The organism is Leeia sp., from assembly GCF_041909055.1.
Classification (GTDB): domain Bacteria; phylum Pseudomonadota; class Gammaproteobacteria; order Burkholderiales; family Leeiaceae; genus Leeia; species Leeia aquatica.
Genome location: NZ_JAYREC010000008.1, coordinates 1 through 55,034 on the forward strand (window position 1 = coordinate 1; position 55,034 = coordinate 55,034).

Here is a 55,034-nt window from a genome sequence, read left to right on the forward strand (position 1 = left end):
ACAAAACCCCGAACGCATCGCCCAGCTCCAGCAAACCCTGGACAACAACGCCAAATGGCAACCGGGTGGCAACGGCCAACTGCTCCTCACCGCCGTCAGCGGCGCCTTCAGCAGCAACGTCACCGGCAGCGGTGGCGACCTGCTACGCGGAGCCACCATCAACTACCTGCAAGGGCTGGGCGCACGCGAAGTCAAACAGATCGCCGACCAGCTCGACTCCGAAGTCGCCCGCACCGCCCTGCACGGCCTGCTCGCCTGCGCAGGAGCCGCCGCACAAAACCAGAGCTGCGGCAGCGCCGCACTAGGTGCCAGCAGCTCGGTCGTCATCAACAACCTGCTCGACAGCCTCAGCGGCAAAGACAGCAGCACGCTGACGGCAGAGCAGAAGAAGGCACGGGAAGACGTGGTGAGCAACCTGATCGGAGGCATCACGCAGGCGGCAGGAGGCGACGCTGCGATTGCCACGCTGGCCAGTCGGCTGGAGATGGAGAATAACTATCTCAGCCCAAGCCAGCAGGAGAAGTTCGCGGAAGAGGTAAAGAGGAATTGTCGCCCAGCTTCCAATCCAAATTGTGCGCCTGTTCTTCAGAAATGGAAGGCTCTGTCTTATAAACAAGGTGGACTAGAAACCAAGGAGTCCCAAGAACTTTGGGAGCAGTATGTCCTTGGAATGTATGAGAAGGAATTAGTACCTGCATGCCATAATGATGCAGCTTGCCTGAAATACCTTGATGGTCGGAGAATATTTGACACCCTTGCCTATGCCAATGACGCAGAGGGATTTGGGGCAAGCATTAAGTCTGGCAAGATTGCCATCAATTATGCAAAAGCAACATGGAGCATTAAAAACCCGAGTACAAGATCACTCGCAATGGAGGCATTTTCTGACGTCATGACGTTGGCCGATGTTGGCGCATTGGTCAAACTTCCGAAGTTAACAAGGTCGACTGAAGCCGCTGGTCATGCCAACCCTGGTGGTAAAGTAGAGAATCCGGCCCCCGAACACATGCCAGAAGTTAGCTTTTGTACTGGTGGTGCTTGCTTTGTTGCCGGTACCGTCATCCACACCGATCAAGGGCCCAAAGCGGTAGAAACCTTCCAGACCGGTGAAATGGTCTGGTCACGCAGCGAGGTGACAGCAGAGTACGGCTGGCGCCCGGTCATCAACACCAAGGCCACGCCTGATCAGCCGATTTATGAAGTCGTGGTCCGGCATATCGACACCGACCAGCACGAAACCCTGCACACCACCTCAGAGCACCCGTTCTGGGTGCTTGGGACCGGCTGGCGTAAAGCCGCCCTGCTGGAAGCTGGCATGCCGCTGATCAACCACGCCGGTGAAGTAATGGAAGTGGTCAGCCAGCACCTGACTGATCGCGTGGAGATGGTATACAACATCGAAGTGGAAGACTTCCATACCTACCACGTGGGCGAGCTGGGTGTGTGGGTGCATAATGCGGATTGTTGTGTAGTTGACATAATTAGCACAGTGAAAAATGACCCTATGCTACTTAAGGTAGCTAGAAATTTATCTGCTCAGGAAAGCAGAGGCATTAACTTCTTAATGGAGGCTATAAGAAAAGGAAACTTTAATCCGGGTGCAGGAACAAAGCAGTTTGGCAAATTGCTGGAATTTAGGCATCCCGATGGTGGGCGTATTTATGCTTTCAGAAATGAGATTGGCCAACTGGAAATTGTTGGTTACTCAGGAAAGAACAAAGCCGAACAACAAAAAGTCATTGATAGAGTTCAGGAAATAATAAGAAAGAGATTTGAATGATATTTGATTTTAGTGAATTTTCTTTGGAGTTCTCTGAGCCACACTACATGGAAATGGAGTTGAATGGCTGCAGTGATATCGATTTAAATATAATTTGTAAGGAAGGTAGATTTTATGCTTGGTTCTTCTCTATTGATAGCATAATGGAGATGCTTAACAGTGCTGACTATGGCAGGAATTATTTCCGTTGTGCTGGATTAATTGTTGTTCATCGTGTCGAATTAAATATTATTATTCGTACGATAAAAAACATTTATCAAGATAGCAAGGGGAATTTGAGCAAATTCTTTCCAGAGATAATCAATGGAAATAATTAATATGTCAGCAAATAGTTGACCATGACAACTGCAAAATATTTAACGATATAATATGAAAATAACATTCGCTGATTTTGATATCATCATGAACGATCATGATTTTGTTGCAATGAAAGAACGGGAGGGGAGGATACTTGATTTTTTCGTGGTACATAATGGCATAAAATTCAGAGTAACGGCCTGTTTGGCGGACGAGATAAAAAATCGCCTGATTAGTCCGCATCATGGAAGAAATTTCTTTTTGGTTCCCGGCATAGTTATCTTGAAGTCTATGAATCTAAGTGATATTTCTGCTGCCCTTTTTGAGATATTCAATGAAAGCGGCTTTATAAATACTTTTCCAGTGGAAGAATAGAACCTCAGCAAGCAGCTCACCCTCAAAGCCGGACAAGACACCAACCTGATTGGTGCCCAGGCCAAAGGCCAGCGCATCGTCAGCCAGACCGGCGGCAACCTCACCATCACCAGCCTGCAAGACAGCAGCGACTACCACAGCCAGAACAGCAGCAGCAGCTTTGGTGTCAGCCTGTGCATTCCGCCCATCTGCGCCGGGGCTTCCAGTGTCAGCGCCAGTACCAGTCGCAGCAAGCTCAACAGCACCTGGCAGAGTGTCACCCAGCAAAGTGGCCTGTTGGCCGGAGATGGCGGCTTCGACGTGCAGGTCGGCCAGCACACCTAGCTCAATGGCGCGGTGATTGCCAGTACCGATGCTGCCGTACGCCAGCAACGTAACCAGCTCAGTACTGCCACACTGAGTGTCACCAACCTGCACAACCACGCCGAATACAGTGGCAGCCAGAGCAGCTTTGGCATCAGCTACAGCGGCGAAGCCCACGACAAGCAAGGCAACCCGGTCGACCGCGAAGGCAAGCCGCTGCAAGACCCCAATGCTCCGGGTTACCAGAGTGGCTGGAACGGCTTCAACGCCGCCCCGCCCATGGTCATGAACGCCAAGGGCCAGGCAGAGAGCACCACCTACGGTGGCATCAGCAGCGCCCGTGTCACCATCCGTGACAACAGCGCCCAGCAAGCCCGCACCGGCCAGGACGGCCTCACCACACTGGCCACCCTCAATACCAACGTCAGCAGCGAACGAGACGGCAGCAACCGCCTCGGCACCATCCTCAACGAACAACAGATCAACGCCAACTACAACATCGTCAGCGCCTTTGGTCAGGAAGTCAGCACCTTCCTCAGCAACCGCGCCAAAGAAAGCGCCGAGGCCCAGAAAGCCCTGGACGAAGAACGCCGTAAAGACCCGCAACAACAAAACCCCGAACGCATCGCCCAGCTCCAGCAAACCCTGGACAACAACGCCAAATGGCAACCGGGTGGCAACGGCCAACTGCTCCTCACCGCCGTCAGCGGCGCCTTCAGCAGCAACGTCACCGGCTCAGCACCGCCACACTGAGTGTCACCAACCTGCACAACCACGCCGAATACAGCGGGCTTTAGCCTTGCTCAAGTCTGTCTTGGCTTACAGCACATCCTCCGTTAGACAGGCCCTAGGTCCGTGCCGGGATGGTCAGCCCACGCTGTACCGCGGGGCGGTTGCGGAAGGTGTCCAGTGTGCGCAGGAGGTGGGGGAATTGGTCGATGTGGACCAGCTCGCCTGCGCCGTAGAAGCCAATGAGGTTGTTCACCCAGGGGAAGATGGCGATGTCGGCGATGGTGTAGTCTTCGCCCATGATCCAGCTGCGGTTTTGCAGGCGTTCGTCCAGCACCTTGAGCAAGCGGCGGGATTCTGCCACATAGCGGTCGCGCGGGCGCTTGTCTTCGTAGTCTTTGCCAGCAAATTTGTGAAAGAAGCCGAGCTGGCCAAACATCGGGCCGATGCCGCCCATCTGGAACATCAGCCATTGGGTGGTGTGGTAGCGGGCGGCGGCGTCCTGCGGCAGGAGCTGGCCGGTTTTGTCGGCCAGATAAAGCAGGATGGCGCCGGACTCGAACAGGGCCAGCGGTTGGCCGCCGGGACCGTTCGGGTCGAGGATGGCGGGGATTTTGTTGTTCGGGTTGAGTGACAGGAATTCCGGCGAGAGCTGGTCGTTGCTGTCGAAGCTGACCAGGTGCGGCTCGTAGGGCAGCCCGGTCTCCTCCAGCATGATGGAGACTTTGACACCATTGGGGGTGGGCAAGGAGTACAGTTGCAACCGATCCGGGTGCTGTGCGGGCCATTTCTGGGTGACGGGGAAATCATTCAGTGTGCTCATCGGGGTTCCTGAAGGCGAAAGCAAAGGGACTATCTGCGTGATGGGGGTCAGACCACAGCATACGCGGATAGTGTGCTCATGCAAGGGCCGATCCGGACGGTTGCCGAAGAGCTACAGAGGGTGGCCGCAGGCATAGCACAGTACCGCCTGATGCTGCCGGGCGGACAGGTTCAGCAGCTGCAGCACAGAGTCGTCCATAAAGGCACCAATCGGTACGCCGCCCAGCTTTTGTGACGCGGCTTCCATGTCCAGCGCCAGCATGTGGGCGCCGGCTTCCAGCAGCATGAAGCGCCCGCCGCGCTCTCCGTATTTGGCAGTCAGGCTGTCGCTACGGGCGATCAGGAAGAACATCACCGCTGGGGGCTGTGCCCAGTCCACCCCGATAATGCAGGCAAGCTGCGCCCAGTCCGGTGCTGCACCGAGTGGCACCAGCCCGTGCTGCTCGGGGTCGTACCAGGCCAGCTGCCCCGTATGCGAGGCTGCCAGTGTGACGTTCAACAGCGCCACATAAAGCTGTAGCGGGTATTTGCCACCGCCGGAGGGCAAGGCATGGCGGCCATCCGGCCCGACCCGAAACGGCCGCAGCAGGCTGGACAGTTGCTGCGCACTCAGGGGTTTGTCCTTGAAATGGCGCTGGCTGCGCCGACGTGACCAGACCGATTCCAGACGGGAGGCGGCCTTGGGTAGCAGCAGGCTACCCTGCACATGGATGGGGCGGTATGGGCGGTAGGCTTGGGCCGCGTCAATGGCGATACGTTCACGCAGCACCAGCGCCCGGCTTGGGGTCAGGCTGCTGTTATCCCAGAACAGGCGGAACAGGGGTGCGGAATCGGGAGTATCGGTCATGGCAGGGGTAGCTACCGTTCAGCCCAAGGGGTGGGGCAAGGGGTTGGGAAAGGCGGTGTGGCTCACCTCACCGGGATAGCGCCAGGCCACATCACGGCAGCGACCGCCCAGAAACGGGGCGCGCTCGTCTGCATGCAGCCCGGACAGCTGCGGCGCCAGTACCCGCATCACCCGAATACCTGTCGCCGCCACATCCGGGGGGGTCAGCTCGCGGTAGTACAGATCAATTCCCGCCACCGCCAGCTGAACTCGTAACTGCTGCAGCACCGATACCGTGGACAATGGAGGCGGCGTATCCCTCTCGGAGGGGACACTCACCGGTCTCCGGTGCCGCACCAGCGCCGTACGCGGCCACAGCTCAGGACGCAAGGTGTAGAAGGCCGCGTGCTGGTCAAAGCGGCGCAGGGCGTGCGGCTCCGGCAGCGGTGCCTTACCGTGCTGGCGCTGCATGTGGGCGGCAAAGGTCAGCCCCTGCGCCCACTCCAGCCAGGCCTTGTCCAGCGCTCCCTGCCGCGTATGGCGGCAGGCAATGCCAAAGGCGTAACGCAGGCGGCCCTGTATCGGCCAGCCGCCCGCGACGGCAATCACCGGGTGCGGGTTCCAGGCTTGGGTCAGGTCATACGCAGCGACATCGGCACCCAGCTGTTCTGCCTGTGCCTGCAGCGACTCCGGCAGGGGAATTTGTCTGCCCCCCAGGCCATTGAGCCAGGTGCAGGTGAGGGCATCACGCTCCAGCACTTCCTGCGTAGCCCGCAGCAACCCCAGCCATGGCCCTTCTGCGGCATCAGAACAGGCGGCCAGGCCACTGGAGGTGGAAGGCAGGCGCGCCTGCCCTTGTCGCGGCCCGAGACCCACCCACTCCTGTGGTACCCATACCGTCTGGTTATCGGCAAGGTCATACACGCTGCAAAACAGGTCATCCGTGCTGCGCGGCAGCGGCCAGGGGAAGCCGGGCTGCTGCCGCTGCGCTTCGCTATAGGGTGCAAAGGCGCTTTCATCCAGCACGCGGTCACTCACGCCCAGTGACGCACGGGTTCGCACCGGCAAACGTACCAGCGCGGCGGCATGGCGTTCCAGTGCCTCGGCAATGGCAGCGGTCATGGCCGTTTGCGCGTTGTAGCCCACTGCGCCGGAGATGGTTTGCCATGGGTTCTGTGGCTCTTCCGGCACGGCAGCGTTGTACACGCCCGGCCAGTCGCTGGCGTGTGGTTCCAGCAGATGGCAAAAGGGTAACAAGCCAGTATGCGGGTGAACGCAGCGCTGCAGCAGATGGCGAGAAAGCGGGGTGGGTGCGGGAATCATCAACACGTGCAGGCGGGTATCACTCGACCGACCAGAGCCAGAGTTCTGCACACCCAGCCGCAAACAAGATAGCGGCCCAAACAAAGGCCATCAGCATGCCTTTGAGTACGCTGCGTTTATGTGTGGCATACACACAGGCAAACAGGGCAATCCAGCCCCCCAGAGACAGCAGGACCGAAGGCAGCCCTTGTTTCAGCCATAGCGCAATACCCAGCAGTACGGGTAAAGCAAGGAAGCCCAGCAGCCCCAACCCCACCTTGTGGGCCACGGAGGCTTTGGGGCTGTCTGACTCAAGTGCGGCATCCTGCACCCGCCCCCCTTGAGTCAGGCGGACAAAATGAACGGTGGTCGCAATGCAGCCTGCGCCTGCTGTGACAAGAGTACAAGTACAGGTGGTTGTGGTACATCCGCCACTTGCCGCAGAAAGGGTGTTGTCGCGGGCCTGGCGGTGAAAAGGGCTGGGTAATCGGTACATTGTCAGGATTCCGCCAAGGTTAGGCGCGCCACGGTGTGCTTCTCGTAGAGGACGCACCAAGCATGTCATGTTGTGTTGCCAAAGAGGTCACCACGACCATCGCTAATGAATCCAGATGCTGATCTCCACCGCACCCACTGCGGCCATGATCAGCAAACTGACGATGGCCACCACCACGCCTTTTTGTGTCCGGCGCTTGTTGGCATCGTAAACCAGCGCAAACAGACCGATCCAGCCGCCCACTGCCAGTACCAGACCCAACACCGGATTGCGTTCACCCAATGCCACGGCCACCAGTGCCACCAGCGGCAAGGCAAAGAAACCCAGTATCGCCAGCCCGACCTTATTCCCGGATGGCTGGGCTGCGGCCGTGGGTTCCGCCCCCCCTTCCGAGGCAGCCGGGGCTTGCGCCAGCCCGGCGAAGTGTACCGAGGTGGCAATGCAGGTTACCCCGGCAGTCACCAGCGTGCAGCAGCAGGTGGTGGTGGTCGAGCCGCCCCCCGCTGCAGAGAGGGCATTGTCGCGAGCCTGGTGATGAAAGGGGCTGGGTAATCGGTACATGGGTTTATTCCCGGTTTTTCAAGGTATCCACGGCAAAGGCAAGGCCGCGGCCAGTGGCGCAGCCACCTCGCCATGACACACCGGGCACCACGGCAGACGGTACACCGTGGAGCGCTGGGTCTGCAGGGTGGTGAGGTCCATGCTTACACTTTGTTCCATCCACTGCGCCCAACCTGCCTGACGCCGCAAGGGTGCAAGGATCAAGGCGGCCAGCAAGGCCCAGTGCTGCTGCACCTGCGGTGAGGCTGGCAAAGGAACATCGCCCCAGCGATGGGCCACCCGGTTGGACAGGCAATGAATACAGGCGGTTTCCCCTGGCACCACATAGGGCCCGATCACCAGGGTGTGATGATAGGCAATATCCACCCACAAATGTGGCTGTTGCAATGCCAATGCAGGGTAGCGGGTCACGCAGTCCATCCAGCTGGCGTTGCTGCGGATCAGCAGTACGGTATCGGCCTGATCCGGTTCCGCCACCCATTGCAGCCCACTGTCGCCATCACGCTGCAAAGCCGCCATCAGAGGCTCACAAGCTTCCCCCATCCAGCATAACGCCACCCGCTGCGGGCGCTGCACGGCACGTGGGGAGACAATGGCTCCCACCCGGCGCAACTGACGTAGCGCGGCCTGACAGGCGGCTTGATCCTGCAGGGTGTGTAGTGTGTTCTGTTGCCAGGCATCAGCAATCTGGCGCGCAACCGAAGCAGGCGTGGCTTCATCCACCGCGTACACTTCGTCGGCACCGCCGGAGAGGAACAGCATGTCGTCCTGCATGAAGACGGTCCAGCCCGGGTGAGGCTGCCAACCATCCTGTGTGGCTAAATCTGGTGCATCCGCGGGCAAGGGCATATTATCCTGTGCGTGACTTTACAGCCATTTACCCACACGCTACCTGAGCCCACCCCGAGATGCAACATCACAATGACATGAAACTGGTGATGCGTGCCTGGCTACACATGCTGCTGCTGGGTGGCTTGTTCTTTGTCGGCTATCCGCTGACCAACCAGTGGGCCTCACATCAGCAAGCGGCGGTGCTGACCACCTCGCTGGACCGGCTGATCCCGTTCTGGGGCTGGATGATCTTCCCCTATCTGAGCATCAACCTGCTCTACCCGTGCAGCTTCTTCCTGCACCGTGACCAACCCAGCCTGCAACGCTTCAGTCTGCAGCTGCTGCTGGTACAAGGTGCAAGTCTGCTGGTGTTCTGGCTCTACCCCACCACCCATGCCCTGCCCCGTCCCAGCACGACAGGATTTGCGGGGCTGCTGCTGGCCCAGCTACAGCAGTTTGACCGCCCCTACAATATGCTGCCCTCACTGCATGTCGCGGTACTGGTGGTGCTGTGGCACCATCCGCTGCGCCATCAGTTACCGTGGGGTGGACGGCTGGTCTGGCACACCGTGGCCCTGCTGATTCTGAGCTCTACCCTGCTGACCCGGCAGCATCAGCTGCTGGATGTGTTGGCGGGATTGGCGGTGGGTGGCCTGGGTTTGGCGCTGTTTCCCTACCGGCCTCCTGTCCGGGGTGAATAGACTGGTGTAGCATCGCCTCTCTCGACCCGGATAAGGCCTCAGATGCTCTTCCCCGACCGCTTTTCCACCCCGCGCACCGGACAGGAAGGCCCTTATCAGTTCCGGCTGCTGTGCCCTGCCGATGTGACGGCAGACCATAAAGCGGTGATGGCGGCAGCCGAGCGCATTCGCGGGGTCTTCGGCCCGGACAATCACTGGCCACCCGCCACCCTGACCGAAGCGGATAATCTGGCGGACCTGCAACGCCATGAACAGGACAGCCTGAACCGGCTGAACTTTGCCTACAGCATCTGGCAGGATGAGCACTACGCCGGTTGCACGTATATCAAGCCGTTCAAGAGTCGCCTTGAAATAGATGCGCGGCGAGGACGCTTCCGCGAGCTGTGTTATCTGTGGGTCAGCAATGACTTTATGGCTCAGGACGCGGCCATCTACCAGCACACCCGGCACTGGATAAACCAGCATTTCCCACTTCGCCAGCCCGTCTGGCCGGGTCGGGAATGGGATTGGGCGCAGTGGGCTGCACTGGCCTCCGCCTGACCCAGGAAGACCATTCAAAAGCGGGTGGTCAGGCTCACCCATTGGTCCGGCATCAGCCCAACCAACAAGGCCTCTACACGCTTGTCCCAACCCAGCAAGATGGCGACACCCAGCAGCATCAACAGTAGACCAAAGCCCTGCTGCAGGCGGTAGGCATGTTTGAGTACGCGCTCCCTGACCCGCAGGAAGGCAGCGCGCGAGGCGTAAGCGGCCAGCACCAGCGGAATCGCCGCGCCAAGGCCAAAGGCCGCCAGCGTCACGGTGCCTTGCAGCGCGTGGCCTTCAGTGGCGACCAGGGTCAGCGCTGAAATCAGCAGCGGGCCGGAACAGGGGCTCCAGACCAGGCCCAGTACCGCACCCAGACCAAAAGCCCCGGCCAGCGAGGCCGTATCCAGGCGCGCGGACCACCGGTTTGCGCCATTGGCCACGGGGCTGATCCAGCGGCTGAAACCGTCGCGCAAACCCGGCAATAGCAACACCAGCCCCAGCAGCAACAGTATCCCGCCACCGAATTGGCGCAGGCGGGCATCATTCAACCCCAGCAAGGGCCCGGCTGTACCCAGCAGTAGCCCGAGTACGGCAAACGCGGTCACCATGCCCAACCCCATCACCAGCGGGCCAGCGCGATGCCGTTGCAGACTGCCGCCCGCTACCAGGGGCAGCAGCGGGAATACACAGGGGCTGAGGGTGGACAGCCCGCCTGCCAGTATGGCCAGCAGCCATGGCCCCATACTCTGCCACACCATCTCAGCGTGCCACGGCGGTGAGCAGTGCGGCTTTCAACGGCGCCACCTCGGTATAACCGCCCTGGCGCGCTGTTTCCTGCTTGCCCCGGAACACCACCAGCGTGGATTGCGCCCGAATCTGCATACGTTGCTTCAACGCTGCTTCGGTGTCGTAGTTTGCCACCAGCAAGGTCACGTCCTTGAGCTGGGCATCCTGCTTCATGGCCTGGAAGGACAGCGACTGCGCACGACAGGTCGGGCACCAGTCGGCATGGAAATGGACCGCCACCGGCTTGCCTTCAGCCTGCAACGTTTGCAGTGCAGCGGCACTGTAGGGTTTGATCTCCAGCGCATGGGCCATCTGGCTCATCAGCCACAGCGGCAATGTCAGCAGCACAGCAGTCAGGGAAGGGATTCGAAACATGGGTGCAGCTCCTGAAAACAGAGGGATATTGACCCTTGGTCGGCGTCCACGCCCATTTCTTGCACGGCGGCCATCCGCGTCAATAAAAAAAGGCACCCGCAGGTGCCTTTTTGACTAATCACTCAACCGCTTAGCTGCGGCTGGTGACTTCCAGCAGGTGGTAACCGAACTGGGTCTTGACCGGACCTTGCACGGTACCGACATCGGCGCTGAACACCACGCGGTCGAATTCCGGCACCATCATGCCCGGGCCAAAACGGCCCAGATCGCCGCCCTGACGGCCGGACGGGCAGCTGGAGTGCTGGCGGGCCAGCTCGGCGAAATCAGCGCCGCCTTCAATCTGGGCCTTGAGCTCCAGACATTGGGCTTCGCTGTTGACCAGGATGTGGCGTGCGGTGGCTTGAGGCATGCTGTACTCCAGAAACAATCAAAAAAAGTAATTATACCTGTTGCCACGGCCCTGTGCTGACACCGCCGCCGGGCGGTCAGCCCGCCTTTTTCATCTGCTCACGCAATTCTCGGCGCAGGATCTTGCCGACATTGGTTTTCGGCAGCTCGGTGAGGAAGCGGACCCGCTTGGGAATCTTGTAGCCGGTGAGGTATTTGTGAGCGAACTTGAGCACCTCGGCTTCATCCAGATTCGGGTCTTTCTTGACGATGCAGACCATCACCACTTCGCCGGAGTGTTCATCCTGCGCCCCGATCGCGGCCACCTCCAGAATGCCGGGATGCTGCGCCAGCACGTCTTCGATCTCGTTCGGGTAGACATTGAAACCGGAGACCAGAATCATGTCTTTCTTGCGGTCCACAATCTTCAGGAAGCCATCCGGCGTCATCACCGCCACATCGCCGGTCGCCACATAGCCCCGTTCATCCAGCACCTTGGCGGTTTCTTCCGGTCGATTCCAGTAGCCGCGCATCACTTGGGGCCCCTTGATACACAGTTCACCCGGGGTGTCGAAACCCACCGGCTGGCCATTGTCATCGCGCAATTCAACGTCGGTAGACGGGATCGGCACACCGATATAGCCATTGTATTCCGCCAGATTCAGCGGGTTGATCACCGCGGCGGGCGAGGTTTCGGTCAACCCATACGCTTCGATCAGCGAGCAGCCCGTCACCGCTTTCCAGCGCTCGGCAACGGCGCGCTGGGTGGCCATGCCACCGCCCAGCGTGATTTTGAGCTTGCTGAAATCCACCTCCTTGAACTCAGGCCGATTGAGCAAGCCGTTGAACAGGGTGTTGACGCCAGACATGGCGGTGAACTTGTGCTTTTTCAGCTCCTTGATGAAGCCCGGCATGTCGCGCGGATTGGTAATCAGCACATTGCAACCGCCCAGTTTGCAGAAGGTCAGGCAATTGGCGGTCAAGGAGAAGATATGGTACAGCGGCAGGGCGGTAATGATGATTTCACCGTCCGGGTTGGCAAACGGCGCCAGCCAGGCACTGGCCTGCTGCAGGTTGGCCACGATATTGCCGTGGGTCAGCACCGCGCCTTTGGAGACGCCGGTGGTACCGCCGGTATACTGCAGGTAGGCAATGTCTTCATGGCCCAATTCGGCCGGGCGGTAGGGCTTGCGCGCGCCCAGCTTGAGCGCATCGCGGAAATCCACCTTGTTATGGATGTGCCACTCCGGCACCAGCTTCTTGATGTGGCGTACCACAAAATTAACCAGCCAGGACTTGGGGGCCGGCAGCATATCGCCCAGTGCGGTGACAATCACGTGCTTGACGGGGGTGGTCTTGATCACCGTCTGCAAGGTCTTGCAGAAATTTTCCACAATGACGATGGTGTGGGCACCCGAGTCGTTCAGCTGATGCTCCAGCTCGCGCGGGGTATACAGGGGGTTGACGTTGACCACCGTCAGGCCAGCACGCAGGATGCCGTACATGGCAATCGGGTATTGCAGCACATTGGGCATCATCACCGCAACGCGATCGCCCTTTTGCAGGCCCAGCCCGTTCTGCAGGTAGGAGGCAAAGCGGGCGGAGAGCTCGTCCAGCTCCGCATAGCTCAGACTTTTGCCCATATTGTGAAACGCGGGGCGACTGCTGTACTTCTTGACCGACTGCTCAAACAGGTCAGCCAGCGAGCTGAACTCGCTCATGTCAATTTCAGCGGGAATGCCCGCCGGATAATGCTGCAGCCAGACTTTTTCCACGAGTGCTCTCCGTCTTCTCTTTGAGGCGGTGCAGACCTGTACCGGTCGCTACCACACGTTATCCTGTACACACCCCACTGTTGCACGCCAGTTCATTATGGGAGCAGACCCCTTTGGCGACAAGCATGCACCAGCATTGTGCTTGGCTGCACTGTAATGGAAAAGCCGTTTCGTGAAAAGACGTTCACATCACAACATCGAACCCCTTTTGATCTCAGGCAGGAGTTCGATGAAGGCCGCCAGCGCCTCATCTGCCGCAATATCCTTCACGTCGCGCGATGGCTTTTGCAGCAAGCGGTAAGGCACACCCCACGGCCGCCAGACCGTGGCATCCGAATTGCCAAAGAAGCACACGATTGGCTTTCCCAGCCCCGCCCCGACATGCATGGCCCCGCCATCACTGCAGATCATGGCATCACACACCGACAAACCACCAATCAACTCGGACAAGGCCTCGGTGGGATAGGCCAGCACCGGCAGATCCGTCACCGCCGCCATGATCTCCGCCGCCTTGCGGTCATCCCCCGGATGGTGCGGATTGTGCTCATCGCCCGGCGACCAGAACAACATAAAACGCGCCTGATGGCGCGCATGCAAACCGCGCATCAATTCAATAAACTGAACTGCCGGCCAGCGCTGTGGCGGCTTGCGCGACGAGATGTGGATCGCCAGGGTCAATGGCGCAGGCGGCAGGGTGGCGAGGCGGGATTGGACCAGATTCACCATAGCGGGCTCAGCACGCATGCCGGCCACTGGCGGCACCGCTTGCTCAATGTTCAGCAGTCCGAGCAGACGAAACAGGTTTTCCACTTCGTGCATGGGCTGCGCTGGCCGGATCGTCACAGAACGATCCACCCACTTACCCAGCCCTTCCTTGCCGTTGGCAAAACCAATGATCTCACGGGGTTTGACCCAGCGTGCCAGACGCAAGGCGCGGGGCATCAGGCCGCCATTCGCCATGATCACATAATCGTAATGCCGACGACGTAACGTCCAGAGCAGGCGCAGGCGTCGCCAATATACGCCGACGACCGTTTCCCCCGCCGAGCGATGCTTGGCCTTGGTATAGGCATACACATGGTCCAAGTCCGGATGCTGCGCGACCACCGGCTGGTTATAGCTATTGACCAGCGCATCAATCCTGCCCTTGGGGTAATGCTGCCGTAGCGCACGAATCAAGGGCAAGGTGCAGACCAGATCACCTATATTATCTCGGCGAATGACCAGTATGGATGGCTTCATGCTTGCGGTTGCCGCTGTTGATGGCGGGCCAGCGCGGCCGCCAGACCACCCATGACACCCAGCATGATCAGGTTGAGCGTCTCCAGACATCCCAGGGCTACGAAATAGCCCAGTACGGTGGCGCACGTTGCCGCCGCCAGTGCCTTGATGGCGGGCTCCGTCGCCGCTTTTGCCACTCGCCAGGTAGTCCGTACCATGGCGAACAGGCACCCCAGGTACAGTGACAGGCCAATGATCCCGGTATGCAGCCAGACCGCCAGATAGGTGTTGTGGGGGTCATTGAATTGCGCGCCCCAAAACTTGCCTGTACCAACAAACAGGTTCTGGTGCTGTGGCAATAGCGTCTGCAGCCAGGCATTCACCGCTTTGTGCCCCCAACCGCCGAAACCCCACCATGGGTGGAACTGGATCATGTCCCAGGCAGGGGCCCAAGTACCGGTGGTGCGATAACTGGTATCCAGACCCGACCCCAGCTTGTACATCAGGTAATCACCCTTGTAGTAGATAAATGCCAACAGCAGTGGAATCAGCAGCACCAGCATGCGAGCTACGTGCTTCCAGGCCTTGAGCAAGTGGGCCAGCACCAGCCCGCTGACCCCGAATGCCAGCCAGCCGCCCCGAAAGCCGGTCACGGCCAGCATCACGGCCACCAGCACGATGCCTGGCAAAGTGACCCACTGCCAGCGTTTGGGCAGCAGGATGGTCGCCGCCATCAGGAACGGAACCATCAACAGTTCACGCAAGCCATAGTGCCGATAAAACGTCGGGATCGCGAGCAACTCATGCGTCTTCAGATAATCCCCCCAGATGTGGCCCAGCTGGTCGCGCAGCACCACAAACACACCCAGCGCAATGCCAAACAGAACATAACGGGCGTCCTGTGGCTTGCGCTCCAGTGACAGCATGAACAAGGGCGCGGCAAGCATGCTCATCAGACAGCCATCGGTGAATACCCCCCAGCTGAGACCACGCCAGGGCTCAGGCGTCAGCACAAGTCGTAACAGCACGAATCCCAAGAAAGCCATCAGGGTCAGAATCGGAACGGTTAGCAATGCTTTGCCCTGCCGCCGCAAGCACCACAGCGCCCAGGCTGTAGCCAGCACGCCCAGCAGCAGTGACAAGTACTTCAATGCGGAAGTATGGTGCTTGTACACGGCAAAGCCATACACACTGGCCAGTATCGTCAGACCCATCGCCCATTTGCTGGACAAGGGTGACGATTGTTCGGATCTGGTTTCAATTACCCCATGCATGTCATGGCTCTCTTCCGGTAAATGTCTTCAAGCTGCTGCACAATAACAGACCAATCATATTGCAAGCTGTACCGCTGTGCGGTTTGCCCCAGCTGGCTTCCCACTTGATGCAGATGCACTGCGCGTGCCAGTACAGTTTTCCACTGCTCCAGGCTGGTGGCATCATCCACCAGCAAGCCCGTCTGACCATCCAGGACAAATTCAGGCAAACCCCCACGTCGCGAGGCGACCACCAGACAGCCTGATGCCATCGCTTCCAGCGCCACCATGCCGAAGGCTTCAAAAGTGGACGGAACGGCCACAATATCCGCCTCACCGTAAATGGCCGGCATGTGCTCAGGCGCAGCGGCGGGCAACAAGGTAACCTTGTCTGATAACATCTTGATCAATTGCTGCACGGCCATGCCATACGCTACCCGCTCATTCGCCGGATCGCCATGGCTGAACTCCCCTACCAGCGTCAGGTGCATATCCGGAAATGGCCCCAGCAGCTGCTGGAATGCTTCCAGCAAGAGCCGCGGGCCTTTTTCCGGGGACATCCGCCCGGCATACAACAGCTTCACCGGCTGCGGACTTGGGGTTGCATGCCGAGCCTGGGCGCGCGTCTGGTGACGCTCGCAATCCACCCCATTGGCGATCACCGTGATATCCCGTTCGGGCTGACGCTGTCTGAACAACGTTGCCATGTACTGGCTAACCACCAGAAGTGGCGTATCGTCCTTCAGGGGCTTGTCATTATGCATGTGCAGCAGATAACAGCGGCTGGGGTCCTTGTCCAGTTGACGTAGCCGCTGGCACAACGCCGGGTTGTTATGCACGTGCACAATACGCGCATCCAGTTGCCGAATCAGGCGCGCAGCGCGATGCGCATAAGACCAGGGGTCGAGACGGGTGATCTTCTGGAACAGCCGCTTGTAGAGCCGCCCAAAGTGAAAACGGTGCACCGCAACACCATCAACCTGCTCATAGGGCAATTCATCGGGCTTGCCCAGTGCAATCAGATGCGGCTCAAACTGCTGCATCCGCTTGGCGGTCTGCAACATCCACCACTCGACCGCCGCACCATTACGCGGGGGGATCGACTGGATCGGCGAGGTAATCATGACAATGCGCGGCTTCATGCCGGAATGGCCTCCAGTACCCCCCGGGCCCAGCGCGCGCCATCCGGCAAGGCGGATACCGCCTGTTGACCGCACGTTGCCACTTCACGGGCAAACTCCGGATGCTGTAGCGCATGCAGCACCACGCCACGCAGTTCATCAGGTGTCGCAAAAGTCAGCACGGCTTGCCCCGGTGACAGCAAACGTGACAATTGCTGGCTGGCATCACTCACCAGCAAGGTGCCGCAGGCGGGTACATCAATGGCGCGCAAATTCACGGCTTCCGTTTCATGCGGTGCCCACTGGTTGATGTTCACCACCAGTTTTGCACCCGCATAATGCTTCAGCGCTTCCGCATCCTCGACCCACTCCGCCCGGATATGTGCACGCAATCTGGATCCCAACGGCAAGCGTGATTTCCAGTTCGGGCCAATCAGGGTCAACGGCAAATCTGCGATCGCTTCCAGATACTGCTCACGACGCTGGCTCCAGCACCCCAGAAATAGAATCTCGGTGGCTATCGGGTCCGCTTTGGCCGCTTCATAACGTGCTTCGTTATAGGTGTACGGTGCCAGGAAATGGCTTTGTCCTGTTTCGTCCGGATGAATGGAGAAGTAGGCATCAAACTGGTGGCGTTCAGACTGCAGCGCCTGCTGCAACCAGCGGGGATTCTTGACCCACCATGCCGCCACACGGGTCTGCTTGCGGATGGACTGGATCGTGGAAGCCAAGTAGGGCTCACCACGCACCACCATCAACAGCTCGGGTTGAAACTGCGCACAATCCGCCAGCAGGCGTTGGCTGCGCTGCTGCAATATCTGCTGTTCGCTCCAGCGGGATAGCCACGCTTTCAGCCCCACCCATTTGAGAAAGCTCTTGGCCGTCTTCAGAAGCAAGCGATAACCCTTGCCTTGGGATACATCCGAGTCACTGTAGGCCACCGTGCAGCCCGATGCGGTGAGCCCTTCACCCAGCGCCAGCGCCAAGGGGCGAGTGGCCCCTGAAAACCCGTATGCAATCAAAACACGCTGAGGCAGGAATGTCATGCGCTGACCACCGACTTCATGAACCGAATGATGCCTTCGGCACGGCACGACCAGGCATAGTGCTGCGCGGATTCGGCAGCTGCCTTGCCCAATGCTGGCCACTGCTCCGGCTGAGACAACAATGCCTGAATGGCGGTGGGCAAGTGTGCCTCATCCGTGTACAGGTAACCGTTCTCACCGTGGGTGATCACCTCACGGATGGCCGGAACGTCCCGCACCAGCACCGGCTTACCCATCGCCATGTACTCGAACAGTTTGAGCGGTGAGGTATACCGGCTGCCAATGCTGGTTGCAGAGAGTGGCAAAACGCAAATATCCGCCTGCGCAATCAAGGTAAACCGCTCTCGTGGGGGGACAAAGCCCAGCCAGCGAATCCGGTGGCTGATCCCGAGTTGTGCAGCACGTTGCTGCAAGGCCGCCAGCCGTTCGGCACCACCACCGGCCACCCAGAGCTCTGCAGACGCCACCTGGGTCATGGCCTCGACCAGCGCATCCACCCCTTTCCAGGGGTGCAGGCTGCCCAGATACAGCAGGACTGGCAGCGGGCGATCTCCTTGCTCGCGCGGCGCCACCTGCCGGGCCAGGGTCAAATCCACCCCATCCGGCGCCACCCAAGCCGGGGTTTCCAGCGCATATTCGGCCCGGATGTCATCCAGTAAAGTCTGAGTGATGGTGATCAGACCCTTGACCTCACGATACACCTTGCCTTCGCGCGCGCGCAGCGCCAGCAGCTTGCGGTGCTGGGCACGGGCGGCTTCCGGCAGCTGCTCGGCCAGAGTCTGGGCAAACAACTCATGGGTCTCAAAGAAAATTGGCAGGCGAGACGAAAAAGCACGCAACAACACTTCAGCCAGCTTCAGGTTTCGCACATAGACCGCATCCACCGGGTGCTGGCGCAGCCAGCGCACCGCCTGCCAGTAAAACGGACGATGACTGGCAAAGGGGAAAAACCAGCGCTTGCGGTAATCCGGCAAGGGATGCAATTGCACCTGGGGGGGTAACGCTCGACCGAGCAGTGAGGCGACGGTATGCCCATTTCGGGCTTGCGGCGTCACCAGATCGACCTGCACCCCTGCCAGCCCCAATGCCTCCACCGTCTGCAGGATCTGCAAGGTAGAGGGCAAGGTATCCGGTACCGCTTGCGGGTTCAGGTAGGCGATACGCACGCGCCCTCCAGACCGTTCAATAGCCGACGCGCCGAAGCTTCCCAGGTGTAGCGTTGCTGGATGCGCTGACGCGCAGCCTGCCCCATGACTTGACGCAAGGGGGTATCCACCACCAGACGACGCATGGCAGCGGCACACTCCGCTACATTGCCACTTTCAAACAGATAACCGGTGTGCTCCTCATTACCCACCACCTCGGGAATGCCGCCGTTATAGCTGGCCACAACCGGCAGGCCGCAACTCATGGCTTCTGCAATGGTAATGCCAAAGGCCTCGTCGCCCACGCTGGGGAAAATCCCGGCGTCGCTGGAGGCGTACCACCTTGGCAGGTCGGCATGCGCTACCGCACCCGGGAACAGTACCTGCTGGGCCACTCCCAAGGCGGCAGCCTGTGCCACCAGCTTTGGCTGCGCTTCGCCCTTGCCAATGATCAACAGACGAACGGGCAAGCCTTTCAGCGCCTCGTGGGCCAGTGCGGCAATCGCCAGATGGAGGCCTTTCCACCCAACCAGACGGCCCGCAAAGGCAAATACCACTTCATCCTGCCGCACACCCCATTGCTGGCGTAGTGCGCCATCCCGCACACCCGGCGCAAAACGATCCACATCGACGCCATTGAACATCACGCGCGGGAACTGCCGGTAATGCTGATACAGCTGCCAGGCGTTGAAATGGCTGCAGGCAAACCAGGCATCCACTTTCTGCGCCAGCCAGCGATCACCCTTGAAGAAATCGGTACCGCCGCTCATGAAGGCAAAGCGTGTTCGCCCCCCCTTGGGCACCATGCGGGGCCAGACAAAGTCAAACGGTTTGGTCAGGATCACCCAGTCAAAGTCGCCGGCAGCCACCGCCGCCCGAGCCTGCCGGGCAAAGCTGACGCGCTCGGCCAGCTTGCGAAAGCGGGTGCCGAATTTCGGGAAACGCTCACGCGGGGTATAGGGAAAACGGTGCACTGCAATGGATGCATCCAGCCCGGGCAACACCGCCCCCTCGCCGCCAAAGACAGCGACCTCATGCCCCAGCCGGGTCAAGGCACGGGCCAGTTCCCAGACCGCCGTCTGAATCCCGCCATAATTCACGGTGACCGTGACATCGATAAACGCAATCTTCATCTCAATCGCCCCGCATGCGGGTATACCAGTGCCCCAGCACAGGCTGGCTGAACAACCACAAGCGGTTGGCAAACCAGAAACCAGTCCGGTCCTTGACCACCACACGACCGATCTGCAGAGGGTCACCATGCCGCTGCACCACCCGCTTTTCTGTGGTGTACAGGGCGCGATACCCCGCCTGCAGGGCCAGTTGCTGGTAGTCCGGCTCATAGTAGCCCTGCGGCCAGCACAGGTGCACACTGTCCACGCCCAATCGCTGCTGCAGCGTGCTGCGAGACGCAGACAACTCGTGAGCCATATGCTGCAAGCGCTGTTCCGGATCGGTCTTGTCCCAGCGGGTATGACTATGGGTATGACTGTGGAACTGGAATACACCACTCTCCTGCATCCGCTGCACTTCAGCCCAACGCAGCATCACCTGATCGGCCTCACCACTGGCCATGGCCTGTTTGCAGCGGCGATGGTCCGGACATTCTGGCGCACCTGGCTGACCCGCATACGGACGGCATGCTCCCTCGCCCATCAAGCCGGTGATCAGAAATACGGTAGCCCGCAGACCCAGCCGTTGCAATACCGGGTAAGCATGCACATAGTTGTCCAGATAACCATCGTCAAACGTGATCAGTACACTGCGTGTCGGCAGGGTGATCTCACCGCCCTGCCATTGCAGCAACTGGTCGGGCGTGATCGTGTTCCAGCCTCGCTCTGCCAGATAGTGCATCTGTGCCGCAAAGGTCTCGGGTAAGACCGTCACCAGCCCAGGATTAGGCGAGACATGGTGGTACATCAACACCGGAATGGCGCGGGCCTCAGCCATGCTGCCCTCCTCGCTGCTGCAGCAACCGCTGGTACACCGCCAGCATGCCGCGGGCCATGTGCTCGACCCCGCATTCCTGCATCACGCGCGCGCGACCGCGTTCACCCATCTGCCGCGCCCGCTCCAGGTCACTGCCCATCTCGATCATCGCCGCCGCCAGTTCGTCTGGCGACTGTACCGGCACCAGCAGGCCACTTTGCCCTTCGAGCAGGGTTTCACTGACCCCACCGGTCCGGGTGCCAATCACCGGCACCCCCATGGCCTGGGCTTCCAGATAGGCCGTACCCAACGCTTCGTCGTGGGTCGGCAGGACAAACGCCGTCAGGGTTTGCAGAATCTGTGGCACATCCTTGCGCAGGCCCAGCATGTGCACGCGAGCCTGTAGACCCATGTCCATGATTTTTTGCTGCAGCTTGCCCTGTTGCGGCCCATCACCCGCCAGCACGAAGTGTGCATCGGGCAAACGCTGCAACACTTGAGGGATAGCAGCCAGCAAGTCCTGATGGCCCTTGCGCACCCGCAGAATCGCTACCGTACCAAACAGTGGCGCATCCAGCGGGATCTTCAGTTCGTCACGCAAGCTGTACGGCAAAGGGGCCGGCTGGAAACGCTGCAGGTCCACCCCGGTCCGTACAGTCGTCACCCGCTCTGCAGGCACGCCTGCTGTCATCAGGTACTGCCGCACCGCTTCGCTGACAGCAACCACATGGTGCGGCAAGCCGGTATAGGTGGAACGCGAGGTGATCGGCATGATCAAATGCCGGGTTCGCACCAGCGCCGGCGTGCGCCACATCAGGCGGGCGGCCAGACCGGCCACGATGGTATCCCGACTGCTGTGGGTGTTGACAACATCGACGGCAAACTGGCGATACAGCTTTTGCAGACGCGGGATGGCGCGCAAGTCGAGGCCCCGGCCCAAGGCCACCGCCTCAGCCCGAATGCCCTGCTCAGCTGCACGTGCCAGCAGTCGTGCACCTGGCGGTGCAATCAACATCACCTGATGCCCCAACTGCTGCAACTGCAAAGCTTCCTGCAGGGTCCGGTTTTCCTGCCCGCCCCAACCCGTCGAGCTCTCGGTATGTATCACGCGCATGCGTTTACTCCTGATCCGTGTGCATGGGGTGATCGACCGGCAGACGCCGGGCCAGGCATTCAATCGCCGTGAGGACACGGGCCGCGCCCAGCTCAGCCATTGGAGAGTCTCGCCGCGCGATCAGCGCCGGATGCTCGACCACTTCCAGCATGGGGTGCTGCAACGGCGCCAGCCATTCCCCACGGTGATAGCAATGGTACAAGCCCACCATGGGGATGCCCAAGGCGCCGGCCAGATGGGTCGGGCCGGTATCGACCCCGACATACAGGTCCAGCTGGCTCAGCAACGCTGCAGACTTTCGTAATGAGAAGCGCCCGGCAGCGCTGATGATTTTCCCGGGAAACTCCCTCGCCAGCTGCGCTGCCCGTTCGCGCGACAGGCGATCCCCCAGGGCCACAAAACGCAAATCGGGCCACCGGGTCAACAGACCGCTGACCAGCTCGACAAAGCGCTCCAGCGGCCAATCACGGTAGCCCTTGGTCGGGAAACTGGCCATCTGCAAACCCACCAGGGGTGCGCCCTCACACTGAGGGGCCAGCCAGCGTTGTACCGCGTGGATTTCCGACTCGCGCGGCGCATACGCCAGCTGCTCTTCGCGCGACTCAATGCCTAGCGCAGCAGGCAGCAACAAGCGCTCCCGCACCGCATGCATCGGTGTCTCCGGGCGGGGTACAGCGTAATCCAGCCAGCGGTTACCCATCGCATTCTGCTGGCTGAAGCCGACCGTGTACGCAGCGCGCTGCCGGGCCAGTTTCAGCAAGGCCGGATCATTGCCGTAAACCACCGCAACATCGTAGCGTGCCTTGAGACCCCATTGCCGCCACCAGGCCTGCCTGGGGGTCATCCCGCGCAGTTCATCAATGAAGGGCAGGTTCTGCAGCAGGCACTGCCGGTCCGGGTGCGCCAATACCGTCACCTGCCCGGCGGGTACCGCCCGGCGCAGCGCCCGGATGGCCGGTGTACACAACAGCGTATCGCCGATTCGGGCCACATTGATGACCAGCACCTGCATGCCCGGCTTCAGCTGCATGCATCCCCCGCTGTCTCGGGAGCATCCTTGAACTGGATTTGCCATAACCGGTAGTACTGCGCTTTACGGGCCAGTAGCTCGGCATGGGTGCCTTGCTCAATGATGCGGCCCTCCTGCATCACCACAATCCGGTCTGCCCGCTCGATCGTCGACAGGCGGTGGGCAATCACCAAGGTGGTACGTCCTTGCATCAACCGGTCCAGCGCCCCTTGCACCTGACGCTCCGATTCGGTATCCAGCGCCGAGGTCGCCTCATCCAGAATCAGGATCGGGGCATTTTTGTACAAGGCACGGGCAATCGCCAGTCGCTGCTTCTGCCCGCCGGACAGGCGGGTTCCCCGCTCACCGATCACGGTTTGCATGCCCTGGGGCAATTGCTGGATGAACTCCAGTGCATAGGCGGCTTCCGCTGCCGCCATCAATGCCGCCGAATCAGCCTGTCCGGTATCGCCATAGGCAATATTGGCCGCTACGCTGTCATTGAACAGCGACACATCCTGTGACACCAGTGCGACCTGCTGGCGCAGCTCGGCAAGCGGCAGTTCGGACAGGGCCACGCCATCCAGCAGCACCTGCCCGGCACGCGGATTGTAAAACCGGGCCAGCAACTGCGCCATGGTGGTTTTGCCACTGCCCGAGGCTCCGACCAGGGCGACGGTCTGCCCAGGTTGAATATGCAGGTCTACCGCTTGCAGCACATCGCGCTCGCCCGTCGGATACTGGAACGAGACCTGTTCGAAACGCACGTCACCGCGCGTCGTCGTCAACGGGCGTTTGCCGTGATCGACCTCCGCCGCTTCGTCCATCAGACCAAAGACGCTTTCTGCCGCGGCTAGTCCTTTTTGCAGCGATTCATTCACTTTGGTCAGCCGCTGCACCGGCTGTGACAGCATCAGCATGGCGGTGATGAAAGACATGAAGTCGCCGGCCGTCATCCCGCCAGCACGCGCCCGGGTGCTGGCGTAGTAAATGACCCCGGCGAGTGCAACCGCAATCAGCATCTGCACCAGGGCGGAATTGACCGAGCTGGCCACAGCCTGCTTGATGCCCAACCGACGGACCTGGTTGGCACGGACAGAAAAACGCCCTTGCTCATACGCCTGCCCGCCAAACACCTTGACCACTTTCTGGTTCTGCAACGCCTCTTCCAGGCATTCGGTCATCGCGCCTTGAGCATGCTGCTGCTCACGGTTCAGATTGCGCAGGCGCTGTCCGGCCACCCGGATGCTGATGGCCGCCACCGGCACAATCAGCAAGGCCATCAGGGTCAATACCCAGTCAATGCTCAGCATCACCCACAGGAAGCCCAGCACCATGGCCGTGTCCTTGAACACCACGGTCAGCACGTTGACCCCCGCATTGGTCACACTGCTGACGTCGTAGGCGACACGGGACAGGATGCGCGCCGTCGGGTTCTGATCATAGAAACTGACGGGCAGCTGCAAGACCCGGGCAAACATGGCCATGCGTAAATCCATGACCAGTCGGCTGGAAAGCCAGGTTGCTGCATATTCACTGAGAAAGCCCAACACGCCCCGGATCAGGAACAGCAACACGAACAGGATGGGCACCAAAGCCAGACTGGTTGACGCCATGCCTTGGCCCCAGTCTGGTAAATGGGATGACAGGCGCTGCAATACCGGAGGCAAGGTTTGCTGCGCGTGCGCGCCGAAGTTGATGTTGATCAGCGGGCCCAGCAGCCAGGAAAAAGCAGGTTCGGTCAGGGCGGCCAGTTGCCCGGCGAGCGCAGCCAGAACGGCCACCCACCAATAGGGGCGAATATGGCGCAGGATGCGCAGATAGAGCTGCCAACTCTGCATCATCGTTGCAGGACGGGCCATGCCCATACCTCAAGTAGAAGTCAACCGACTATTCTAGTGCAATTCAGTGGCCGTCACCATAGCACACCCTTCATGCCACATTGGGCTGCAACAACTGCCGGTATAGCGCCACCATCTGTGTTGCCATGAAGTCCGGGGTCAGATGCGCAACCGTTTGCTGGGCATGTGCGCCCATGCGTTGACTCAGGGCGGCATCCAGCAAGGTGTGCATGTGTTTGTGCAGGGTTTCCACATCCAGCGCGTCACAGACATAACCATTGTCGCCGTTTCGGATCAGCTCGGCAGCGCCACAGTTCGGGCTGGTCAACAAGGGCAGGCCACAGGCCATCGCCTCCAGTGCCGCATTGGGAAAAGCATCATACAGCGTCGGCAGGACAAACACGTCTGCCGCGCCATAATAGGCAGCCACTTCGGTCTGCCCACCCGCAAACACCACACGGTCGGCAATGCCCAAACGCCGTGCCAGCCGTTGATATTGCCGTTGCTGCTTGTCCTTGCCGACCACCAGTACCCATGCTGATTCTGGCAACCCCACCAAGGCCTGCAGCAGCGGCGCGACACCCTTGCGCTGAAAGCCAGACCCCAAAAACAAGTAAACGGTCGCGGCTTCCGGAATCCCCCACTGCTGGCGGATCGCAGCACGCTGCTGGCGCACACCTGGGTGGAAACGAGCCGGATCCACCCCGGAATAAATCACATGCAGTTTGTCCAAGGGCAGCTGAAAATGCTCGATCAGCTCCTGCTGCACCATCTTCGAATTACAGATCACGGCCCGCAAGCGGGGGTGATGAAACATGCGCTGCTCTGCCCGGCACACATAGTGATGGTAAGGGTTCAGTCGCCCCAGCCAGCGCAGCAGCAGGCTTTCACGCCGTGCTTTCTGTCTCAGCCAGACGCGATGCACGCCATCCCCGGCCCGGTAGACCTCACAGCCCGCAATCCGCTCATGCGACTGCACCAGATCAAATCGGTGCCGCCCCAGCCAGCGGCTGACGGCACGCGCAAAACTCCAGTCGCGCCAGGTTCGCCCCAGATAAAACGGGTTGAGCCTTTTCACCTGGGTGCCTTCGCTGGCTTGATCCCAGTTACGGCTAAGCAAGGTCACTTCCAGCCCCTGCTGAGATAGTGCACTGAGCGCACGTGATACAAAGCGCTCCGCCCCACCGAATGGCGAGTATTTCTGCCGGATCAAGGCAATTTTCATGCTGTTTCCGCCAGCAGGGACTGCACGGCTTGATGCACCTGCTCAACTGACAGTGTGGTGAGGCATTCACTGCGTTTGCCGCCGCCGCAGCCGTCGTGACCACAGGGGCGGCAGGCGTGGCTGGATACCAGCACGCGAGCGGGCACTTGCCACGGGGCCCATTCGATATCGCCACTGGGGCCAAACAGGGCCACAGTGGGGGTGGCCATGGCGGCGGCCATGTGCATGGGCGCTGAATCCACGCCGATGAACAGGCGTGCCTCAGCGGTCAGAGCTGCCAGCTCGCGCAGACTGAGCTGGCCCGTCAGGTCATGTACCGGGCGCGACAGCCGTTGCTGGATGGCCGCGTTCAACGCCCGCTCGGCATCATTGGGGGCGCCGGTCAGCACCACCGGCCAGCCCTCACCGGTCAGTCGGTCGATCAGTGCCGCCATTTGCTCCACGCTCCAGCATTTGAACAGCCAGCGCGAGGGCGGATGAATGTGCAGGAAGCCTTTGGGGCTTAGGCCCAGCCCGTGCAGGACTTCACCAACACGAGCGGTGGCTGCGGTGCCAGGTTGCAGCACCAGCTTGCGCTCCTGCTCATCGGGATACAAGCCCAGCCGCCGCAGGGCGTCCAGGTGGTATTCGACGGTATGGCGGCTGTTGCCCTTACGTGCCGTGGTGAACAGATGGGTAAACGCCTTCTTCCAGCCACGCTTGCCGGTACGTTGTGCCACGCTGTAACGCACACCCAGCCAGCGCGCCAGCCAGGTGCCACGTCGACCGTCCGTCAGATGGATCAGCAGGTCATACTGGCGGCCGCGCAGGGTGCGCCACAATTGCCACTCTTGCCGCAGCCATCGCAGCAACCCTTGCCGCTTGCCCTGCCGCTCGATCAGGTGCAACTGTGAAAGTGCTGGATGATCCTGCAGCATGGGTGCCGTATCGGCATAGACCAGTGCGTCGATTTCCAGCTGTGGGAAGTGGTTCTTCAGGACTTGCGGTACCGGGCTGGCCAGCAGCACGTCTCCATGGTGGCGCAGCTTGACGAGCAGCACACGCCGAAGGGTGGAAAAATCCACCGCATCCGCCGGGGCGACCCGGAAAGGGGTCGCCACCGTATGTAGTTCAGGCATTCAGTTGTTCCAGCAAGGGCGTCACCTGCTCTTCATCCGTGCAGGCCAGGATGGCATCGGTCTGCGCGGTCAGCTCAGCCAATGAGGACTGCCGCACCACCTGCTTCACCGCCAGCAGGCTGGCCGGGTGCATGGAAAAGCGCCGCAATCCAAACCCCAGCAGCAGGCGGGTAAAGCGCGGGTCGCCCGCCATCTCGCCACAGACCGACACCGGCTTGCCCATGGCATTGGCGGTACGGATGGTATGGGACAGCAGCTGCAGCACCGCAGGGTGGGCCGGATTATACAGATGCGCCACCGAATCGTCGCCCCGGTCCACCCCCAGGGTGTACTGCACCAGATCATTGGTGCCCACCGAAACAAAATCCAGCAAGCCGAGGAAACCGGCCACATTCAGCGCCGCCGCCGGAATCTCCACCATCCCCCCCAGCTTGACCTGCTCGTCAAAGGCAATGCCTTCATCGCGCAGCGATTGCTTGGCCAGCGTCACATGCTGCAGGCACTGCCGCACCTGGGCCACGCTGGAGAGCAAGGGAAACATGATCTGGATGCAGCCAAAGGCCGAAGCCCGCAACAGTGCGCGCAGCTGGGTCTGGAACAAATGCGGCTGCGCCAGTGACAAACGCACCCCGCACAGGCCCATGGCCGGGTTCAGTCCGCCACTACGCTCAAACCATTTGGGCAACTTGTCGGTGCCGATGTCCAGCGTGCGGATGGTCACCGGCTGCCCGTTCAGGGCCACGGCTACCTCTCTGTAGGCTTCGAACTGTTCATCCTCTGTGGGCAATTCTTCGCTGGCGAGAAACAGGAACTCACTGCGGAACAAGCCTACCGAGCGGGCACCGATGTCCTGCATGTCCGGCACATCCTGTGGCAATTCGATATTGCCCTGCAACTCGATCGGCACACCGCAGGCGGTAATGGCCTCGGCAGATTTGGTACCGGCCAGCTGTTTCTGCTGTCGCTGCCATTGCTGCAGCAGCTTTTGATAATGCACCAGCTCATCGGCATCCGGCTCGATGATGACGGTCCCGGTACTGCCATCCACCACCACCAGCTCGCCTTCCTTCATCAGCTCGCGGGCGTTATGCATGGCGACCACAGCGGGGATGCCCAGGCTGCGCGCCAGAATGGCAGTATGTGAGGTAGCACCACCGGCATCGGTCACAAAAGCAGCGAACTCGATATCCTTGTACTGCACCATGTCGGCTGGACTGAGGTCATGCGCCACCAGAATGGTGTCACGATCGGTCGCCAGCTGGCCGTGAGCGTGCGATACCGGGTGCCCTGCCAGCACCTTCAGCACGCGATCCGCCACCTGGATGACATCCGCGCGCCGCTCGCGCAGGTAGTCCTCTTCGATTTCGTCAAACTGAGCCAGCAAGATTTCCAGCTGCTGCATCAACGCCCATTCGGCGTTGCAGTGTTGCTCTTCGATCAGCTGCCTGGGGTCACGCGACAAGGCCGCGTCGTTGAGGATCATGATGTGCAGGCTGAGAAAGGAACCCAGCTCTGCCGGTGCATTATCCGGTATCGAGCCCCACAGCATTTCCAGCTGCTTGCGGGTTTCGCGAATGGCAGCGTCAAAGCGGGTCAGCTCAGCCGGAATGTCCTCTTCCGGCAGCACCAGATGCACCACATCGACCGTGGTCTCCGAGACCAGGTGCACATGGCCAATCGCAATACCGCCAGCGCAACCAATCCCGCGCAAGGTGATGCTCATTGCCCTCTCCCCCTATGTCGCTGACCCTGACAATCCGGCCAGCCACCCTGTCGTACCCGTGCGCCGGGCACCTCCTGTCTATTCGGCCTCGCCAAAGCGGTCGCCCACCAGCGCCACCAGCGCAACCAGCGCCTGTTCTTCGTCCTCACCCGAGGCTTCGATACCCACCCGGCTCCCCTTGGCCGCCGCCAGCATCATCACGCCCATGATGGATTTGGCGTTCACCCGCTTGCCGTTGCGCGACAACCAGATCTCGCTCTTGAAACCGGTGGCCAGCTGCGTCAGCTTGCTGCTGGCGCGAGCATGCAGCCCCAGTTTGTTGATGATTTCCACTTCCTGCTCACGCATGTGCTGCCTCGTCCTTACAGTCTGCGGTTTCCGGTGCAGCTTCCACCACCACAATGCCATCGCGCCCACCACTCACCGCCTTGGCGACCACCTCGGTCAGGCTCAGCTTGCGATAGGTGAGGGCACGTATCAGCATGGGCAGGCTGACCCCGGATACCAGCGCCACCCTTGCCCCAGGCAAACGGGTGGCGATATTACAGGGCGTGGCCCCATAGATGTCGGACAGCACCAGCACGCCATCTTCGCTGGCCAGTGCCGCAATCTGCTGGGCCGCTTGCTCGCGCATGATTTCGGGATCGGCGCTTCGGTCTACCGAGAGCACGGAAAAGCGTTCAAGCGGTCCACCCATCACATGCTCGGCACATTCCTGCAGGCTTTTGCCCAAGCTGCCGTGGGTAATCAGTAAAAATGCCACCATGATGTCTGTCCGTTGCTGCGACTGCAGACAACGGCCTCCAGTTCCCCTATATCAGCAAGATAACGCGGATCGGCACGGAAAGCCAGTCAGCGCGGTCATGCGGCACCCATCTCAGTGACCGCAGGCCTGCTCCAGTGCATCCAGGAACAGCTCGGCCGGCTGGCAATCGGTCTGCGCCGCAATCTCCACCATGCAGGTGGGGCTGGTCACGTTGACCTCGGTGAGGTAGTCGCCGATCACATCGAGCCCGACCAGCAGCAGGCCATCGGCACGCAGTTGCGGCCCGACCGCCTCGGCAATCTGCCGGTCACGCGCGGTCAGGGCTTGCGCCACCCCGCGCCCGCCTGCAGCGAGGTTGCCACGGGTTTCGCCAGCCATGGGAATACGCGCCAGCGCGTAGGGCAGGGGCTCGCCATTGATCAGCAGGATGCGCTTGTCACCATGGACGATCTCGGGAATGTAGCGCTGGGCCATCACCGTTTCTTGATCGTGGCGGGTGATGGTTTCCAGAATCACGGACAGATTCGGGTCCTGCAGGCTGACACGGAAAATACTGGAACCGCCCATGCCGTCCAGTGGCTTGAGGATCACGTCGCCATGCTCGCGTACAAACTCGCGCAGCCGGGCAGATTCTCGGCTGACGCAGGTGGGCGTGGTCCAGTCGGCAAAGCGCAGGATCGCCAGCTTTTCGTTGTAGTCCCGCAGTGCGCGGGGGTGGTTGAACACCCGCGCACCACTGCGAACGGCCGTCTCCAGCAGGTGGGTGGCGTACAGGTATTCGGCGTCGAATGGCGGGTCCTTGCGCTGGATCACCGCATCAAACGCGTGCAGCGGCCAGCACTCACGCGCACCGGCATCGTACCAGTGGGCATCGTCATCGTGCACCTGCAGCACATGACCTTCTGCCCACACCGTTACCTGCCCGCCTTCGCTGTGGGCACGCAGGCTTTCCGGTAGCAGGGCGATGCAGGTGTGGCCACGGCGGCGCGCGGCACGCATCATCGCCACGCTGGAATCCTTCCACGGTTTCAGTTTGGCCAGCGGGTCCAGAATCAGGGCAATGCGCATGCTGCGTCCTCCATTACGGTCAGGCTTATTCGCCGTGTTCCTCAGCCATGGTTTCCAGCTCGCGGGCGGCTGCCAGCAAAGCCAGTCGCGCCACGACGCCGTAGGAGTAGAAGCGGTTGGGCGGGCAATCCGGCGCTTCGTCGCACTCCGGTGCATTGCATGGCTTCTCGAACGCCAGCGGCACAAAGTGCATGCCCGGTGCGTTCAGATTCTCGTCGGCCCCCCGGCCGGTATGCACCCGATAGAAGCCGCCGATCACAAAGTGGTCCAGCATATAGACCACCGGCTCGGCTACCGCTTCGTTCACGGTCTCAAAGGTATGCACACCTTCCTGCACGATGACATCGTGCACTTCCATGCCTTCCTTGATCACCGACATCTTGTTGCGCTGCTTGCGGTTGAGGCCCACCACTTCCGACGGGTCTTTCACCGTCATCACCCCCATACCGTAGGTGCCGGCATCCGCCTTGACCACCACATAGGGTTGCTGCTCGATGCCATATTCCTGGTATTTGGAACGAATCCGCGCCAGCAGGTCTGACACCTTGTCCGCCAGTGCCTCTTCACCGGCACGCTCCTGGAAATCCACGCCGCCAACATGGCTGAAGTAGGGGTTGATCAGCCAGGGATCAATGCTGATCAGCTGGGCAAACTCGTCGGCCACGCCATCGTAGGCGGCAAAGTGGCCGGTCTTGCGACGGGTAGCCCAACCGGCATAGGTCGGCGGCAACAGGGCCTGCTCAATCCCTTGCAGTACATTGGGCACACCGCCCGACAGGTCGTTATTGAGCAGCACCGTACACGGGTTGAAGTCGTCCCCCAAATGCAGGCGATTGCCCCGACGCTGAACCGGCTCCAGCAACAGGTTCTGCCCGTCTGGCAGCTCCAGTTGCATCGGCGCTTCCAGCTCCGGCAGCAGGCTGCCGATACGCACATTCAGCCCGGCTTGCCGCAGGATGCTGTGCAGGGCGGCCACATTCTGCAGGTAGAAGCTGTTGCGGGTATGGTTTTCCGGAATCAGCAGCACGCCGCGTGCTTCCGGGCAGATTTTCTCTACCGCCACCGTAGCCGCCTGTACGGCCAGCGGGCGGAAGGTCTGGTTCAGGTTGTTGAAACCGCCCGGAAACAGGTTGGTATCCACCGGTGCCAACTTAAAGCCGGCATTGCGCAAATCCACCGAGGCGTAGAACGGCGCATCGTGCTTCAACCATTGGCTGCGAAACCAGTGCTCGATTTTCGGTTGCGCACGCAAAATGCGTGATTCCAGCTCTTTCAGCGGCCCGGTCAGGGCGGTGGTAAGATGAGGTACCATGGGTGTTCCCGTTAGCAGTAAGCCCGTCAGACGCGGATTAGCGTCTGGCCTGGAGGGGGTTGAAAGCCGGTCAGGCGAGTTTCAACATACAGTATAGCGCCCCCAGAGGGTGGGGGCAGTGGCCGTGGAATTCAAGCGTCTGGCGCGGGATAGACGCATTCAGTGGTGCGCTTGCTGCCGTGCCTGCGCCGCACCGGGTCGTCAAAGGTCAGCAGCGGGACAAACCCGGCCTGTCGCATCATGCCCGCTGAGGCCGCATTCTCTTCGTGACGCTCGATGTACAGCGGCCCTTGGCCTGCCGCCAGCAAGCGGTCTCGCACGGCTCGCAGCAATGCGCCGCCCAGCCCCTTGCCTGCGTGCGCAGGCAGCACCAGCGCTTCGCCGATATAGGCACTGTGTGGCTCACGAGCCCGCCGCTCGGCATCAGGATGACGGGACAACCAGGTCACGAACCCGGCAACCTCGCCCTCAGGTGTACAGGCCAGCAAGGCTTCCGCCTGCCCGGCGGCCAGCTCGGCAAAGTGCTGGCGTACGCCTTCGTCCGGCAGATAATTCCATGGATTGGGGCCATATTGCCGCAGCAGGGTTTCCAGCTGTGGCGCTTCATGAGGCTGCGCCGGGCGGAGGGTGTAGTCCAGGTGCTGGCCCACGGCTTCACCACCCCGAGGCCCCCAGAAAATCACCCAGGTCTGGAAATCGTCGCTGAATTGCTCAAATCGGTGCAGCATTCCGGCAGGCACGAACAGCACATCGCCCGCCTGGAAAGCGATACGCTCCTGGTCGCGTAAAAAGGTGCCGTGACCGGATGCCACCACGTACAGCTCATCCTGCAGATGCGGCTGCTGCGGGTCATGGCCTTGGGGGGCGTACAGCTCGACCGACATGCTGCCGTGGCGAAATGCCTCGGCGAAGCGCTGCCCGTCGGGTCCGGGCAGCCGGGCGTGCATGGCATGCAAGGTGGCTTGCAAAGGGGCAGGGGTCATGAGGCAGCTCCAGTCAGTCATCCTGCCTCACGCTACCATGCCCCTCCCGTGCTGCACAGGGCCAATCGGGACAGTACGGTCAGACCGCTGCCGCCGTCAGGCGCTGCAAAGCCTCGCGATACTTGTCCGCCGTCCGCGCGGCCACTTCGGCAGGCACGGCCGGGGCGGGAGGGGTCTTGTCCCAGCCGGTCGACTCCAGCCAGTCGCGCACGTATTGCTTGTCGAAGCTCGGCGGGTTGCTGCCTGGCTGGTACTGGTCTGCAGGCCAGAAGCGGCTGGAATCCGGCGTCAGCGCCTCATCCATCAAGTGCAGCACGCCCGCTTCGTCCACGCCAAATTCAAACTTGGTATCGCCGATGATGATGCCGCGGGTGGCCGCATACTCTGCAGCCGTGCGGTACAGCCGGATGGCTGCCTCGCGCACCTGTGCTGCAAGCTCAGCCCCCAGCAGCTTTTCGCACTGCTCGAAGGAGATATTTTCGTCGTGCTCACCCACCGCAGCCTTGGTGCTGGGGGTAAAGATCGGTTGCGGCAGTTTGTCGGCTTCACGCAGGCCCGCAGGCAGGCTGATGCCACAAATGCTGCCGCCGCGCTGATATTCCTTCCAGCCCGAACCCGCGACATAGCCTCGTACGATGGCCTCGATGGGCAAGCCTTTCAGCTTTTTGGTAATCACTGCCCGGCCCTGCACCTGCGCCAGGTCTTCAGCGTCCTGAATCACGTCTTCCAGTTTCTCGCCGGTCAGGTGGTTGGGCATCACGTGCTGCAGCTTGTCAAACCAGAAGCTGGAAATGGCGGTGAGCAATTTGCCCTTGTCCGGAATGGGCTCTGCCAGAATCACATCAAAGGCAGACAGGCGATCGGTCGCCACCATCAGCAGGCGATCCCCCTCCAGTGCGTACAGGTCACGCACCTTGCCGGAGTAGATCTTCGGCAGGGAGCGCAGGTTGGATTGCAGCAAACCACTCATTCGGGGGTCCTTTGTTTAAGACAGATCAAACGGGGCTGCCATCAGCCACGGGAAGCTTCAGGCGCATTTCACGCAGGGTCAAGGCCGAGAGGCGATGCCGGTGCTGCAGCACCCAGTCGACCACCGCCTCCCGGTTGGTATAGGCATATTCCCGCAGGGCCCAAGCCATGCCCTTGCGGATAAAGAAATCCGGGTGATCCAGATTGGCTTCGCAGTAGCCAAACAGGATGTCGGCACGGGTCTGTTGCTTGAATCCCAGTTGGTGCAGCAGCGCCGTGCGGCGCAACCACAGGTTGTCATCTGTGCTCCAGGCATCCAGTGTCGGCTGTAGTTGCGGCCACCGCAGGCAAAGCGGCCCAACCACCTTGCTACTCAGCGGGTCAATGCTGTCCCACCAGCTGTGTTGCTGCAGCATGTATGACAGCACCGGCCTAGCTGCCGGTGTCAGCCGCTGGGCAAAACGGATCAGCAAGTCAATGGCAATGTAGTGATACTCTCGTTCAGCACGCTGCCACAGCTGCTCTGCCAGCGCCAGCAACTGCGGCTCCTCGGGCTGACGCCCCAGCTCAGCCCACCAAGCCTTTGCCTGCTGGCGTCGGCTTGGCGTCGCAATCCCCAGAAATGGAAACTGCTGACGCATATAGTCCGACATGGCCTTGGCACGCTCCGCGTCCGCCAACGGCGACAGCCGTTGTGACAAGCGCTGGAGCAAGGCATGCGCATCCATCATGCGCTCCGAGTCCTGCCTGCGGCTTGTAACAAGCCATCACGCAGAATGGCAACCTGCGCTGCCGCAGTAGTGGCCTGCTCGGCCAGCAGGTTGTAGTGCGCCATCTTGCGGCCAATGCGTGCTTCACGCTTGCCATACAGATGCAGGAAACCTTGTGCTTCGGCTTGCAGCGGCTGCCAATCCGGTTCCCGGCAGGCGTCGGTACCCGCACCAGGCCAGACATCGCCCAGCAGGTTGAGCATGGCCACTGGGCGCAGCAGGTCGGTGGCTGCGGGCGGCAGGCCGCACATGGCGCGCACCTGCTGCTGGAACTGGCTGCTCACGGTGGCGTCCAGGGTGTAGTGGCCGGAGTTGTGCGGGCGCGGTGCCATTTCATTGACCCGCAGCTGCCCGTCTTCCAGCACAAAGAACTCCACAGCCAGTACGCCCACATAATCCAGCGCTTCCGCCACACGGCAGGCTGCTTGCTGAGCGGCTTGCGCCAAGTCCGTGCTGACCCGTGCCGGGACCAGCGTCACATCGAGGATGCCTTGATGATGCTGGTTCTCGGCAATCGGGAACACCGCCATCTGGCCATCCGCTGCGCGGGTGACGATAGCAGAGATTTCCAGCTGCAGCGGCAGCATCTTCTCCAGCACACACGGCACCCCCAGCGGCTGCCAGGCGGCACGGGCCTCTTCAGCGGTACGCACCCGTTGCTGGCCTTTGCCATCGTAGCCCAGCCGCGCCGTTTTGAGGATGCCCGGCAGGTAGTCGCTCAGGTCACGATCCAGATCATCGGCTTGGGTGACGGGCAGAAACGGGGCCACCGGCAGGCCATGCTGCTGGAAGAAGGTCTTTTCCCGGATACGGTCCTGCGCCACTGCGACGCACTCGCCACGCGGCGACACGACGGTGTGTTGCGCCAGCCAGCGCATCGATTCGGCGTTGACATTCTCGAATTCGGTGGTGATGGCGGCGCAACTGTCGGCCAGTTGTCGCAGCGCCTCGGCATCGTCAAACGCGGCACACAGGTGCAGATTGGCAAATTCAGCGGCAGGCGCATCCGGATCCGGGTCCAGCACGGTGACGGTATAGCCCATGGTGCGTGCAGCCTGCACAAACATGCGGCCCAGCTGGCCGCCGCCCAGAATCCCCAGGCGGGCGGGCGGCAGGATCACCGGCGCACTCATGCCCCCACCTCGGGCAACTGCATGGCGAGCACAGTACGCTCCTGCTCTTCACGGAAGGCTTGCAGGCGGTCGGCCAGCGCCGGGTCGTTCCCGGCCAGCATGGCCACCGCAAACAGCCCGGCATTGGCCGCACCGGCTTCGCCAATGGCAAAGGTGGCCACCGGAATGCCTTTCGGCATCTGCACGATGGACAGCAGGGAATCTTCACCACGCAGGTACTTGCTCGGCACCGGCACACCCAATACCGGCACCGTGGTCTTGGCGGCCAGCATGCCTGGCAGATGGGCCGCGCCCCCGGCGCCGGCAATGATGGCTACCAGGCCGCGCTCACGTGCGCTGCTGGCGTATTCAAACAGCAGATCCGGCGTGCGATGGGCCGACACGACACGGGCCTCACAGGGAACACCGAAGGCCTTCAATTGCTGAACAGCGTGCTGCATGACGTCCCAGTCACTGGAACTGCCCATGACCACACCAACGAGAGGGGATGACTCACTCATGGCATTTCCGGCTGCTTTGCCGGTCCGGTTAAAAACCGGATTGTACAGAAAACGCGACAAAAACTCAGCGTTTTCTTGCCCGCCAAGTCCCTGAAAAGGCGTGTTTTTCCTGCTCAGGCGGGAACCAGCATGCCCCGCTGCACCGCGGGCCGTGCCGATAGCTGCTGGTACCAGCGCAACACATGCGGGTAATCAGCCAGTTCGATGCGCTGCCACTCATGGCGGCTGGCCCAGGGGTACAGTGCCATGTCGGCAATCGAATAGTCTCCTGCCACATGCTCATGCGTGGACAGCTGCTGGTCCAGCACCGCATACAGGCGTGCCGCTTCCTTGGTATAGCGCTCGATGGCATAGGGCACCGGCTCCGGGGCATAGCGCAGAAAGTGATGCGTCTGACCCAGCATGGGGCCAAACCCACCCATCTGGAACATCAGCCACTGCAGCACGGCATAGCGCGCCGTCCCGGCAGCGGGCAGGAACCGACCATGCTTTTCGGCCAGGTAGATCAGGATGGCGCCACTCTCAAATACGGTGACAGGCTCCGCGCCATCGTGATCCACCAGAGCCGGAATCTTGCTGTTGGGGTTGATTGCCTTGAAGGTGTCGCTGAATTGATCCCCGGCCCCGATATTGACCGGGTGCACCTGATACGCCAGCCCCAGCTCTTCGAGCAGGATGGAGACCTTGCGTCCGTTGGGCGTGCCCCATGTATAGAGATCAATCATGATGAAGTGGTCCGGGTTAAGGTCAGTTGCGGCGCATTGTAACGCCCCGTCCCGAATTGGCAAGCCTTTGAACACGATCAGAAATCCGCCACGGTACTGGTGCATTCACCATGACAGTGACTCCGTAATGCCCCGCCCCTGCCTCACGGTATGGCTGTGTTACCATGTGGGCTTTACTTTGGCCCATTACATACCATGCGCCTTCGCCTTTTGCTGCTGGCCCTCAGCTGCACTGCCCTGGTGGCTTGCGGCATCAAGGGCCCCCTTTATCTACCCCAGGACCCAGCCTCGCAAGCTGCGAGTGCCCCTCGTTGACCGACCTAGCCCCTTGAGCCCACTGTGAACCTGCCCGCCTTGCACTACCAGCAACAGACGCTGTATCTGGATGATGTTGCCCTGCCTTCCATCGCCCACCAGTTCACCACGCCCTGCTTTGTCTATAGCAAACGTACACTGCTGCAAGCGTGGCAGGCCTACCGTGATGCTTTTGCCGGGCAGGACGCGCTGATCTGTTATGCCATGAAGGCCAACAGCAACCTCAGCCTGCTCAAGCTGCTGGTGGACGCCGGTGCCGGGATGGACATTGTGTCCGGTGGCGAACTGGAGCGTGCCCTGCTGGCCGGCTGTCCGCCAGAACGCATAGTGTTTTCCGGGGTGGGCAAAACGGTCACCGAGATGCATCGCGCGCTGGAAGTGGGCATCCATTGTTTCAATGTGGAGTCCAGCGCCGAGCTGGATCGCCTGAGCGCCGTCGCCACCCGCATGGGCAAGACCGCAGCCGTCAGCCTGCGCATCAACCCGGATGTGGACGCCGGCACCCACCCCTATATCTCGACCGGCCTGAAAGGCAACAAATTCGGCATCGCCCATGCCGAGGCACTGGCCACCTACCGCAAGGCTGCCAGCCTGCCGGGCTTGCGTATGGTGGGCATCGACTGCCATATCGGCTCGCAGCTGACCGAGCTCAGCCCGTTCATCGACGCGCTGGACCGCCTGTTGTCACTGGTCGACCAGCTGGCCGCCGAAGGCATCGTGCTGCAGCACGTGGACATGGGGGGAGGCATTGGCATTTGTTACGATGCAGAAACCCCACCGCCCGTCAGCGACTACGCCCAAGCCATTGCCGAGCGGCTGGCGGGACGTGGCCTCAAGCTGGTACTGGAGCCGGGCCGCGCCATCGTGGGCAATGCCGGTGTATTGCTGACCCGGGTGGAGTTCCTCAAGCAGGGTGAAACCAAGAATTTTGCCATCGTCGATGCGGCGATGAACGACCTGATCCGCCCCGCCTTGTATGAGGGCTGGCATCAGGTGCTACCGGTCGAGCAACAGGAAGGCTTGCCGGAGCGGGTTTACGATGTGGTGGGGCCGGTCTGTGAAAGTGCGGACTTCTTGGCTCAGGATCGTACGCTGGCCATCCGGGCGGGCGACCTGCTGGCGATTGGCTCCGCCGGTGCCTATGGCATGGCGATGAGCTCCAATTACAACAGCCGGGTGCGCGCAGCCGAGATACTGGTCGATGGCGATCGGGTGCAGTTGATTCGCCAGCGCGAAACGCTGGCGCAAATGCTGGCCTGTGAACAGGCCTGTCTGCCGGAAGCTTGACCGGCTTTGGCGCAACGGAGGTTGCGCCGAGTCAGCGCTGGCGAATCCGCGCCAGCGTGGCGGTGGTGGAAGTCTGATACAGGAAGGGGATGCTGTGTACCTGGCCGCCCCATCCGCGTACTTCTGATGCGCCGACAATCTGCTCTGGCACCCAGTCACCGCCTTTGACCAGCACTTCCGGCCGCAATTGCAGGATGCGCTGCAGCGGGGTGTCTTCATCAAACCAAGTCACCAGATCCACCGCCTGCAGGGCGGCCATCACCGCCAGCCGGTTTTCCAGCGGATTGATCGGGCGATCGTCACCTTTGCCCAGCCGCTTGACCGAGGCATCGGTATTCAAGGCCACCACCAGTGCCGCGCCTAACGCACGCGCCTGTGCCAGATAGGTGGTGTGACCGCGGTGCAGGATATCAAAGCAGCCATTGGTGAACACCAGCGGACGCGCCAGACGGCTGGCGTGCGCCAGCAGTTGCTCGGGCGCAACAATCTTCTGTTCGTAGTCAGGCAGTACGTAAGACATGGTCGGTCCGGTCGCTCACAATGCCGCGCATTGTAGCACCCGGACCCGTAGCTCAGGCAGCGGCCAGTTGCTTGCGGAACAGGTTGAGTTGCTGCACCGTCTCGAAAGTCTGCCCCATCAGGTTGGACAGATTGCGCAGAATGCCACCGATGACACGGCCTTCGCATTCCTTGTCGAAGCAAATCTGCTTGTCCAGCCAGTGTTCCAGCCAGTCCGGATCCGGCAAGCGGCTCTGGATGGTGTCATTCGGGAACAGGGCTTCATTCACATGCAGATTGGTCGGGTGCAGCGGCTTGCCAGAGCGCGCGCTGGACGCCATCAATACCCCAATCTTGGTAAAGGCACGGCGCGCCTCATCACCAAAACGCTCGATGGCACGCTTCATGTACTTCAGGTAGGCCCCGCCGTGACGGGCTTCATCGCGGCTCAGCGTGTCATAGATGTGCTTGATTACCGGCTCGTCGTGCCATTCGCTGGCACGGCGGTACCACTGGGTCAGGCGTACCTCGCCACAGAAATGCAGCATCAGGGTTTCCAGACGCGGCGCCGGGTCAAACGGGAAGCGCACGGCGTGCAGCTCTTCCTCGGTCGGGCACAGCTCGGGGCGGAAACGGCGCAGATACTCCATCAGCACCAGCGAGTGCTTCTGCTCTTCATAGAACCAGATGGACATGAAGGCCGAAAAATCGCTGTCATCGGTGTTGTCGCGCAGGAACATCTCGGTCGCCGGCAGCGCCGACCACTCGGTGATGGCGTTCATCTTGATGGTGATTGCCTGGTCGTCACTCAACTGGCTGGCATCAAACTGATCCCAAGGGATGTCGTCGGCCATGTTCCAGCGGGCCTTCTCCAGGGAGGTAAACAACTCGGGGTATAACATGATGCAGATTCTCATTTAGCCAGAAGCCGACGCAGCATAGCGGAAAAATCATTTCAAATCCATGACATAGCGCGTTTTTCGCGGTGCAAGCGCTTGCTTGGTGACGCTGACAAAGCCCGGGGCAAACGGTACACTAGCAGACTTTGATCGTTTCCGATCCATACCGGACCTGTACTGCCATGCGTGCCAGCCAATACTACCTCTCCACCCTGAAAGAAGCGCCCGCCGAGGCCGAACTGATTTCCCACAAGCTGATGCTGCGTGCTGGCTTGATCAAGCGCCTGGGCAGCGGCCTGTACAGCTGGATGCCATTGGGCTTGCGCGTGCTGCGCAAAGTGGAGGCCGTGGTGCGCGATGAAATGGCGCGTACCGCCAAGGCGCATGAATTGCTGATGCCAGCGGTGCAACCTGCTGAACTGTGGCAAGAATCCGGCCGCTGGGAATTCTATGGCAAGGAGCTGCTGCGCCTGAAAGATCGCCATGAGCGCGATTTCGTGATCGGGCCGACGCATGAAGAGGTGGTCACCGATATCGTACGGCGTGACGTACAAAGCTACCGCCAGCTGCCGGTGAACCTGTATCAGATCCAGACCAAATTCCGCGACGAGATCCGCCCGCGCTTTGGCGTAATGCGCGCGCGCGAATTCGTGATGAAGGACGGCTACTCCTTCCATACCGACTTTGCCAGCCTGGAGCAGACCTACTGGGATTATCACCGCGCCTACTGCAATGTGTTTACCCGGCTGGGGCTAAAATTCCGTGCGGTGGCAGCGGATACCGGCTCCATCGGCGGCACCGGCTCGCATGAGTTCCAGGTGCTGGCCGACTCCGGCGAGGACGAAGTGGTGTGGTGCCCGCAATCCGAATACGCTGCCAACATCGAGCTGGCCGAGGCCGTTGCGCCCGCGCATGCCCGCCCGGCCGCCAGTCAGCCACTGCACAAGGTACATACCCCGGGCGTCAAGACCATCGCCCAACTGTGCGAGTTTCTCAAGGTGCCGGTTGAGCAGACCGTCAAGGCAGTGGTGGTGGATGGCAGCGATGACCGCCCGGTGCTGCTGATGGTGCGCGGCGACCATAGCCTGAATGAGATCAAGGCCGAAAAACTGCCGCAGGTGAAGGTACCGCTGACCTTCTCCAGCCCGGAGGCCATCCGCGAAGCCTTTGGTGCCAACCCCGGCTCGCTGGGCCCGGTCAATTTCCCGGGCACCGTGGTGATGGACCGGACCGTCGACCGCATGGCCGACTTCGTCATCGGCGCCAATGAAGACGATCAACATTACACCGGGGCCAATATTGGCCGCGATTTCCCCGAGCCACTGGTAGCCGATATCCGCGATGTGGTGGCTGGCGATCCGTCCCCGGATGGCAAAGGCACCCTGGAAATCTGCCGAGGCGTAGAGGTCGGCCACATCTTCCAGCTGCGCACCAAGTATTCGGAAGCCTTGCAATGCAACTGGCTGGACCGGGAGGGGCAGACTCACCCGATGGAGATGGGTTGCTACGGCATCGGCATCTCCCGTGTCGTCGCTGCATGTATTGAACAGAATCACGACGAGCGTGGCATTATGTTCCCGCCCGCCATGGCCCCGTTCACCCTTGCGCTGGTCTCAGTCGGTGCCGACCGCAATCCGGCGGTGGCCAGTGCGGCAGAACAGCTCTACAGCGAGCTGCAAGCCGCCGGGGTAGAGGTGCTGCTGGACGACCGCGATGAGCGCCCCGGCGTCAAGTTTGCCGACATGGAGCTGATCGGCATCCCCTTCCGCGTCACCATTGGCGGCAAGGGTCTGGAGAAAGGGGTGATCGAGTTCGTGCGCCGTGCCGACGGTGTGGTGGAAGAACTGCCGCTGGCGGATGCGTGTGCCGCCATTCGTCAGGCCATCGGCGCTTGAGGGCTCTGATGCATCGCACCCGTTTGACCCGCCCCCTGCTGCTGGGCGTGCTGCTGTACTGTCTGGGCCTGCCCGCATGGGCAGGCAAGCAGGAAAAGGAAATCCTCGCGCCATCTGTACAAACCGCCATGCAACAGGCCATCAACGATAACCGTGAGCCACGGCTGGTATTTGCCGACAAAGCAGAAGGCGAGCGCTGGCTCACTGAGATGATGCTGCGGCTGGAAAAGAAGGTGCCAGATGCCTTCATGCGCAAACGGCTGCTGACCCTGATCCACTATGAAGCCACCCGTGCCGGTCTGGATCCGCAGCTGGTACTGGGCTTGGTACAGGTAGAAAGTGGCTTCAAGAAGTACGCCATCTCCAGCGCGGGCGCACGGGGCCTGATGCAGGTGATGCCGTTCTGGGTCGACCAGATCGGCAATGACAAGCACAACCTGTTCGACGAAGCCACCAGCCTGCGCTTTGGTTGCACCATCCTGCGTCACTATCTGGACCTGGAGAAGGGCAATCTGTATCTGGCGCTGGGCCGCTACAACGGCAGCCGTGGCCGACCGGAATACCCGAACATGGTGCTGGGCGCCTGGCGCAGCCGTTGGCAGTGGGGTAGCAGCGGCAGCTGACAAAAATGCCTGCCGCATTGCGACAGCGATTGACGCTCTGCGTCACTTTTCCTAGAATCCGACAAAATCACTCAAGTATTTTCCACTGCGGAAGCTGATCTTCTAACCGTCAACGCCCTAGCGGGCCGGAGTCCATACACCATGAGCGCACAAGAGCACATCCACCAGACCGTGACCAGCCACAAGGTGGTGCTGTACATGAAGGGCACCCCCACCTTCCCGCAATGCGGCTTCTCTTCTAACGCCGTGCAGATCCTCAAAGCCTGTGGCGTGGCCGATTTCAAGGCGGTGAACGTGCTGGACGACCCGGAAATCCGCCAGGGCATCAAAGACTACGCCAACTGGCCCACCATCCCGCAGCTCTATGTCGGCGGTGAGTTTGTGGGTGGCTCCGACATCATGCGCGAGCTGTATGAGAGCGGCGAATTGCAAAAAATGTTGTCAGCATAAACACGCTGGCACGCATTGTGCATATAATGCCCACAAGGCCAAGCACAAGACTTGGCTTTGCCATCCTAGACAACCCTTACGGGAGAATCATATGAAACGCGTTCAACAAGGTTTTACCTTGATCGAACTGATGATCGTAGTTGCGATCATCGGTATTCTGGCCGCCATCGCCATTCCGCAATACCAGGACTACGTGACCCGCAGCCGCTGGCAAGACAACATCTCCGGCGTGGGTGCGATCAAAACTGGTATTGCTGAATGCATGCAGGACAACACCGGCAACTCCGCCCCCTGCGATACCTACACTGAGCTGGTAAACTCCAATTACATTGGCGCAGCCGCAACTGGCTCAACTTGGGCATTGAAGTTTGGCTTCGCTGATGTGACCACTTCCGGTGCAATTCGCGTCGGTGGCACCGCACAAGTTGGGAGCTGCGGGATTACTCTGACCCCGAGCCTGGTTGACAATCAGCTGCAGTGGGTTTTCACGAACTCGGGTGTTACTGTCAACAGCCAAGGTGGTACAACTTGCACGAAGCGTCGCACTGGCGTCGGCACCTAAGCTAGCTGACTGCATCAGCAATGAACAAAAAAGGGGCTGCCAGCCCCTTTTTTGTTTTTTATGCACATGCAGCTCCTAGCTTGCTGAAAATTGACTTCTTCGTTTTTGCTTATAAAGTGAGTTTGTTATATTAACAAGCTAATAAGCATAAGTAACTCCCACCTTACCCACCTGCACAGAATAATCATCATGCCGCAAGAACTAAATACACGACCTTACTTCTGCATAAGCCTTGTTGTAAGTCTGTGCAGTTTGCTGCCCTTTATAATCCCTTTCAGCCTGCTGCCCGACCCTGGCTGGGTATCAGCTGTCAGCGGCGTTTACCCCCCATTGTTATTGATATTGGGTTGGGCCTGCTGGCGCCACGGTCAGCTTGCATTTTCCTTATCTTCACTTAGCTGGCTGGCGTTTGGGATGCTGCTGTTATTGCAATCCCGCCTGATTCCCACCCCATATTTAGCCAATAACTGGCTACCAGCGCTGGCCATGCTGGTAGCGGCATTGCTGACTTGGGCGCTGCTTGCCTTGCGCGAGCAATTCGGCGTGTCACGTGTGTTACAGGCTCTAGCTTGGGGCTTGGTCATCGGTGGTCTCTACAATGTTCTGATCGCAACGCTGCAATGGTTCGATGCAGCTAAACTGCTACCGTGGTTTGCTTTGGGCGCCAATGCCAAGATGCAAGGCGTGGTCGGCAACCTGGGGCAACGTAACTGGCTAACCGAATACCTGCTATATGGCATGCTGGCCATCTGCTGGCTACTGCCGCAAGTCTCACGCAACACACAGCGGCTATTGTGGCTTGCCGCGGTAGCTTTTGCTTGGGTGATCGCGATGACCGGTTCTCGTTCGCCCATACTGATTGGCGCAGCCTTGGTGTTATGGGCGACCTGGCAATATCGTCAACATCGCAGTGCATTTTCACGCCATGTCATGATGATGATCGGCCTGCTGGCGCTGGCTACCTTTGGTTTCTGGCTTCAGCAGCAGCTCTGGGGGGCCGGGGAAAGTGCCATCACCTCCATCAATCGTGGCGGCATGCGGAGATTGATTGAGTGGCAGAAGTGCATTGACCTGTTTCTGGCCCACCCGTGGCTGGGTGTGGGCTGGGGCAACTATGCCTGGCATTCCTTCCAGCTACAGCAGCTGCCCGCCTACGCCAAGGTGGTAGAGTCTGCCATGTTCGACCATTCCCACAATGCCTTCTTCCAGTTACTGGCGGTGACGGGCCTGGCAGGTTTGGCCTGCATTGCGCCATTACTGTGGGTTGGAGTCCGGCAAATCTGCCGCCGCGAGCAAGACAATCTGATCGGTGCCCTGCTGATTGTGATCCTGATCCGCGCACAGCTGGAGTGGTCGCTCTGGGTGCCAGGTTTCTTCTTCTTTGCTGTCATCTTGCTGGCGCTCTGCCCCCAATCTGCCTGGGGGCGGCGCGCGTGGAAACCCAGTTTCCGTTTGTCTATCGGCCTTTTTGCCCTTTGCATGTTGCTGGTGAGCAGCCTTACGGTGTACCAATACACACGATTGTCGCGTATTTTTACCGGGGATAAGAACCTGAAGGGTGACTCGGTCATGATTGATCTGGTCAGTTATTCACAGAATATCTGGTTGAGCGCCATAACCGATCGTATAATAGCGGCGCGACTCAGCTATGACCGTAATTGGCTACCCATGAAACTGGACCTGCTAACGCAGGTGAATCTTAATACGCCACATCCAGTCTTCTTGATCCGCGAGGCCTACTTCCTAGCGCTGAATGGCCAAACCGCACTGGCCCACCAACGCGTGCAGCAAGTTTTGGTCGCCTATCCGCGTTATCGCGACCAGTTCATTATCGCCCTGCTGGAAGATCCCAGCCCGGAAGGCAAAATGATCCTCAGCATGCTGATTGATCATGCCCGCCGCTATGGCCCGCAGCTCAAATAAGGGGCTTGAACATGACCGAGTCCGAATTCCTTACCCATACCGATCAGGTCTTCCGTCATCTGCAGGACCAGCTGGATGCCAGCGGGCTGGACCTGGAGGTGCTGTGGAGTGGCAATGTGCTGGAGATCGAGTGTCCGGATGGCAGCAAGATTGTGGTCAATCGGCATGTGCCGAATCAGGAGTTGTGGATTGCGGCACGCAGCGGGGGTTACCATTTTGCCTGGCGGCAGAATGAATGGCTCAACACCCGGGATGGGGGGGAGTTTTATGCCACCCTCTCGGAGTGTCTCTGCAATCAGACAGGCGAAGAATGCGGATTGCATAAATCTGTCTAAGTGGATCAGATTCTGGATACAATAACGGGTGAGAAGATTTAAATATTGCGAAATGTCATCTCTTTCCCATCATCTGGGCCTACACTAGAGGCAAGGCGGGTGGAATGGAGAGCCCGCGCAAACCGGATGCCTTGATCCCGTGGCCATGTTTTCGTTTTTCAAAAAGAAGCCGGACGAGCCTGCCAGCCCGTCCGCCCCCAGCGTTGCGATCCCAAAGGGGCGCGAAGCCAGCCCGGCTGCGCCTGTTATCGTGCAGCCCGCAGGCAAGGTTGCACCTGCGCCCGAGCCTGCGCCTCCTTTGGCCGAGCCCACAACGGCCCTGCCGGATACTTCCGCTTTTTTCCCGGTTGAGCTGGCACCCGCCGATGTGTCGGCCATGGAAGAGGCCGCCATTCTCTACGCCAATGAGCAATATGAAGCGGCAGTGGAATTGCTGAGTGCGCAGGTCAATAGCGAGCCGCGCTGTGACGAAGAGCTGTGGCTGATGCTGCTGGAGCTGTATCAGGTACAGAACAACAAGGCGGCGTTTGATGAGTTGGCCCTGCAGTTTGTGGTGGCGTTTGAGCGCACGGCCCCGATCTGGCAGCGTGCCAGCCGCAGTGCCGCCACAGGCAAAGAAAGTAGCAACGCGCTGACCCTGCTGCCGAGCCAGCTGAGCGAAGCGGGCATCAGCAAAGCCATCCAGCAACTGCAGCAGCAAGCGCAGAAGCAGAAGCTGGTACAGCTGGACTGCAGCCGGGTGACCGACTTGGTGGCGACCGCCCTGCCTGCCATGACCGACGCGCTGCGCCTGCTGCGTCGCCAGCAAGTGCGCGTGCAGCTGGCGCAGCCCGAAGCCTTGCTGCAACTGCTGCAAGACCGAATCGAGATGATGCGGCGTGATGAGGCCGACATTCCATGCTGGCTGTTCCTGCTGGAGTGTCTGCAATGGCAGGGGGATCAAGAAGCGTTTGAAACCCTGGCGGTCGATTACGCGGTCACCTATGAAGTCTCCCCCCCCTCCTGGGAGCCTTTACCCAAAGCTCCCGCCGCCAAAGCAGCCCCCTCCGAGGCACCCTTGGCCGCCCCCTTGGCAGATGCCTTTGTGCTGCGAGGCCATTATGGGGCAGACAAGGTGGGGGAGCTGGACCTGTTGATGGAACATGCCGAAGCCCGTAGCGTGGTGAATATTGACTGCTTGCTACTGGAGCGTATGGATTTTGTCTCCGCCGGTCACCTGCTCAACCTGCTGGTGCAACTGCAGCAGCAGGGCAAGGAACTGCACCTGCGCCAGGTGAGCCATCTGGTGGGTGCGCTGTTCCGTGTGCTCGGCATGCACGATTTCTGCAAGCTGCACTACCGCAAGTAAGCCCCTTGCGTTTTGCCTGAGCTGCCCCCATCTGCTGGGTAATACGCAACAGAAAGCCCAGCATGCAGCAATTCGACGGCACCACCATCCTGTCTGTCCGCCGTGGCAGGCAGGTTGCCCTCGGTGGCGATGGCCAGGTCACCCTCGGCAACATCGTCATTAAATCCACCGCCCGCAAGATTCGACGTCTGTACCGCGACGAGATCCTGGCCGGATTCGCTGGCGGTACGGCAGACGCCTTTACCCTGTTCGAGCGTTTTGAAGGCAAGCTGGAAAAGCACCAAGGCCACCTTCTGCGCGCTGCCGTCGAACTGGCCAAGGATTGGCGTACCGACCGCATGCTGCGGCGGCTGGAAGCCATGCTGGCGGTGGCCAACCGCGACCACACCCTGATCATCACCGGTAATGGTGATGTGCTGGAACCGGAAGATGGCATTGCGGCCATTGGGTCAGGGGGGGCTTACGCCCAGTCTGCCGCGCGCGCATTATGGGAAAATACCACGCTCGCACCGGTCGACATCGTCAAGAAGTCGCTGACCATCGCGGGCGACCTGTGCATCTACACCAACCAGAACCATTTGATCGAGTCGCTGGACTAATCCGCACCCGTGTCGCAGGAAGCCTCCATGAGCATGACCCCGCAGGAAATCGTCCACGAGCTGGACAAGCACATCATCGGCCAGCAAGCCGCCAAGAAGGCGGTCGCCATTGCTTTGCGCAACCGCTGGCGTCGCCAGCAGGTGGCAGAGCCGCTGCGGCAGGAAATCACCCCGAAAAACATCCTGATGATTGGCCCCACCGGCGTGGGCAAAACCGAGATCGCCCGTCGTCTGGCACGGCTGGCCGATGCCCCCTTCATCAAGGTGGAAGCCACCAAGTTCACCGAAGTCGGCTATGTTGGGCGTGATGTGGACAGCATCATCCGTGATCTGCTGGAAACCGCCATCAAGCAGACCCGCGAACAGGAGGCCCACAAGCAGCGTCATCATGCCGAAGACCGTGCCGAGGATCGCGTGCTGGATGCCCTGCTGCCGCCACCACGCCAGATGGGCTTCGGGCTGGCGGAAGACAAGCCGGACGATAGCGCCACCCGCCAGAAATTCCGCAAGATGCTGCGTGAAGGCCAGCTGGACGACAAGGAAATTGAAATCGAGCTGGAAGCCCCCAAGGCCAGCGTCGAGATTTTCTCGCCACCTGGCATGGAAGAGTTGACCAGCCAGATTCAGGGCATGTTCCAGAACATGAGTGGCGGCAAGAAAAAAAGCCAGAAGCTGACGGTGAAAGAGGCCTACAAGCTGCTGGTGGAAGAAGAGGCCGCGCGTCTGGTCAATGACGAGGACGTCAAGGCCAAGGCGCTGCGCAATGTCGAGCAGAATGGCATCGTGTTCCTCGACGAGATCGACAAGATCACCAGCCGCTCCGACGGGCAGAACAGTGGCGAGGTCTCACGCCAGGGCGTGCAGCGTGACCTGCTGCCATTGGTGGAAGGCACCACCATTTCCACCAAATACGGCATGGTGAAAACCGACCACATCCTGTTCATCGCCAGCGGTGCTTTCCATCTGGCCAAACCGTCCGATTTGATCCCCGAGCTGCAAGGCCGCTTCCCGATCCGTGTGGAGCTGGAGTCACTGTCGGTCACCGATTTTGAGAGCATCCTCACCCGTACCGATGCCTGCCTGATTCGTCAGTACCAGGCCCTGCTGGCCACTGAGGGCGTCACGCTGGAGTTCACCCCGGACGCGATTCACCGCATGGCCGAGATTGCCTGGCGAGTGAACGAGAAGACCGAGAACATCGGCGCACGCCGCCTGTACACCGTGATGGAGCGCCTGCTGGAGCAGATCTCCTTCCAGAGCGCCAATGAACAGGGCAAAACCATCACCTTGGACGCGGCAGCGGTAGACCAGCAACTGGGTGAACTGGCGGTCAATGAAGACCTTGCCCGTTACGTGCTTTAACGCTTTGAGCAGAACCCACCACAGACCCGCTTCGGCGGGTCTGTTGCATTGCAGGGGCAATAACCCTGATCACAACAAGGAGAAAACGATGATTGAAGCTGGCAAGCAGCTCCCCGCTGGGCAACTGAGCGAATACCTGACCGAGCCGGGCGAGGGCTGCAGCATTGGCCCCAACCGCTTTGAGGTACAGGAACGCCTGAAGGGCAAGAAGGTGGTGATTTTCGGCCTGCCCGGCGCCTTCACCCCCACCTGCTCGGCCAAGCACCTGCCGGGCTATCTTGGCGAGATCGAACAGTTTCGCGCCAAGGGCGTGGACGAAGTGTGGTGCTTTGCGGTCAACGATGCCTTTGTGATGCACGCCTGGGGCGAGCAGCAAGGTGCCAGTGGCAAGGTGGCCATGATTGCCGATGGTAGCGCCGACTACACCCGCGCCCTCGGCCTGGAGCTGGACCTCGCCGCCCACGGCATGGGCCTGCGCTGCAAGCGCTTCGCCATGATCGTCGAAGATGGCGTGGTGCGCTCTGTGGACGTAGAAGCCCCCGGCCAATTCACGGTCAGTGACGCCGCCAGCCAATTGGCCCGTCTCGGCTAAGCGGGCACGGAGCCATTGACGCCCCCGGGCGCAACCCCTATGCTGCGCCCACCCGCCACCGGAGCCCTCCCATGCGCATTGCCACCTGGAACGTCAACTCGCTCAATGTCCGACTGCCCCACGTGCTGCAATGGCTGCAGCAGGCCGCACCGGATGTGCTGTGCCTGCAAGAGCTGAAGCTGGAAGACCACAAGTTCCCGCGTGCCGAGCTGGAGGCGGCCGGTTATCAGGTGGCCTTTACCGGCCAGAAAACCTACAACGGCGTGGCCATCCTCTCGCGCCAGCCGCTGGAAGACATCCAGTACAACCTGCCCAACCTGCCAGACGAGCAACGCCGACTGGTGGCCGCGACGGTGGGTGGCCTGCGGATTGTATGTGGCTACTTTCCCAACGGTCAGGCACTGGACTCCGAGAAGTACCCTTACAAACTGGGCTGGTTGAGTGCGCTACACGACTGGCTGCAGGGCGAGCTTCAGCGCTATCCTTCGCTGGCCTTGCTGGGCGACTACAACATCGCCCCCGCCGACCTCGACGTACACGACCCCAAGGCGTGGGAAGGGCAAGTGCTGGTCAGCCCGCCTGAGCGGGAAGCGTACCAACGCCTGCTGGCACTGGGCCTGACCGACGCCTACCGTCACCTGCAGCCCGCGACCGAAAAAGCCTTCACCTGGTGGGATTACCGCATGAACGGCTTCCGCCGCAACCTCGGCCTGCGCATCGACCACATTCTGCTTTCCGCCCCGGCACTGGACAAGCTCTCGGCCTGCGACATCGACCGCGAGCCCCGCACTTGGGAACGCCCCAGTGACCACACCCCGGTGTGGGCTGAATTGAAAAGCTGAAGCGTCTAGCCTACTCGCTTGGCAAACCGGCGGGTGGGCGTGCCTTGGTGGAAGCGCATCTGCCAACCCGCAGCCGTGTGCTGCCAGAGCGAGCTGCGCAGGGTGAAGCGGCTGAGGCGGCCAGATGCATCCAGGTTGGCGGAACGGTAGGTCAACTGCGCTAACGCATCACCCAGTGGGGTCAGTGCATAGTCTTGCGACCAGATGGCAGGGCCTTCGCTTTCCGCCAGCAAGGCGGCGACGATGCTGTCGCGGCTGTACACGGTGCCAGACCGGCCAAACTCCTCAAACGCCGGGTGCAGCAGCGCTTCTAGCCGTGCCGGGTCATGGCGAACTGCCGTTTGATGTAGTTCTATTTCCTGAGCACGTAGCAGTTCAAGCAACATGGGCTGACCTGAGCAATGATGGGCAGCAGCGGGACTGGCCTCGCTGAAGCGCTATCATGCATGACCACGTGCTGCAGAACAAGATTCAGTCCTTGAAGCGTGCCTCGCCTTGCTTCCAGTAGCCTTTGGCGCTCACCGGGATGCCCGCATTGCGGTAATGTACCTGCAGGGCTCGAATGGCGGTGGCTTCGCCCGCCAGCCAGACATAGCCCGGACCGGGTGGCAATGCATGCTGGCTCAAGCATTGATACAGTGCCCAGCCCGGTTCTTTTTCTGCGCTCAGCCAATGTACCTGCAGCAAAGGGTGAGCAGGCATGGTCTGTTGCTCCTGCGGTCCCGCCACTTCGGCTACCATCTGTACTGGCAGGTGGGCAGGCCATTGCCGCAGAATGGAATGCATGGCAGGCAAGGCGGTGGCATCCCCTCCCAACAACAGCCAGCTCACGTCGGCCGGGGGGTCAAATCGCCCCAGTCGTGGCCCCGCAAGCCGGACCTTCTGCCCGGGCTGCGCCTGCGCGGCCCAGGCGGAGACTGGGCCCAGCGGCTGATGCAACACAAACGCCAACTCCAGGGTTCCTGCTACAGTGTCCAGCCGCTGGATGGTATAGGCACGGCTTTCACCACCGGGAACCTCTACCTTGACCCAACTGGCAGGTCGCACGGTGTCATCATTCTCCAGCAGTGGCTGCAAGTCCCCTCCCAGTACAATGCGACGCATCAACGGCGTGTCCTGATAGACCTGCAGCACTTCAGCATCCACCTTGATGCGCAGACGGGTCACGGTATTCAATAAGGGCTTCAGCATGGGAGGGTAATCTCGTCAGTTTCACTCGAGGAAGTTTAAATATGAGTAATTGCTCGCGTTATGCAGTATAGGCATAATGCGACTCATTACCTACTCACATTCCCCTGCGCCATGCCCGCTATCCCCAAACCCCGAAAGCAGCCCAGCCAGCAGCGTTCGCAGCAGATGGTGAACAACATTCTGGAAGCGACAGCTCGCATTCTGGTTGAGCGCGGCTACGCTGGCACCAATACCAATATCGTGGCCGAGCGGGCCGGTGTCAGTGTTGGATCGGTGTATCAGTACTTTCCTAACAAAGATGCGCTGATTGCCGCCCTGCATGCCCAGCATGGCGAAGAGATGCATGCCATGATGCGGAGTGTGATTCTGAGCACCCATGGCCTGCCACTGGCTGAGCGGCTGGCCCGCTTGATTCACGCCCAGCTGGCCGCCCATCTGGCACAGCCAACACTGTTGCGCATACTGGAGCTGGAATTACAGCATCTGGATGAGCCCAAGATGAGCCCCTCACACGAGCGAGTGGTAATGGAGGGTATGCTGTCCTTGCTGCGTGAACACCAAGATGAATTCAAGCCGCCAGAGCCGCAACTGGCGGCCTGGGTACTGCTGAACACCGCCAAGGCATTGATCCATGCTGCAGTGATCTCCCCACCTGCCGGACAGGACATCGTTCAACTGGAAGCGGCCATCACCCAGAGCTTGATCGGCTACCTGCAAGCTGCGTGTATTACTCCTCAGCCAACCGCAGCGTAAACGCAGCTATTGCGTAGTTGACCATCTGGCGTAATGCGCTCGTGGCGCAGTATGCCTTCCAGCTGCATGCCGATAGCCTCGCACAGACGGCGACTGGCAACATTCGCCTCATCCGTCCAGGCGCTTACCCGGCGCGCACCCAGCTGTGCAAAGGCATAGCGTACCAAAGCTCCAGCAGCTTCACGCATCAAGCCCTGCCCCTGATAGCCTTTTCGGCCCCAATAGCCAATCTCAAAGCTGGGAACGGCCCAGTCAATATCATGCAAGCCGATGCTGGCCACCAGCTCACCTGCGGAGTCGAAGGCCAGATAATTCAACGTGGTACGTTGCATGAACCAGGCCGCGCTCAAACGGCACCAGCTCTCGGACACTTCTACCGAGGGCTCAGCCTGCGCCCACGGCAGGGAGGCAGGCCATTGCCGCAGCAGGTCCAGCGTCTCCACCACCGCCGCATGGACGATAGTGCCATCGCCAGCACGGGGTACCCGCAGTTGCAAGCGAGGGGTAGTCAATTCGGCCTTGATGTCACGCAGCAGAGCAGGGGTAGTCATGAGGGTAAGACGCGGCATGCCACCACGCATGCCGGCTCCATGGAATGGTCGACCCGTAGATTACAGCACGCCCATACAGTGCGCACAATCGGGAGCCACCGCCCAGATCATGGCATGGCTGAGACAGTACAGATGCTTAGTGTCGCACCTGCTCATGATCTGCAATCAAACGGGCATGATCTTCTCGCAAGCTGCGCAGATAATCCTGCAATGTTCGACCTTCCTGCAGTGGATACCCTTCCTCCAACACCCGCCACTGCTGCAGACGGTCGATACGGAAGTGGCGCATGGCCTGGCGCAATTCGCACCAGGCTGCCAGCGTCCAGCGATCGCCCCAGAAGAACAGTCCCAGTGGCCACACCACCCGCTCGGTCAGCAGGCCATCCTCACGCACATAGCTAAGCAGCAGTTTGTGACGCTGCAAGATGGCTTCCCGCACCGGGGCCAGCCGCTCCAGCGGGTAGGGGCGCTGGCCGGCCACATAGGAGGGGTTGGCTTGCAGCATTTGCACCAGTGCAGTGGGCAAGGTGGTTTCCAGCTTGGTCATCGCCGCCTGGGCCGCCTGCCGGGCCTCCCGGTCCGCCCAGCCCGCCACCATGCGCGCGCCGAGGTGCAAGGCGCGCACCTCATCCGGGGTGAACAGTAGTGGCGGCAATTCAAACCCCTTGCGCAGCCGGTAGCCTACCCCGGCTTCGCCATCAATCGGTGCGCCACTGCTCATCAGGTCACGGATATCGCGGTAGATGGTGCGGTCGGACACCTCCAGCCATTCCGCCAGCTGCTGGGCGGTGGTACAGCGCCGCCCGCGCAGCAACAGCAGGATCTGCATCAGCCGGTCGGCCCGCCTCATCGGCGCTTCCTGGTCTGTCCGATGGCAACCGCCTCGGCCAGCAAGCCCAGCAGCTCATCGCCTGCAACATCGCCCGCTGCCTCAAAGCGCAAGTGGCGACAACGCTTACCGTCTCCCAGCAAGCGTTGCTGCGGATCATGCAGCTCAACCCCATGCTCGAACAGCAGGTGAACCGCACCATCCCGCTGCGGAAACAGGCCGCAGACATAGCCTGCGGTGGCATGATGAAAAGCCAGCCCTTGCCAGCCCAGATTCAGGCGCTCCTGCAAAGGCTGGGCGTCAAGCAACTGAGCCCGCAGCTGCAGCAGTAGTGTCGCGCACGGCTCCGGCCAGCGCGCCAGCCAGTCCAGCACGGCGGCAGACGGCGGGGTGATCACAGTGGGTAGCTCTGCAGGTGCTGCATGTCGATACTCTCCGGCTCAATCAGCGCAAAAAAAGCGCCGCAGCTGGGTAATTGCATCACCGCCTGCATGGCAGCCTGCGCACTGGCAGCATCCTGCCACAGAATCGAATCCAGCCAGCGCCCATCCTCCGAGCGGGCCAGCTGGCGATGGCGAAAGCCCGGCAGGCGGGCGACATCGGCCTGCATGGCATGTGCGGCAGCGAGCACAGTGTCGGCGTCAACGTCGGGGTGGGTGCGAAACCACACTTGCTCAAGGCAGGCGGCAGTGGCAGCGGTCATATCAGGGCTCCTGTCAGTCGTCACCGGCGCGAATCGCCAGCTGGAACTGCAGTGTACGCCCGGCTCCTGACAGGCCTCTGTCAGGAGCCTTGCCGGTCAAACGATGTCGAGGTGATCCAGCCCGGAGAGAATGTCCCGGCTCTTGGCTTCCTGCCCGTGCAGCTTGATGCGCAGACGCAGGTCATTCACCGAGTCGGCATTACGCAAGGCATCCTCGTAGCTGATATAGCCACCTTCGTAGAGATCGAACAGCGCCTGGTCGAAGGTCTGCATGCCCAGCTCGCGGCTCTTGGACATGATTTCCTTGATCTCGTGCACATCGCCCTTGAAGATCAGGTCCGCAATCAGCGGCGAGTTGAGCATGATTTCTACCGCAGGCACCCGCCCCTTGGTGCCCTTGATCGGCAACAGTCGCTGCGACACAAAGGCTTTCAGGTTCAGCGACAAGTCCATCAGCAGCTGGGCACGCCGCTCTTCCGGGAAGAAGTTGATCACCCGGTCCAGCGCCTGGTTGGCCGAGTTGGCATGCAGGGTGGCCATGCACAAGTGGCCGGTTTCGGCAAAGGCAATGGCGTAGTCCATGGTGTCGCGGTCACGAATCTCACCGATCAGGATCACGTCCGGCGCCTGCC

62 protein-coding genes (1 of these 62 running past the window's edge) are annotated in these 55,034 nt (G+C 60.6%); 20 read left to right on the forward strand and 42 right to left on the reverse strand.

The features are described from left to right. The 4 genes from ACE3O2_RS17065 to ACE3O2_RS17080 all read left to right on the forward strand — a co-directional run. A partial coding sequence (locus tag ACE3O2_RS17065) for a polymorphic toxin-type HINT domain-containing protein (protein WP_374339574.1) occupies positions 1-1,780 on the forward strand: 1,780 nt, incomplete at its 5' end. Beyond that, a complete protein-coding gene (locus ACE3O2_RS17070) occupies positions 1,777-2,097 on the forward strand; it encodes a hypothetical protein (protein ID WP_374339576.1) in 321 nt (106 codons plus the stop codon). The genes ACE3O2_RS17065 and ACE3O2_RS17070, both read left to right, overlap by 4 nt. A gap of 403 nt (positions 2,098-2,500) precedes the next feature. Beyond that, positions 2,501-2,776, forward strand: coding sequence for a hemagglutinin repeat-containing protein (locus ACE3O2_RS17075; protein WP_374339713.1), 276 nt, complete (start codon positions 2,501-2,503; stop codon positions 2,774-2,776). 12 nt (positions 2,777-2,788) lie between these two features. Then, the gene (locus tag ACE3O2_RS17080) at positions 2,789-3,508 is read left to right on the forward strand and encodes a hypothetical protein (protein ID WP_374339578.1); all 720 of its coding nucleotides are present in this window, start codon (positions 2,789-2,791) and stop codon (positions 3,506-3,508) included. A 94-nt stretch (positions 3,509-3,602) separates the two neighbouring features. Here the strand turns inward: ACE3O2_RS17080 and ACE3O2_RS17085 are convergent, their stop codons facing one another. From ACE3O2_RS17085 to ACE3O2_RS17110, 6 genes are all read right to left on the reverse strand, one after another. Further along, positions 3,603-4,307, reverse strand: a complete 705-nt coding sequence (locus tag ACE3O2_RS17085) for a glutathione S-transferase N-terminal domain-containing protein (protein WP_374339580.1) — start codon at positions 4,305-4,307, stop codon at positions 3,603-3,605. Positions 4,308-4,418: 111 nt separating this feature from the next. Next, the gene (locus ACE3O2_RS17090) at positions 4,419-5,153 is read right to left on the reverse strand and encodes a SagB/ThcOx family dehydrogenase (protein ID WP_374339582.1); all 735 of its coding nucleotides are present in this window, start codon (positions 5,151-5,153) and stop codon (positions 4,419-4,421) included. Positions 5,154-5,171: 18 nt separating this feature from the next. Further along, positions 5,172-6,455, reverse strand: a complete 1,284-nt coding sequence (locus ACE3O2_RS17095; protein WP_374339584.1) for a YcaO-like family protein — start codon at positions 6,453-6,455, stop codon at positions 5,172-5,174. Positions 6,456-6,474: 19 nt separating this feature from the next. Then, positions 6,475-6,765 (reverse strand): hypothetical protein, encoded by a 291-nt coding sequence (locus ACE3O2_RS17100; RefSeq protein WP_374339586.1) that lies wholly within the window; start codon positions 6,763-6,765, stop codon positions 6,475-6,477. A gap of 267 nt (positions 6,766-7,032) precedes the next feature. After that, the gene (locus ACE3O2_RS17105; RefSeq protein ID WP_374339588.1) at positions 7,033-7,491 is read right to left on the reverse strand and encodes a hypothetical protein; all 459 of its coding nucleotides are present in this window, start codon (positions 7,489-7,491) and stop codon (positions 7,033-7,035) included. Between the two features lie 18 nt (positions 7,492-7,509). Next, on the reverse strand, positions 7,510-8,265 hold the full coding sequence (locus tag ACE3O2_RS17110; protein WP_374339590.1) for a TOMM precursor leader peptide-binding protein: 756 nt from the start codon (positions 8,263-8,265) through the stop codon (positions 7,510-7,512). A 152-nt stretch (positions 8,266-8,417) separates the two neighbouring features. Between ACE3O2_RS17110 and ACE3O2_RS17115 the strand changes: the two genes are divergently transcribed. Continuing rightward, positions 8,418-9,023: a phosphatase PAP2 family protein gene (locus ACE3O2_RS17115; RefSeq protein WP_374339592.1), complete on the forward strand. Its 606-nt coding sequence runs from the start codon at positions 8,418-8,420 to the stop codon at positions 9,021-9,023. Positions 9,024-9,065: 42 nt separating this feature from the next. Continuing rightward, the gene (locus ACE3O2_RS17120; protein ID WP_374339594.1) at positions 9,066-9,563 is read left to right on the forward strand and encodes a hypothetical protein; all 498 of its coding nucleotides are present in this window, start codon (positions 9,066-9,068) and stop codon (positions 9,561-9,563) included. A gap of 14 nt (positions 9,564-9,577) precedes the next feature. On the opposite strand, the gene ACE3O2_RS17125 is transcribed toward ACE3O2_RS17120, so the two are convergent. From ACE3O2_RS17125 to ACE3O2_RS17255, 27 genes are all read right to left on the reverse strand, one after another. After that, entirely contained in the window at positions 9,578-10,309 is a 732-nt protein-coding gene (locus tag ACE3O2_RS17125) for a cytochrome c biogenesis CcdA family protein (protein ID WP_374339596.1), read from the reverse strand. A 1-nt stretch (position 10,310) separates the two neighbouring features. After that, the gene (locus ACE3O2_RS17130) at positions 10,311-10,712 is read right to left on the reverse strand and encodes a thioredoxin family protein (protein WP_374339598.1); all 402 of its coding nucleotides are present in this window, start codon (positions 10,710-10,712) and stop codon (positions 10,311-10,313) included. 130 nt (positions 10,713-10,842) lie between these two features. Then, on the reverse strand, positions 10,843-11,121 hold the full coding sequence (locus ACE3O2_RS17135) for a peptidylprolyl isomerase (protein WP_168878115.1): 279 nt from the start codon (positions 11,119-11,121) through the stop codon (positions 10,843-10,845). Between the two features lie 76 nt (positions 11,122-11,197). Next, entirely contained in the window at positions 11,198-12,874 is a 1,677-nt protein-coding gene (locus ACE3O2_RS17140; protein ID WP_374339600.1) for a long-chain-fatty-acid--CoA ligase, read from the reverse strand. A gap of 189 nt (positions 12,875-13,063) precedes the next feature. After that, positions 13,064-14,116 carry a glycosyltransferase family 9 protein gene (locus tag ACE3O2_RS17145; RefSeq protein WP_374339602.1) on the reverse strand — a complete coding sequence of 351 codons (1,053 nt, stop codon included), beginning with the start codon at positions 14,114-14,116 and terminating at the stop codon, positions 13,064-13,066. Then, the gene (locus ACE3O2_RS17150; protein WP_374339604.1) at positions 14,113-15,309 is read right to left on the reverse strand and encodes an O-antigen ligase family protein; all 1,197 of its coding nucleotides are present in this window, start codon (positions 15,307-15,309) and stop codon (positions 14,113-14,115) included. Before ACE3O2_RS17150 ends, ACE3O2_RS17145 begins: the two co-directional genes overlap by 4 nt. Positions 15,310-15,356: 47 nt before the next feature. After that, positions 15,357-16,490 (reverse strand): glycosyltransferase, encoded by a 1,134-nt coding sequence (locus ACE3O2_RS17155; protein WP_374339606.1) that lies wholly within the window; start codon positions 16,488-16,490, stop codon positions 15,357-15,359. Beyond that, positions 16,487-17,515: a glycosyltransferase gene (locus ACE3O2_RS17160; RefSeq protein ID WP_374339608.1), complete on the reverse strand. Its 1,029-nt coding sequence runs from the start codon at positions 17,513-17,515 to the stop codon at positions 16,487-16,489. Before ACE3O2_RS17160 ends, ACE3O2_RS17155 begins: the two co-directional genes overlap by 4 nt. After that, a complete protein-coding gene (locus ACE3O2_RS17165) occupies positions 17,512-18,681 on the reverse strand; it encodes a glycosyltransferase family 4 protein (RefSeq protein WP_374339610.1) in 1,170 nt (389 codons plus the stop codon). The genes ACE3O2_RS17160 and ACE3O2_RS17165 overlap by 4 nt, the downstream gene beginning before the upstream one ends. Continuing rightward, positions 18,663-19,793: a glycosyltransferase family 4 protein gene (locus tag ACE3O2_RS17170; RefSeq protein WP_374339612.1), complete on the reverse strand. Its 1,131-nt coding sequence runs from the start codon at positions 19,791-19,793 to the stop codon at positions 18,663-18,665. The genes ACE3O2_RS17165 and ACE3O2_RS17170 overlap by 19 nt, the downstream gene beginning before the upstream one ends. A gap of 1 nt (position 19,794) precedes the next feature. Further along, positions 19,795-20,610, reverse strand: coding sequence for a polysaccharide deacetylase family protein (locus ACE3O2_RS17175; protein ID WP_374339614.1), 816 nt, complete (start codon positions 20,608-20,610; stop codon positions 19,795-19,797). Then, complete coding sequence (locus ACE3O2_RS17180; RefSeq protein ID WP_374339616.1) at positions 20,603-21,703, reverse strand: glycosyltransferase family 4 protein; 1,101 nt, start codon at positions 21,701-21,703, stop codon at positions 20,603-20,605. Before ACE3O2_RS17180 ends, ACE3O2_RS17175 begins: the two co-directional genes overlap by 8 nt. Before the next feature lie 4 nt (positions 21,704-21,707). Further along, positions 21,708-22,733, reverse strand: a complete 1,026-nt coding sequence (locus ACE3O2_RS17185) for a glycosyltransferase family 9 protein (RefSeq protein WP_374339618.1) — start codon at positions 22,731-22,733, stop codon at positions 21,708-21,710. Then, positions 22,724-24,574 (reverse strand): lipid A export permease/ATP-binding protein MsbA, encoded by a 1,851-nt coding sequence (msbA, locus tag ACE3O2_RS17190; RefSeq protein ID WP_374339620.1) that lies wholly within the window; start codon positions 24,572-24,574, stop codon positions 22,724-22,726. Before msbA ends, ACE3O2_RS17185 begins: the two co-directional genes overlap by 10 nt. A gap of 70 nt (positions 24,575-24,644) precedes the next feature. Beyond that, positions 24,645-25,778 carry a glycosyltransferase family 4 protein gene (locus ACE3O2_RS17195; protein ID WP_374339622.1) on the reverse strand — a complete coding sequence of 378 codons (1,134 nt, stop codon included), beginning with the start codon at positions 25,776-25,778 and terminating at the stop codon, positions 24,645-24,647. Next, positions 25,775-26,896 carry a putative lipopolysaccharide heptosyltransferase III gene (gene rfaQ / locus ACE3O2_RS17200; RefSeq protein WP_374339624.1) on the reverse strand — a complete coding sequence of 374 codons (1,122 nt, stop codon included), beginning with the start codon at positions 26,894-26,896 and terminating at the stop codon, positions 25,775-25,777. Before rfaQ ends, ACE3O2_RS17195 begins: the two co-directional genes overlap by 4 nt. Further along, positions 26,889-28,619 (reverse strand): phosphoenolpyruvate--protein phosphotransferase, encoded by a 1,731-nt coding sequence (gene ptsP / locus ACE3O2_RS17205; RefSeq protein WP_374339626.1) that lies wholly within the window; start codon positions 28,617-28,619, stop codon positions 26,889-26,891. Before ptsP ends, rfaQ begins: the two co-directional genes overlap by 8 nt. A 78-nt stretch (positions 28,620-28,697) precedes the next feature. After that, a complete protein-coding gene (locus ACE3O2_RS17210) occupies positions 28,698-28,967 on the reverse strand; it encodes an HPr family phosphocarrier protein (protein ID WP_374339628.1) in 270 nt (89 codons plus the stop codon). Continuing rightward, positions 28,960-29,385: a PTS sugar transporter subunit IIA gene (locus ACE3O2_RS17215; protein ID WP_168878130.1), complete on the reverse strand. Its 426-nt coding sequence runs from the start codon at positions 29,383-29,385 to the stop codon at positions 28,960-28,962. The genes ACE3O2_RS17210 and ACE3O2_RS17215 overlap by 8 nt, the downstream gene beginning before the upstream one ends. A 111-nt stretch (positions 29,386-29,496) precedes the next feature. After that, positions 29,497-30,453, reverse strand: a complete 957-nt coding sequence (gshB, locus tag ACE3O2_RS17220) for a glutathione synthase (protein WP_374339630.1) — start codon at positions 30,451-30,453, stop codon at positions 29,497-29,499. 25 nt (positions 30,454-30,478) lie between these two features. Next, positions 30,479-31,765, reverse strand: coding sequence for a glutamate--cysteine ligase (gshA, locus tag ACE3O2_RS17225; protein ID WP_374339632.1), 1,287 nt, complete (start codon positions 31,763-31,765; stop codon positions 30,479-30,481). A 131-nt stretch (positions 31,766-31,896) separates the two neighbouring features. Beyond that, positions 31,897-32,748, reverse strand: coding sequence for a GNAT family N-acetyltransferase (locus tag ACE3O2_RS17230; RefSeq protein WP_374339634.1), 852 nt, complete (start codon positions 32,746-32,748; stop codon positions 31,897-31,899). Between the two features lie 79 nt (positions 32,749-32,827). Next, positions 32,828-33,718, reverse strand: a complete 891-nt coding sequence (locus ACE3O2_RS17235) for a phosphoribosylaminoimidazolesuccinocarboxamide synthase (protein WP_374339636.1) — start codon at positions 33,716-33,718, stop codon at positions 32,828-32,830. 25 nt (positions 33,719-33,743) lie between these two features. After that, complete coding sequence (locus ACE3O2_RS17240) at positions 33,744-34,448, reverse strand: DNA alkylation repair protein (RefSeq protein ID WP_374339638.1); 705 nt, start codon at positions 34,446-34,448, stop codon at positions 33,744-33,746. After that, entirely contained in the window at positions 34,445-35,620 is a 1,176-nt protein-coding gene (locus ACE3O2_RS17245; protein ID WP_374339640.1) for a 5-(carboxyamino)imidazole ribonucleotide synthase, read from the reverse strand. The genes ACE3O2_RS17240 and ACE3O2_RS17245 overlap by 4 nt, the downstream gene beginning before the upstream one ends. After that, entirely contained in the window at positions 35,617-36,120 is a 504-nt protein-coding gene (purE, locus tag ACE3O2_RS17250; protein WP_374339642.1) for a 5-(carboxyamino)imidazole ribonucleotide mutase, read from the reverse strand. Before purE ends, ACE3O2_RS17245 begins: the two co-directional genes overlap by 4 nt. Positions 36,121-36,233: 113 nt before the next feature. Beyond that, positions 36,234-36,845 (reverse strand): glutathione S-transferase N-terminal domain-containing protein, encoded by a 612-nt coding sequence (locus ACE3O2_RS17255; RefSeq protein WP_374339644.1) that lies wholly within the window; start codon positions 36,843-36,845, stop codon positions 36,234-36,236. 195 nt (positions 36,846-37,040) lie between these two features. Here ACE3O2_RS17255 and ACE3O2_RS17260 point away from each other — a divergent pair, with 195 nt between their 5' ends. Together ACE3O2_RS17260 and lysA are read left to right on the forward strand one after the other, a co-directional pair. After that, complete coding sequence (locus ACE3O2_RS17260; RefSeq protein ID WP_205882114.1) at positions 37,041-37,160, forward strand: lipoprotein; 120 nt, start codon at positions 37,041-37,043, stop codon at positions 37,158-37,160. A 30-nt stretch (positions 37,161-37,190) separates the two neighbouring features. Further along, on the forward strand, positions 37,191-38,447 hold the full coding sequence (gene lysA, locus ACE3O2_RS17265; RefSeq protein WP_374339715.1) for a diaminopimelate decarboxylase: 1,257 nt from the start codon (positions 37,191-37,193) through the stop codon (positions 38,445-38,447). A 31-nt stretch (positions 38,448-38,478) separates the two neighbouring features. On the opposite strand, the gene rfaE2 is transcribed toward lysA, so the two are convergent. After that, positions 38,479-38,967, reverse strand: coding sequence for a D-glycero-beta-D-manno-heptose 1-phosphate adenylyltransferase (rfaE2, locus tag ACE3O2_RS17270; RefSeq protein WP_168878139.1), 489 nt, complete (start codon positions 38,965-38,967; stop codon positions 38,479-38,481). Between the two features lie 52 nt (positions 38,968-39,019). Next, complete coding sequence (locus ACE3O2_RS17275; RefSeq protein WP_168878140.1) at positions 39,020-39,847, reverse strand: ferritin-like domain-containing protein; 828 nt, start codon at positions 39,845-39,847, stop codon at positions 39,020-39,022. Between the two features lie 179 nt (positions 39,848-40,026). Between ACE3O2_RS17275 and ACE3O2_RS17280 the strand changes: the two genes are divergently transcribed. From ACE3O2_RS17280 to ACE3O2_RS17330, 11 genes are all read left to right on the forward strand, one after another. Further along, positions 40,027-41,739: a proline--tRNA ligase gene (locus ACE3O2_RS17280; RefSeq protein WP_374339648.1), complete on the forward strand. Its 1,713-nt coding sequence runs from the start codon at positions 40,027-40,029 to the stop codon at positions 41,737-41,739. Positions 41,740-41,747: 8 nt separating this feature from the next. Further along, positions 41,748-42,362 (forward strand): transglycosylase SLT domain-containing protein, encoded by a 615-nt coding sequence (locus ACE3O2_RS17285; RefSeq protein ID WP_374339650.1) that lies wholly within the window; start codon positions 41,748-41,750, stop codon positions 42,360-42,362. A 141-nt stretch (positions 42,363-42,503) separates the two neighbouring features. Continuing rightward, positions 42,504-42,812 (forward strand): Grx4 family monothiol glutaredoxin, encoded by a 309-nt coding sequence (gene grxD / locus ACE3O2_RS17290; protein WP_374339652.1) that lies wholly within the window; start codon positions 42,504-42,506, stop codon positions 42,810-42,812. Between the two features lie 91 nt (positions 42,813-42,903). Then, positions 42,904-43,374: a prepilin-type N-terminal cleavage/methylation domain-containing protein gene (locus ACE3O2_RS17295; RefSeq protein WP_374339654.1), complete on the forward strand. Its 471-nt coding sequence runs from the start codon at positions 42,904-42,906 to the stop codon at positions 43,372-43,374. A gap of 414 nt (positions 43,375-43,788) precedes the next feature. Continuing rightward, positions 43,789-45,297: a Wzy polymerase domain-containing protein gene (locus tag ACE3O2_RS17300; RefSeq protein ID WP_374339656.1), complete on the forward strand. Its 1,509-nt coding sequence runs from the start codon at positions 43,789-43,791 to the stop codon at positions 45,295-45,297. A gap of 11 nt (positions 45,298-45,308) precedes the next feature. Next, entirely contained in the window at positions 45,309-45,632 is a 324-nt protein-coding gene (gene cyaY / locus ACE3O2_RS17305; RefSeq protein ID WP_374339658.1) for an iron donor protein CyaY, read from the forward strand. 145 nt (positions 45,633-45,777) lie between these two features. Then, positions 45,778-46,980: an STAS domain-containing protein gene (locus ACE3O2_RS17310; protein ID WP_374339660.1), complete on the forward strand. Its 1,203-nt coding sequence runs from the start codon at positions 45,778-45,780 to the stop codon at positions 46,978-46,980. 62 nt (positions 46,981-47,042) lie between these two features. Further along, on the forward strand, positions 47,043-47,579 hold the full coding sequence (gene hslV / locus ACE3O2_RS17315; protein ID WP_374339662.1) for an ATP-dependent protease subunit HslV: 537 nt from the start codon (positions 47,043-47,045) through the stop codon (positions 47,577-47,579). Between the two features lie 33 nt (positions 47,580-47,612). Continuing rightward, positions 47,613-48,941, forward strand: a complete 1,329-nt coding sequence (hslU, locus tag ACE3O2_RS17320; protein ID WP_374339717.1) for an ATP-dependent protease ATPase subunit HslU — start codon at positions 47,613-47,615, stop codon at positions 48,939-48,941. Between the two features lie 88 nt (positions 48,942-49,029). Then, positions 49,030-49,533: a peroxiredoxin gene (locus ACE3O2_RS17325; protein WP_374339664.1), complete on the forward strand. Its 504-nt coding sequence runs from the start codon at positions 49,030-49,032 to the stop codon at positions 49,531-49,533. A 71-nt stretch (positions 49,534-49,604) separates the two neighbouring features. Then, the gene (locus tag ACE3O2_RS17330; protein WP_374339666.1) at positions 49,605-50,375 is read left to right on the forward strand and encodes an exodeoxyribonuclease III; all 771 of its coding nucleotides are present in this window, start codon (positions 49,605-49,607) and stop codon (positions 50,373-50,375) included. Positions 50,376-50,380: 5 nt separating this feature from the next. Here ACE3O2_RS17330 and ACE3O2_RS17335 read toward each other — a convergent pair whose 3' ends face one another. Both ACE3O2_RS17335 and ACE3O2_RS17340 read right to left on the reverse strand, forming a co-directional pair. After that, a complete protein-coding gene (locus ACE3O2_RS17335) occupies positions 50,381-50,761 on the reverse strand; it encodes a DUF4440 domain-containing protein (RefSeq protein ID WP_374339668.1) in 381 nt (126 codons plus the stop codon). A gap of 85 nt (positions 50,762-50,846) precedes the next feature. Further along, the gene (locus ACE3O2_RS17340) at positions 50,847-51,566 is read right to left on the reverse strand and encodes a siderophore-interacting protein (protein ID WP_374339670.1); all 720 of its coding nucleotides are present in this window, start codon (positions 51,564-51,566) and stop codon (positions 50,847-50,849) included. Between the two features lie 165 nt (positions 51,567-51,731). Here ACE3O2_RS17340 and ACE3O2_RS17345 point away from each other — a divergent pair, with 165 nt between their 5' ends. Then, complete coding sequence (locus ACE3O2_RS17345; protein ID WP_374339672.1) at positions 51,732-52,319, forward strand: TetR/AcrR family transcriptional regulator; 588 nt, start codon at positions 51,732-51,734, stop codon at positions 52,317-52,319. Here the strand turns inward: ACE3O2_RS17345 and ACE3O2_RS17350 are convergent. From ACE3O2_RS17350 to ACE3O2_RS17370, 5 genes are all read right to left on the reverse strand, one after another. Continuing rightward, entirely contained in the window at positions 52,301-52,870 is a 570-nt protein-coding gene (locus ACE3O2_RS17350; protein ID WP_374339674.1) for a GNAT family N-acetyltransferase, read from the reverse strand. The two genes, ACE3O2_RS17345 and ACE3O2_RS17350, sit on opposite strands and share 19 nt — an antisense overlap. Before the next feature lie 136 nt (positions 52,871-53,006). After that, a complete protein-coding gene (locus tag ACE3O2_RS17355) occupies positions 53,007-53,720 on the reverse strand; it encodes a helix-turn-helix transcriptional regulator (RefSeq protein ID WP_374339676.1) in 714 nt (237 codons plus the stop codon). Beyond that, entirely contained in the window at positions 53,717-54,097 is a 381-nt protein-coding gene (locus ACE3O2_RS17360; RefSeq protein ID WP_374339678.1) for a hypothetical protein, read from the reverse strand. The genes ACE3O2_RS17355 and ACE3O2_RS17360 overlap by 4 nt, the downstream gene beginning before the upstream one ends. After that, complete coding sequence (locus ACE3O2_RS17365; RefSeq protein WP_374339680.1) at positions 54,094-54,402, reverse strand: hypothetical protein; 309 nt, start codon at positions 54,400-54,402, stop codon at positions 54,094-54,096. Before ACE3O2_RS17365 ends, ACE3O2_RS17360 begins: the two co-directional genes overlap by 4 nt. Before the next feature lie 96 nt (positions 54,403-54,498). Next, a protein-coding gene (locus ACE3O2_RS17370; RefSeq protein ID WP_374339682.1) for a PilT/PilU family type 4a pilus ATPase crosses the window boundary here: on the reverse strand, positions 54,499-55,034 show its end. Its footprint extends 601 nt past the window's final position; the window shows 536 of its 1,137 coding nt (coding positions 602-1,137); its start codon lies off the right edge, out of view — the gene reads right to left on this strand; it ends in the stop codon at positions 54,499-54,501.

Bases quoted from the DNA above. Each gene is read 5' to 3' on its own strand.
- ACE3O2_RS17070 (WP_374339576.1), top strand. From the start codon at position 1,777: ATGATATTTGATTTTAGTGAATTTTCTTTGGAGTTCTCTGAGCCACAC.
- ACE3O2_RS17085 (WP_374339580.1), bottom strand. From the start codon at position 4,307: ATGAGCACACTGAATGATTTCCCCGTCACCCAGAAATGGCCCGCACAG.
- ACE3O2_RS17090 (WP_374339582.1), bottom strand. From the start codon at position 5,153: ATGACCGATACTCCCGATTCCGCACCCCTGTTCCGCCTGTTCTGGGAT.
- ACE3O2_RS17095 (WP_374339584.1), bottom strand. From the start codon at position 6,455: ATGATTCCCGCACCCACCCCGCTTTCTCGCCATCTGCTGCAGCGCTGC.
- ACE3O2_RS17105 (WP_374339588.1), bottom strand. From the start codon at position 7,491: ATGTACCGATTACCCAGCCCCTTTCATCACCAGGCTCGCGACAATGCC.
- ACE3O2_RS17110 (WP_374339590.1), bottom strand. From the start codon at position 8,265: ATGCAGGACGACATGCTGTTCCTCTCCGGCGGTGCCGACGAAGTGTAC.
- ACE3O2_RS17115 (WP_374339592.1), top strand. From the start codon at position 8,418: ATGAAACTGGTGATGCGTGCCTGGCTACACATGCTGCTGCTGGGTGGC.
- ACE3O2_RS17120 (WP_374339594.1), top strand. From the start codon at position 9,066: ATGCTCTTCCCCGACCGCTTTTCCACCCCGCGCACCGGACAGGAAGGC.
- ACE3O2_RS17125 (WP_374339596.1), bottom strand. From the start codon at position 10,309: ATGGTGTGGCAGAGTATGGGGCCATGGCTGCTGGCCATACTGGCAGGC.
- ACE3O2_RS17130 (WP_374339598.1), bottom strand. From the start codon at position 10,712: ATGTTTCGAATCCCTTCCCTGACTGCTGTGCTGCTGACATTGCCGCTG.
- ACE3O2_RS17135 (WP_168878115.1), bottom strand. From the start codon at position 11,121: ATGCCTCAAGCCACCGCACGCCACATCCTGGTCAACAGCGAAGCCCAA.
- ACE3O2_RS17145 (WP_374339602.1), bottom strand. From the start codon at position 14,116: ATGAAGCCATCCATACTGGTCATTCGCCGAGATAATATAGGTGATCTG.
- ACE3O2_RS17150 (WP_374339604.1), bottom strand. From the start codon at position 15,309: ATGGGTCTGACGATACTGGCCAGTGTGTATGGCTTTGCCGTGTACAAG.
- ACE3O2_RS17155 (WP_374339606.1), bottom strand. From the start codon at position 16,490: ATGAAGCCGCGCATTGTCATGATTACCTCGCCGATCCAGTCGATCCCC.
- ACE3O2_RS17160 (WP_374339608.1), bottom strand. From the start codon at position 17,515: ATGACATTCCTGCCTCAGCGTGTTTTGATTGCATACGGGTTTTCAGGG.
- ACE3O2_RS17170 (WP_374339612.1), bottom strand. From the start codon at position 19,793: ATGAAGATTGCGTTTATCGATGTCACGGTCACCGTGAATTATGGCGGG.
- ACE3O2_RS17175 (WP_374339614.1), bottom strand. From the start codon at position 20,610: ATGGCTGAGGCCCGCGCCATTCCGGTGTTGATGTACCACCATGTCTCG.
- ACE3O2_RS17180 (WP_374339616.1), bottom strand. From the start codon at position 21,703: ATGCGCGTGATACATACCGAGAGCTCGACGGGTTGGGGCGGGCAGGAA.
- ACE3O2_RS17185 (WP_374339618.1), bottom strand. From the start codon at position 22,733: ATGCAGCTGAAGCCGGGCATGCAGGTGCTGGTCATCAATGTGGCCCGA.
- msbA (WP_374339620.1), bottom strand. From the start codon at position 24,574: ATGGCCCGTCCTGCAACGATGATGCAGAGTTGGCAGCTCTATCTGCGC.
- ACE3O2_RS17195 (WP_374339622.1), bottom strand. From the start codon at position 25,778: ATGAAAATTGCCTTGATCCGGCAGAAATACTCGCCATTCGGTGGGGCG.
- rfaQ (WP_374339624.1), bottom strand. From the start codon at position 26,896: ATGCCTGAACTACATACGGTGGCGACCCCTTTCCGGGTCGCCCCGGCG.
- ptsP (WP_374339626.1), bottom strand. From the start codon at position 28,619: ATGAGCATCACCTTGCGCGGGATTGGTTGCGCTGGCGGTATTGCGATT.
- ACE3O2_RS17210 (WP_374339628.1), bottom strand. From the start codon at position 28,967: ATGCGTGAGCAGGAAGTGGAAATCATCAACAAACTGGGGCTGCATGCT.
- ACE3O2_RS17215 (WP_168878130.1), bottom strand. From the start codon at position 29,385: ATGGTGGCATTTTTACTGATTACCCACGGCAGCTTGGGCAAAAGCCTG.
- gshB (WP_374339630.1), bottom strand. From the start codon at position 30,453: ATGCGCATTGCCCTGATTCTGGACCCGCTGGCCAAACTGAAACCGTGG.
- gshA (WP_374339632.1), bottom strand. From the start codon at position 31,765: ATGGTACCTCATCTTACCACCGCCCTGACCGGGCCGCTGAAAGAGCTG.
- ACE3O2_RS17230 (WP_374339634.1), bottom strand. From the start codon at position 32,748: ATGACCCCTGCCCCTTTGCAAGCCACCTTGCATGCCATGCACGCCCGG.
- ACE3O2_RS17235 (WP_374339636.1), bottom strand. From the start codon at position 33,718: ATGAGTGGTTTGCTGCAATCCAACCTGCGCTCCCTGCCGAAGATCTAC.
- ACE3O2_RS17240 (WP_374339638.1), bottom strand. From the start codon at position 34,448: ATGATGGATGCGCATGCCTTGCTCCAGCGCTTGTCACAACGGCTGTCG.
- ACE3O2_RS17245 (WP_374339640.1), bottom strand. From the start codon at position 35,620: ATGAGTGCGCCGGTGATCCTGCCGCCCGCCCGCCTGGGGATTCTGGGC.
- purE (WP_374339642.1), bottom strand. From the start codon at position 36,120: ATGAGTGAGTCATCCCCTCTCGTTGGTGTGGTCATGGGCAGTTCCAGT.
- ACE3O2_RS17255 (WP_374339644.1), bottom strand. From the start codon at position 36,845: ATGATTGATCTCTATACATGGGGCACGCCCAACGGACGCAAGGTCTCC.
- ACE3O2_RS17260 (WP_205882114.1), top strand. From the start codon at position 37,041: ATGCGCCTTCGCCTTTTGCTGCTGGCCCTCAGCTGCACTGCCCTGGTG.
- rfaE2 (WP_168878139.1), bottom strand. From the start codon at position 38,967: ATGTCTTACGTACTGCCTGACTACGAACAGAAGATTGTTGCGCCCGAG.
- ACE3O2_RS17275 (WP_168878140.1), bottom strand. From the start codon at position 39,847: ATGTTATACCCCGAGTTGTTTACCTCCCTGGAGAAGGCCCGCTGGAAC.
- ACE3O2_RS17280 (WP_374339648.1), top strand. From the start codon at position 40,027: ATGCGTGCCAGCCAATACTACCTCTCCACCCTGAAAGAAGCGCCCGCC.
- ACE3O2_RS17285 (WP_374339650.1), top strand. From the start codon at position 41,748: ATGCATCGCACCCGTTTGACCCGCCCCCTGCTGCTGGGCGTGCTGCTG.
- grxD (WP_374339652.1), top strand. From the start codon at position 42,504: ATGAGCGCACAAGAGCACATCCACCAGACCGTGACCAGCCACAAGGTG.
- ACE3O2_RS17295 (WP_374339654.1), top strand. From the start codon at position 42,904: ATGAAACGCGTTCAACAAGGTTTTACCTTGATCGAACTGATGATCGTA.
- ACE3O2_RS17300 (WP_374339656.1), top strand. From the start codon at position 43,789: ATGCTGCTGTTATTGCAATCCCGCCTGATTCCCACCCCATATTTAGCC.
- cyaY (WP_374339658.1), top strand. From the start codon at position 45,309: ATGACCGAGTCCGAATTCCTTACCCATACCGATCAGGTCTTCCGTCAT.
- ACE3O2_RS17310 (WP_374339660.1), top strand. From the start codon at position 45,778: ATGTTTTCGTTTTTCAAAAAGAAGCCGGACGAGCCTGCCAGCCCGTCC.
- hslV (WP_374339662.1), top strand. From the start codon at position 47,043: ATGCAGCAATTCGACGGCACCACCATCCTGTCTGTCCGCCGTGGCAGG.
- hslU (WP_374339717.1), top strand. From the start codon at position 47,613: ATGACCCCGCAGGAAATCGTCCACGAGCTGGACAAGCACATCATCGGC.
- ACE3O2_RS17325 (WP_374339664.1), top strand. From the start codon at position 49,030: ATGATTGAAGCTGGCAAGCAGCTCCCCGCTGGGCAACTGAGCGAATAC.
- ACE3O2_RS17330 (WP_374339666.1), top strand. From the start codon at position 49,605: ATGCGCATTGCCACCTGGAACGTCAACTCGCTCAATGTCCGACTGCCC.
- ACE3O2_RS17335 (WP_374339668.1), bottom strand. From the start codon at position 50,761: ATGTTGCTTGAACTGCTACGTGCTCAGGAAATAGAACTACATCAAACG.
- ACE3O2_RS17340 (WP_374339670.1), bottom strand. From the start codon at position 51,566: ATGCTGAAGCCCTTATTGAATACCGTGACCCGTCTGCGCATCAAGGTG.
- ACE3O2_RS17345 (WP_374339672.1), top strand. From the start codon at position 51,732: ATGGTGAACAACATTCTGGAAGCGACAGCTCGCATTCTGGTTGAGCGC.
- ACE3O2_RS17350 (WP_374339674.1), bottom strand. From the start codon at position 52,870: ATGACTACCCCTGCTCTGCTGCGTGACATCAAGGCCGAATTGACTACC.
- ACE3O2_RS17355 (WP_374339676.1), bottom strand. From the start codon at position 53,720: ATGAGGCGGGCCGACCGGCTGATGCAGATCCTGCTGTTGCTGCGCGGG.
- ACE3O2_RS17365 (WP_374339680.1), bottom strand. From the start codon at position 54,402: ATGACCGCTGCCACTGCCGCCTGCCTTGAGCAAGTGTGGTTTCGCACC.